We start from the raw sequence: 57,671 nt of genomic DNA, 5'->3' as shown, positions 1-57,671 counted from the left end.
CAAAAACAAACTTAAAAGATAAACAGTCCCTACGCAAAATTCAAATAAAAAACCCCAGCTACAACGAATGTAGTTGGGGTTTGTGAACGACAAAAGCGTTAAACTTCTAAATAGTCCAAAATGCCTTCAGCTGCGTTGCGGCCTTCAAAAATCGCCGTTACCACTAAATCAGAACCTCGTACGGCGTCACCACCGGCAAAGATTTTCGGATTACTTGTTTGATGTGTAAATGCGCCTTTTTCTGGTGCAACAATACCGCCCCAGTGATTTATTGCGACATCGTATTGTGCTAACCAGTCAAGGTTGTGAGGCTTAAAACCAAATGCCATGATCACCGCGTCGGCTTCTAGTGTATGCTCAGAGCCTTCCACGGTTTCAGCACTACGGCGACCATTTTTGTCGGGTTCACCTAATTGTGTTTTCACCATTTTAACGCCCGTGACTTTGCCTGAGCTGTCGACTTCAATACCAACTGGCTGTAAATTGAATCTAAATTCAACCCCTTCTTCTTTGGCATTTTTAACTTCTCGAACTGAGCCTGGCATGTTTTCTTCGTCACGACGATAAGCACAGATCACGGATTGCGCATTTTGTCTGACTGACGTTCTAACACAGTCCATCGCTGTGTCCCCACCACCTAGTACCACCACGCGCTTACCAGCCATGTTCACATAGCTATGCTGACTTTCGTCATAGCCCATAACTCGGTTGGTGTTACCAATCAAAAATGGTAGCGCATCATAAACACCATCGGCATCTTCATTTTCAAGATTACCTTTCATGCTTTGGTACGTCCCCACACCTAAGAATACGGCGTCATATTGTGACAATAACTCGTCCATTGAAACATCACGACCAACCTCGGTATTGAGTTTAAACTCAACGCCCATTTCGGTGAAAATCTCGCGACGGTTTTCCATTACCGATTTTTCTAATTTGAATGACGGGATCCCAAAGGTCAGCAAACCGCCAATTTCAGGGTTGCGATCATACACCACAGGGCGCACGCCGTTTCGCACTAGAATATCCGCACAGCCAAGTCCTGCTGGACCCGCGCCTATGATTGCGACTTTCTTATCGGTCCAAGTAACGTAAGAAAGATCAGGTTTCCAGCCCTGTGCAAACGCCGTATCGGTAATATATTTTTCAATATTTCCTATAGTCACTGCACCAAACTCTTCGTTCAGCGTACACGATCCCTCACAAAGCCTATCTTGCGGACATACTCGCCCACACACTTCAGGCAAACTATTGGTACGGTGAGATAGCTCCGCTGCCTCAATGATTCTGCCCGTACGAATAAGTTTGAGCCATTGCGGAATATAGTTGTGAACTGGACACTTCCATTCACAATACGGGTTACCACAATCTAAACAACGGTCGGACTGTGAATGAACTTGCTGCTCAGAAAATGGCTCATAAATTTCAACAAAAGATTGCTTACGCGTAGAAATAGGCTTTTTGCGCGGATCTACACGTTGTACATCGATAAATTGGTAAACGTTCTCGCTCATTGCTCTCTCCTACTGCGCCTGAATTCTTAGCTCAGCGCTACTACGCGCTCGGTGGCCAAGTAAACTGTTTAAATCGCTCGACTTTGGCTTTACCAATTTAAACATTGGCAAATACAACTCAAAGTTAGCTAAGATCTGCTCAGCTCGAGTTGAGCTCGTTAAATCTAGATGCTCTGCAATCAAACCGCGTAGATGCTCTTGGTGCGATGCCAGCGCTTTGAGGTCTACCAGCTCGACCAACTCAGGGTTGATCCGCTTATCAAAATCACTTTCTTCATCAAGTACATAGGCAAAACCACCGGTCATGCCTGCGCCAAAGTTAACGCCAACTTGACCAAGCACACACACCACGCCTCCCATCATGTATTCGCAACCATTATCACCAAGCCCTTCAACAACCGCTTGTACACCCGAGTTACGCACAGCAAAGCGCTCGCCTGCTCGGCCTGCAGCAAACAATTTGCCGCCAGTCGCGCCATATAAACAGGTGTTACCAATGATAGCCGCCTGATGAGAGGCAAAGCTTGAGCCGACAGGAGGACGCACGACTAGCTTTCCACCAGCCATCCCTTTACCAACGTAATCGTTAGCATCACCGACTAATGTCATTTCAAGGCCACCGGCGTTCCAAACCCCAAACGATTGCCCTGCTGTACCATGTAACTCAAGTGCGATTGGATCCGCTGCCATACCTTGGTTACCATGCTTGCTGGCGATATAACCAGACAACATTGCACCGATAGAGCGATCCGTATTGGAAATACGACTCACCAACGAGATACCTGTCATTTCGTCGATTGCTGTCTTCGCTTTTGCTAGTAAGCTTTCGTTCAACGCACCACTGTAATGTGACGGATTAGTATGCGTGCAGTACAGCGCTTCATTTGACGGATTGTTCGGCTTCGCTAGAAGCGGACTTAAGTCGAGCTTTTTCTGCTTCGCAGTATTACCTTCAATGGCTTCAAGTAAATCCGTTCTCCCAATCAAATCGGTGAGTTTTGTGACTCCCAAAGCCGCCATCAGTTCACGAGCCTCTTGCGCAATAAACTTAAAGTAGTTCATCGCCATTTCTGGCAGTCCGTGATAATGCTTTTGACGCAGCGTATCGTCTTGTGTCGCAACACCGGTTGCACAGTTATTAAGGTGACAGATCCGCAGGTATTTACAGCCAAGCGCAACCATAGGGCCTGTGCCAAAGCCAAAGCTCTCAGCACCCAAAATTGCAGCTTTAATAATATCTAATCCTGTTTTTAAGCCGCCATCTGTTTGCAACCTAATGCGGTGGCGTAGACCATTTTCAACCAGCGCCTGTTGCGTTTCAGCAAGGCCAAGCTCCCACGGACTACCTGCATATTTTACCGATGTCAGCGGACTCGCCCCTGTACCACCGTCATAACCGGCAATGGTAATGAGATCGGCATACGCTTTAGCAACACCAGTCGCAATCGTGCCGACACCGGGTTCTGAAACCAGCTTGACCGAGATCATCGCTTCAGGGTTGACCTGTTTGAGGTCAAAAATAAGCTGAGCTAAGTCTTCAATCGAATAAATATCGTGATGCGGCGGCGGCGAAATCAAAGTAACACCAGGAACCGAATAGCGTAACTTCGCGATATAAGGGGTGACTTTTTCACCCGGCAGCTGACCACCCTCGCCCGGCTTTGCCCCTTGCGCAACTTTGATTTGAATAACGTCAGCTGAACGCAAATAATGTGGTGTCACACCGAATCGGCCAGAAGCAACTTGCTTAATACGCGAATTCTTTTCTGTACCAAAACGTAGCTTATCCTCACCACCCTCACCAGAGTTAGAGCAACCGCCGAGGCGATTCATCGCAATTGCTAACGCTTCATGTGCCTCCGGTGATAAAGCCCCGATACTCATCGCGGCTGAGTCAAACGTTTGTATAGCTCAGTCGCAGGCTCAACATCGTTGATGTCGATTGCTTGTTGCGCCGTATTAAGCTTAAGCATGTCTCGCAGATTGGTAATTGGACGGTTATTTACCAGCTCCGCATATTTAACGTAGTCTTGATAGTTACCCGAACGAACTGCGGTCTGCAAAGTTTGCACGACATCTGGGTTATAGGCATGGTATTCACCACCATGCACATACTTTAATAATCCACCGTGTGATAGCAGTTTACGCTTGCTAAATGCCAATTTATTGAGTTGTTGTTGCTCCAAGGCAAAGTCGTCAAAACACGCACCTTTAATACGGTTTGCAACTCCTTTGAAGCACAATTCAACCACCTCATCGGATAAACCGACGGCTTCAAATAACATCGAACAACGATAGGAAGCAATGGTGCTGATCCCCATCTTCGACATGATCTTGTATAAACCTTTGTTAATCGCGCCGCGATAAGACAGAGTCACCTCGCGGTAAGACTTTTTAATGATCTTCTTATCACACATTGCCACAAGGGTTTCGTAGGCTAGATAAGGATAAATCGCTGTTGCGCCAAAACCTAACATAACAGCAAACTGGTGCGGATCTCTTACGCTACCTGTTTCAACCAAAATATTGGTATCGCAACGCAGGTTGCCATCCACCAGTCGCCTTTGTACCGCCCCCACGGCCATCGCCGCTGGGATAACTTGCTTGCCTGCAGCAATTTCTCGGTCACTGAGCACTAACATCACGCACCCGGAGCCTGCTTTTGCAACAGCCTCATCACAAATACGCTTGATTGCATCTTGCAAAGACTCTTCAATCTCGTAAATCAATGAAATTTTACACGCACAGTAATGGTCATCATCGGCGGTTAATAGCTGCTGCATATCAGAATAAGTCAGTACCGGCGAGGCAAACTGCAAACGTTTAGCATGACCTGTGGTTTCGTTAAAAACGTTTTGCTCGCGACCAATACAAGTCGCCAGTGACATTACATGATTTTCCCGTAACGGATCGATTGGCGGGTTAGTGACCTGAGCAAACTTCTGGCGGAAGTAGTCAAATATCGAGCGGTGTCCTTCAGATAGCACTGCAAATGGCGTATCGTCACCCATTGAACCAGTTGCTTCTTGGCCATTTTCACCCATCACGCGAATAACTTGGTCGAGCTCTTCGTTGGTATAACCAAACTGCTTCTGATAGGTCAACAAGGTTTCATCGTCAAGATCGCGCTTGCCAGCCGCTTTTTCATCTAGTGCTTCAAATGGCGTTAAACGCTTAACGTTTTGCTCAAGCCAAGTTTTGTATGGATGTCTGGATTTCAAATCTTGATCGATTTCATCGGACTGCCAAATCTTGCCATGTAAAGTATCAACCACCAGTAATTCACCTGGACCCACGCGACCTTTTTCAATAACTTCATCTGGCGCGTAATCCCAAATGCCCACTTCCGAGGCAAGCGTAATAAAGCCGTCTTGTGTGATCACATAACGGGCAGGACGAAGACCGTTACGGTCCAAATTACAGGCAGCAAAGCGCCCATCAGACATTACGATGCCAGCTGGTCCATCCCACGGTTCCATATGCATGGAGTTAAAGTCATAGAATGCGCGTAAGTCTTCATCCATAGCGCGATTTTTCTGCCATGCAGGTGGTACTAACATACGCATAGCACGGAATAAGTCCATGCCACCAGCTAAAAATAGCTCTAGCATGTTATCTAAACTAGACGAATCAGAACCCGTTTCATTGACAAACGGTGCCGCATTTTGCAAATCTGGTAATAAAGGTGACGCGAACTTGTAAGCACGTGCCCTCGCCCACTGACGGTTACCTTCAATGGTATTGATCTCACCATTGTGAGCTAAATAGCGGAATGGTTGCGCCAACGGCCATCGAGGCTGTGTATTGGTTGAAAAGCGTTGATGGAATACGCAAATCGCACTGGTCATCCGCATATCAGCAAGATCCGTATAAAAATTCGGTAGATCCGCCGGCATCATTAAGCCTTTGTAGATAGTCACTAAACCGGACAAACTACAAATATAAAACTGCTCATCTTGTTCTAAACGCTTTTCTATGCGTCGTCTTGCTATATATAGACGACGCTCTAAATCTTTAGGACGCCACCCTTCTGGAGCACCGACAAAAACCTGTTTAAACTGCGGTAATTGTGCTTTAGCAATAGGACCAAGCATAGATGGATCGGTGGGTACTTCACGCCAACCTATGAGCGTCAGTGTTTCTTTTTCTAATTCTTCACTGATCACTTTTTCAGCCGCAGCTGCAAGCTCATAGTCCTGATTTAAAAATAGCATACCTACCGCATAGTTTTTGCCTACATGCCAATCGTTTTCAGCTGCGACGGCGCGGAAAAAACTATCCGGCTTTTGTAATAACAGACCGCAACCATCACCGGTTTTACCATCTGCAGAAATACCACCTCGGTGCTGCATGCGGTCCAAACCTGTGATTGCTGTACGGATCAGTTTGTGACTCGGCTGACCGCTTACATGCGCAATCAAGCCAAATCCACAGTTATCTTTTTCTAATTTTGAGTCGTATAACATAGACTCCTCCCCTTGCTACAACGGCCAGCCCATGACGGTACGACGAAATGCTGGCAGATATTCAAAATTAGCCTTGATTGAAAGTAGAGTCAACACAAATATGAATACATATTCATAAACTTGAATATTTCTCATTGGTAAGACAAGTTAGCCAAAATCGTAATAAATTTGCCACTTTGAAAATAGTGAATATAAATTTGCAAAATGACACCGGTATCACACCAATAAAAATGCAACGAGACACAACCAAAAACAAACGTTTACGTAAACGTAAACCAAGGTAAAAATGAATAATTATTCACTTTTTGGATTTTATAGAACTCAATATCGAAGCACGTTCGATTACACTGTTTATATAGGTATGCAAAACAGAGAGCGTTTTTAGCTTGACGCTAACGTCAACTTGAGTTGATAAAAATAAGCGAGTAGCTCTAAGTTAGATAAACGCGAATAGCGTTAATGAAAGTGTCGATACCTTAAATTCAATGAACTTCTGGTTTTCAACCAAACATCAGACAAAAAGACTTGCTAAGAAAAGTAGGTAGGAAGATATTAGAAGATTTTTAAAAAATAAAGCATGGCAGAGTATCGACTCTGCCATAAGCGGTTAGCTTATTCCGCTGCTGCTTCGTCTTTCTTATATTTAGCTGCTGTTTCAGCAATAAGAGGTTGAAGCTCACCTTTTTGGAACATCTCAATGATAATGTCACAACCACCGATTAACTCACCTTCTACCCAAAGCTGAGGGAAAGTTGGCCAGTTCGCATAATGCGGTAGTTCAGCACGAATGTCTGGATTTAATAAAATGTCAACATAAGCAAACTGCTCACCACACGCCATCAAAGCCTGAGATGCCTGCGAAGAGAAACCACAGTTAGGGAGTTTTGGCGACCCTTTCATATATAAGATGATTGGATTTTCTTCGATCTGCTGTTTAATCTTGTCAATAGTTTCCATTAGTTACCTCAAAATGACGTTTCGTCCAATGCTTATCAATATCTAGTTTAGCATCGGCGTTTTAGCTTGCTACTCACTTTAACAACACCTGTTGCATTCATAATGCCAAGCTTTAAGCAGCGATAGAATCTCGGGATACATGGCTAAAATAAGCATGACCGCCTGTCATGATGTTCTACACTTTGACTGCTATTCGGCATATGTTCACAAAGAATGTGTATTATAAGTCATTAAGTCACTGGCACGCATTGCTGTTTGCCAAAACTTGAGTAAAATAGTCAGGAATTATAGTATCACTATATAGGCCAATGGTATAGAAAAGTGGGCTGATGTTAGCTACCTTTCGTACGTGTTATTGGCAAATCAACCAAAAAATGGAGATTAATATGGCATTTGAACTACCGTCACTACCTTATGCACTAAATGCTCTTGAGCCGCACGTTTCTCAAGAGACGCTAGAATTCCACCACGGTAAGCACCACAACACATACGTTGTAAAGCTTAACGGTCTTATCGAAGGTACTGACTTTGAAGGTAAATCACTAGAAGAGATCGTATGTAGCTCTGAAGGTGGTGTTTTCAACAATGCTGCTCAAATCTGGAACCACACTTTCTACTGGCACAGCCTTGCGCCAAATGCAGGTGGCGAACCAACAGGTAAAGTTGCTGAACTAATTAATGCAAAATGGGGCTCATTCGCAGCATTCCAAGAAGCTTTCAACGACAAAGCAGTTAACAACTTTGGTTCAAGCTGGACTTGGTTAGTACAACTAGCTGACGGCTCTCTAGATATCGTTAACACTTCAAATGCAGCGACTCCGCTGACTGAAGAAGGTGTTACCCCTATCATCACAGTTGACCTGTGGGAACACGCTTACTACATCGATTACCGTAATGTTCGTCCTGATTACCTTAAAGGTTTCTGGGCACTTGTTAACTGGGATTTCGCTAACAGCAACCTAGCTTAACATCAACTATCAGTATTGATGCAACAATGGGGCGCACAAGCGCCCTTTTTTCATGCCTGTAACTCAACATTAATACATAAAAAATCTAGTTTTTTTTGGGTATTCTTCATATCACGACTAAGCTTTAAGTAACCTTTCCAAATCTGTGATCCGCAAACCACACCAAGTAGCTTATTGGAGGTCGTTATGACAATATTTGAACATTATCAGGCCAGATATGAAGCCGCGCAAGAAGAAGAGTACACCATCGCGGAATTTCTTGAAATTTGTAAAAATGACAAATCAGCCTATGCCAGCGCACCTGAGCGACTTCTGATGGCAATAGGCGAACCAGAAATGATCGATACGTCGAAAGATGCCAGACTTAGTCGGCTGTTTTCGAATAGAGTAATAGCTCGATACCCTGCCTTCAATGAGTTTTACGGTATGGAGGATGCCATTGAACAAATAGTATCGTATCTCAAACATGCCGCACAGGGGCTTGAAGAGTGCAAACAAGTGCTCTATTTACTCGGCCCGGTTGGTGGTGGTAAATCGTCTATCGCAGAAAAGCTCAAGTATTTGATGCAAAAGGTGCCGGTTTATTCTTTAAAAGGCTCACCCGTTAATGACCACCCGCTTTGCTTGTTTAGCCCACAAGAAGATGCCGACCTACTTGAAAAAGAGTACGGCATTCCTGGGCGCTATATTAAAACAATAATGTCTCCATGGGCAACTAAACGCTTACATGAGTACAATGGAGATATTACACAATTTAAGGTCGTAAAACGTTACCCTTCCATTCTTGATCAAATTGCTATCGCGAAAACAGAGCCAGGGGATGAGAACAACCAAGATATCTCAGCGCTGGTGGGTAAAGTTGATATTCGTAAACTTGAGCATTTCGCTCAAAATGACCCTGATGCTTATGCGTATTCTGGCGCGCTATGTCTTGCGAACCAAGGTTTGATGGAATTTGTCGAGATGTTTAAAGCACCCATTAAGGTGCTACACCCGCTGCTAACTGCAACCCAAGAAGGCAACTACAATGGTACCGAGGGTATTTCCGCCCTACCATTTAGCGGCCTAATACTCGCTCACTCTAACGAGTCTGAATGGCAAACCTTTAAGAACAATAAAAACAACGAGGCATTTTTAGACCGTGTTTACATCGTCAAAGTGCCTTATTGTTTACGCGTGTCTGAAGAGGTCAAAATTTACGAGAAGCTTATTGAAAATAGTGAACTCAGGGAAGCCCCCTGTGCGCCTGGCACTTTAGAAACTTTAGCGAAGTTTTCAGCACTGTCTCGAATTAAAGAACCAGAGAACTCCAGTATCTATTCAAAAATGCGGGTTTACGATGGTGAAAGCTTAAAAGACACAGATCCAAAAGCTAAATCCTATCAAGAATACAGAGATTATGCAGGCGTTGACGAAGGCATGAACGGCCTTTCAACTCGCTTTGCCTTTAAGATCCTCTCTCGTGTGTTTAACTTTGACCATAGTGAAGTCGCAGCAAACCCTGTTCATTTGTTCTATGTACTTGAGCAGCAAATTGAGCGCGAACAATTTAACGCTGAAATACAAGAGCGCTACCTAAGCCATCTAAAAGGGTATCTAATCCCACAATATGTCGAATTTATCGGTAAAGAACTACAAACAGCTTACCTTGAGTCGTACTCTGAGTACGGCCAAAATATTTTTGACCGCTATGTTACCTATGCAGACTTTTGGATCCAAGATCAGGAATATCGTGACCCAGATACAGGTCAACTGTTTGATAGAGCCGCGCTTAACGGCGAGCTGGAAAAGATTGAAAAGCCAGCCGGTATTTCCAATCCTAAAGATTTCCGTAACGAGATAGTCAACTTTGTTTTAAGAGCAAGAGCCCATCACAATGGTGACAATCCAGTATGGACCAGCTACGAAAAACTAAGAACTGTTATCGAGAAGAAAATGTTCTCTAATACCGAAGACTTACTCCCTGTAATTTCATTTAATGCAAAAACCTCTGCCGAAGATCAGAAGAAGCACGAGGACTTTGTCAATCGTATGGTTGATAAAGGCTATACCCAAAAACAAGTTCGCCTACTTTCAGAATGGTATTTAAGAGTTAGAAAGTCACAGTAACTTGTTAGTATGAAGAGGGTGTTATATGGCGCATTTTATTGACCGCCGTCTTAACGGCAAAAATAAGAGCACTCTGAACCGCCAACGCTTTATCCGCCGCTACAAGAAGCAGATAAAGAAAGCGGTTTCAGAGGCCATCAACAAACGTAGTGTGACTGATATCTCCAGTGGCGAAAGCATTTCTATCCCACAACGAGATATCAGCGAGCCCACTTTCCATCAAGGAAAAGGGGGGGACAGAGAGCTCATTCACCCAGGTAACGACCAATTTTCAACGGGCGATCGGATCCAGCGCCCTCCTTCTGGGCAAGGTGGTGGATCAGGTGATGGCGAGGCAAGTAACCAAGGGGAAGGACAAGACGACTTTGTATTCTCTATTTCTAAAGATGAATACTTAGACCTATTGTTTGAAGACTTGGAGTTACCCAACTTACAACAAAGCCAGTTAGATAAATTAATGCAAATGAAAACGCATCGAGCTGGCTTTTGTAATGATGGTATGCCTAGCAACTTAGATATTGTACGCAGTTTAAAAGGCTCAATGGCACGCCGTATTGCGATGACCTCAAGTAAACGCCGAGAGTTAAGGGAATTAGAGGAAGAACTGGCGAGTATGCTTGCTGAACCGGTTCCTCCTCAACAGAAAATCAATGATATAGAGCTGCGGATCCAAGTGCTAAAAGAGCAAATAGCCGCAGTGCCTTTCATCGACAATTACGACTTACGCTTTCGTAATTACGACAGGCGTCCGCACCCCACCAGCAAAGCTGTTATGTTTTGCTTGATGGATGTGTCTGGCTCAATGGATCAAGCTACAAAAGACATGGCAAAACGTTTTTATATTTTGCTCTATCAGTTCTTGACCCGTACTTATAAAGATATTGAGGTAGTCTATATCCGCCACCATACCCAAGCAAAAGAAGTAGACGAGCAAGAGTTTTTCTACTCCCAAGAGACGGGTGGCACAATTGTCTCAAGTGCACTGAAATTAATGGATGAAATCATTCAAGAGCGTTATGCCCAAGGCGATTGGAATATTTACGCCGCACAAGCCTCTGACGGCGATAACTGGGCAGATGATTCTCCACAATGCACCCAGATACTTTCTAACAAACTACTTAAAATTGTCCGCTACTATGCGTATATAGAGATAACGACCCGTGCACACCAAAGTCTGTGGCGGGAGTATCAAGGAGTAGCCAACTCATTTGACAACTTTGCTATGCAGCACATTCGAGGCGTAGAAGATATTTATCCTATCTTTAGAGAATTGTTCAAGAAGAACAAAAATAAGCAAAGTGCGGCATAATTTTTGGGAGGTTGCGCGATGACATATCAGCCAATTGACGATGGTCCAGATTGGACCTTTGATTTACTTGATACTTATCATCAGGAAATTGCTCGTGTAGCCGAGCATTACAGACTTGACACTTACCCAAATCAAATTGAGGTGATCACAGCAGAGCAGATGATGGATGCCTACTCCAGTGTAGGCATGCCAATTGGTTATGCACATTGGTCGTACGGGAAAAAGTTTATCCAGACTGAGCAAACCTACAAACGTGGTCAAATGGGTCTTGCCTACGAGATTGTGATTAACTCCAATCCTTGTATTGCGTACTTAATGGAAGAAAATACCATGCCTATGCAGGCGCTGGTGATGGCGCATGCGTGCTATGGTCATAATTCTTTCTTTAAAGGTAACTATCTATTTAAAACCTGGACAGATGCATCATCCATCATTGATTACTTGGTATTCGCTAAAAATTATGTCGCCAAGTGTGAAGAAAAGTACGGTATTGATGAGGTAGAAAACCTTATTGACTCTTGTCATGCGTTAATGAATTACGGGGTTGATCGATATAAAAGGCCGCAACGGATCTCTATGTTTGAGGAGCAAAAACGCCAAAAAGAGCGGGAAGATTATTTGCAGTCCCAAGTTAATGAATTATGGCGAACCATTCCTAAAGGTGAAGATGAAGAAACCGACAGCCGTGCCCGTTTCCCATCAGAACCTCAGGAAAACATACTATATTTCATCGAGAAAAATGCGCCATTGCTGGAGTCTTGGCAACGCGAGATTATTCGTATTGTGCGTAAAGTATCACAGTATTTCTACCCGCAAAGACAAACTCAAGTCATGAACGAGGGCTGGGCTACATTTTGGCATTACACTATTTTGAATCACTTGTATGACGAGGGAAAACTAAGTGACTCCTTTATGTTGGAGTTTTTGCAAAGTCATACCAATGTTGTATATCAACCGCCATACAATAGTAAATTTTATTCAGGGATAAACCCCTATGCGCTCGGCTTTAACATGATGGTCGATATTCGCCGTACATGCGAAAACCCAACAGAAGAAGACAAACAGTGGTTCCCGGAATTTGCGGGGAGCAACTGGCTAGACACACTGCATTTTGCAATGCAAAATTTTAAAGACGAGAGCTTTATCAGCCAATTTTTATCTCCAAAGCTCATGCGCGACTTTAAACTTTTTACGATTGTCGACAAACAAAAATCTCCACATTTGGAAGTTGGCCCTATTCACGATGAAATGGGTTATCAACAACTTCGCAGCGCTCTTTCAGCGCAGTACAACCTCAGTAACCATGAGCCTAATATTCAAGTTTATGATGTAGATGTACGGGGAGATCGTTCACTTACGCTAAGGTATGTACCACAAGGCGGGATCCCACTTGCCGCTTCAAAGCAAGAAGTGATAAAGCACCTCTATCGCTTATGGGGATTTAAAGTGAAACTTGAACAAGTAGATGAAAATGGCAATCTCGAGCAGATAGCTCAATGCCCTGAAGAAGAAAGTGAATCGTAACTCTGTTAGTTTGACTTAGGAGCCGGCAAACAGGTTGTGTTTGCCGTGATTCCTTTCCCATATTCAGGCGCCTTAAATTAGCTCAAACTTCTATATTGTGCTGCTCTGAGGTGCTTTGTTTAATTCAATACTGCTAACGCGAACACTTCCAACAGCAGAGTTTCGCTATTCAAAGTGCCGGTTACTTAAAAAAATTGAAGCTCAGTGGATAAACCCATACTTCCCCATTATTGGCTTTTATCGCGGCTATGATGGCAAATATAACATTAAGAATAGCTAAAACAACGAACCCTAAAATACCAACCGCAACAAAAACTAAAATACCGCAAATTATGGAATAGATAATTAAGCTAATTAACCAGTTAATAGTAGCTTTTCCGTGTTGATCGATCGTTTCGCTTTTATCCTTATTGGTTGCCCACATAACTACTGGTAGTACAAGCCCTAGTCCCGGAGCAACAAAGCTCGCCAGTTGGCTCAAATGTAATAACATACAGTATGTATTTAGCGGCATGCCCCAGTATTCATCATTATCGTTCATTTTTTCATTCCCTTTTATTGTTGCAAGTGATTACGCATTTCAAGCAGGTGTTTCATATTGACTGAAGTCTATAGGGGTATTTCTAATAAATCTCAGGTTAATGAATAAAAGTCATTTTTAGGCAGTACTCATAGGCTAAAGACCTCTAATGAGAACTCAACTCCCCACACCTCCATTAAAGCTAGATAAGCCATGATTTACAAGCCTTTTAATATCGAGAGCATAAGCGTAGGCATAACAGCTCTGGTTAACCGCTATAGTTTAAAGACAAGGGTTATTCAATTTTCACCAAGTAAATAATGTCTATTTAGACTAAGGCTTTACCAATTTTGGGTATAGATTTAAGATGAACCAAAGGACGCTAATCCAGACATAAAACCAATGGACCAATACAAAACCAAATTTGTTGTTGTTTATCTGATTGCCGCAATAATTACTGCTGCATGTCTTTTAATGAATGGACCGATGCGTCCAGGCTTGCCGCTTGATAACACGGTAATAATGCGTATGGAGTTTATTGCCGAAAACTTAGTATTGTGGCAGTGGTCTTGGATAGCTTGGATGTTCTCTGCACTAGGTCTTTTAGTATTTAGTGTTATTTTAGCAGGTGAGCTCAAAGCAGACTTTAGAAAGCATGTTGGCCTGCTATTAGTCGCATTGGGTGTGGTCCCAGATCTAATTGCTGAAGTAATTTATGCCTTTGTTTTACCAAAAGTAGTTCATTTAGCCATGGGAGAATCTGTATTTTTACTGTTTGAGCATATTGCAACCCATCTAACCGGTTACTTAGGTAATGGCCTTTATAATTTAGGAGGGCTTACGTTAACCTGTCTAGCCATTAAACAAGATATATTTAAAACATGGGTATCAGTGTGGGGGATCACCGCTTGGATTTTAGGTTTATTGCTGTCTGTATCTATCGCAGCTAGTCAACTTAAAGCTGCTGAGATATTTACTGCATCAAGCATGACTCTTAGTACACTTTGGATGATTATCTTTGCACATCAAGTTTTGAGGCCTAGATGGAATACGCAATCTTAAAATTAGTGCACATAGGCGCCTTGATTTTTTGGCTCGGCCCAGCTCTTGGTGCTTGGCTTGTGTTAAAAGCAATAGAAAATGAAAATATAGGACCGGTGACCGCGAAGGTGGATCATGTGTTCTTTCTCATGGTCACACTGGAACATGTAGCATTTATTGTCCTCTTATTAACAGGCTTTTCTATGGCTTTTTTAGCTGGATGGTTTACATCTCCATGGCTCCAGCAAAAGCTACTTGTGGTCGGTCTCGTGATTATCCCGTTAGAGATTGTGGATATTTTCTTGGGAAATTGGTTAGCAGCAAAGGCATCTAAAAGTGTCCACTTGGGCATTGCAAGCGCTCAGCAACGGCGTTGGTTAGCGCTCTACCACGGCCCTTTTACTAAACTTGCACTCTTAACCATACCGGTTTCAGTCGTTATCGTGATGTATTTAGCAGTGAGTAAGATGCCACTTTTATCACTTTAATTCGCGGAATAACCGAACGATACTGTTGATTTGTCTAACAGACCGCTGTTCATTCCACACCGATACTAAAAAGTTAGTGGGGTAAGAATTATAAAGTGGCAATATGAATAGAACCGCATCGCGCTAAAGTCACCATATAAAGATAAATTTACTCGCTGGCCATGTCTTCAGAGTATACAGTTACCCGATTTCTTCCGCCCTCTTTAGAAACATACAAAGCGCTGTCCGCGGCTTCAATCCATTGCTCATGTTTTTCAAAAGACTCTTCGTACACGGCAACACCAAGGCTAACCGTAATCTTTATTTGTTGTTCATCGTAGTAAATAGATGAGTTTTCTATTAACGAGCGCAGTCTTTCGGCGAAAGTGATTGCACCCTTTACGTCTGTGTCGAGCAAAGTCACTGCAAACTCTTCACCGCCGTAGCGGCCTGCAGTGTCCGTTTCGCGTAGTGTTTTGCGTAGTAAGTCAGAGATATGGCGGATTGCCTCATCTCCACCACTGTGACCGTATTCGTCATTGATACGCTTAAAGTGGTCTATATCGAACATAAGCAATGCGCTTTGTCCTTGATTACGTTTCAAGCGTTTAAACTCTTGCTTTAGGCTTTCTTCCCAAAAGCCGCGATTATGCAGCTGGGTTAAACTGTCTGTACGGCTGATTTTTTCTAATTGTTTATTCAACGACTCAAGCTCTAATTTATTGATTGCTTCGTCGGTTACATCGTATATGATCACACAAATATGCCCTACATCCCCCGTCACTGTGGTCAACGGGATGAAAGTTGCATTCTGATACATATAATCCGCTTTGCCTGTGATAGGTCGATAATTTTTGAATCGAAAAATATAAGGCTGCTGCTCCCAAATGGTAAACGACCGATTTTTTAGCACGAACACCGGTTCAGCTTTTGATCTAAACCATTGCTCATCAATACTTGGGAACAAGTCAAAAATGTCTTTATCTTTAACCGCACTCGGTAATAAACCGGAATGATTTTCCATAAAACCATTCCATATACATACCTTGTAGTCGCGATCAAGCACCACCAAGCCAACATCTACGGTGTTAAACATATCCATTAACCAATGGATTTCATTCATATCAAAATCGGCTGCAGGCATAGTTAATCATCCAATAAATAGGCTACTTTGTATTTTAATGTTTTAAGTGAGTCTTCTGTGAATAACAGCATAAGGTCACAGTTAATGTTGTGATGCTCAATGCCATAGCTAATCTCTATAGCGAGCGTTCTTTGCCATCTCGCTTTGTTGGCTTTCACAAGTTCAGCAACATCACAATGTTGACCAAGCACCACTGGGTGTCCTTGACTGAAAGACATATCGAGCTGCTTAGATAGTCCCGTTAAAATTGCGCCAATCAAGATATTGCTAATATCCATTAAAAGCTCAAGCTCAACTTTGGTATTAAGATCGCCATGATAATTCATCAAAGACGCGATCTCTTTGAAACTAGAATCATTGAGCAGTAGCAGCGCTTCTCCGGACACTCCACCGCCAATAAAACCTTGGCAAACGCCCGACGTAGTCGCGCTCGCATCAATCGCTTGCAGTGCCATATGCAGCTCGTTGACTTCGAGTACGTTAACGTTGGGAATAGGTAGTTCGACGAATACGTTTAGCAATCGCGCCAACAAATCACCCGCCTGCCCCATAGCAACGTTTGTAAGCTCTTGATAGATATCACGGATCTCAGGGTCTAGCTGCTCACCAAGTTTATGAACCAAGCTTTCTCTGATTGCTTTGTCTTTTATTCCATGATGCTCAATAATTTCAGCAAGCTTAGCTGCATCGCAGGGCTTACGGATAAAATCAATAGCGCCGAGTTCTATCACACGTTGGTGCGCATTAGGTTGAATATCGCCAGAAACAACGACAGTAAGCACGGATAAATCTTGCTCGCTAATAGCCTGTAGCACTTCATATCCATCCATCTGCGGCATATTTAGATCAAGGAATAGAATCTCTGGAGAAAGTGCTTTTATTTGTTTAATACAGTCGAGTCCATTCTCTGCAAATTCTACTTTAATATCCCAGTCGTCTGGCAATGAACGCGCCAGCTGCCGACGGGCAAGTTTTGAATCGTCACAAATTAGGACTAGTGTTGACATACAAGCTCTCTTTCTGTTTCCCATGCGTATCGGCACGATGTCGGGAAGTTTTAGTTATAATTATGAGATTAAAGCTTAAAATTGCGACATATGTTAATAAAATGACGCCATCTTGACAATCTAAATGTCACTTAAGCTTGGTTAGTTACTGTCAGTATAATACACTCAAATCAATTAAGTTAACTTCAAAAGGAATACTTTATGCTGAAAGCGTTAGTTTTAGCGAGTGGTCTGTTTAGTGCGATTTCATCGGCTTATGATTTACCTGAAAACTCGGTAGATATGGGCAAGGTAAAAGCGCAAGGTAAAGCGGTGGTATTGCTTGGTAATGGTGTAAAGCAAGGTCAGGCTGCACCGGATTTTAAGGTTGCCGATGCTGACTTCAGCCCAGTTACTCTGAAAGATTTTGAAAGTCGTGCTATTTTAATTAGCGTTGTACCAAGCCTAGATACAGGCACTTGTAGCCTACAAACAAAACATTTTAATGAGAAAGTAGCAAGCCAATTTCCTGATGTTGCCATGTTGACGATTAGTGCGGACTTGCCGTTTGCGCAAAAGCGCTTTTGCAAAGCAGAAAATATCGACAAGGTTAAAACATTATCAGACGCCGTATGGCATTCTTTTGGTGAAAACTATGGTTTGTTGATTAAAGATATGGGCCTGCTCAGTCGCGCGATTTTTGTGCTAGATAAGGAACACAAAATTGTTTACAAGCAGCTGGTAGAAAATTTAGCAAAAGAGCCAAACTACGAAGAAGTCGTTGGCGCACTGAAGAGTCTATAGCCTCACTATATACTCTCATCAACAAACACAAAAAAGCCGGTCACTTAACAATGACCGGCTTTTTCAATTCGTTATACTAATTTATTACTTAATTAATTTTACTTTTGTAGATCTAGCATTAGCTTATTAAGACGGCTTACAAAGCCCGCTGGATCTTTCAGGCTACCACGCTCTGCAAGCATTGCTTGGTCTAGTAGTACTTCTGCCCATTGTCCAAACTTGTCTTCGTCTTGTTCGTTATTCAAATGCTTAACCAATTGGTGCTCTGGGTTAAGTTCAAATACCGGCTTAGACTCAGGCACGGCTTGACCCACCTGCTCCATTAGCTTTTGCATTTGTGAGCTCATGTCATGATCGTCTGCAACCACACACGCTGGAGAATCTGTTAAGCGGTGAGTAAAGCGTACTTCTTTCACTTTATCGCCAAGTGCTGTTTTCACTCGCTCAACTAGCCCTTCAACTTCCTTCTCACTTTCTTCGTGTGCTTTCTTCGTTTCTTCATCATCCATATCACCTAAGTCAAGGTCACCACGCGTGATTGACTGAAGTGGCTTCTCGTTGAATTCAGTGAGGTGGCTCATCATCCACTCATCAACGCGATCTGACAGTAACAGAACTTCAATACCTTTCTTACGGAAGATTTCAAGATGCGGTGAGCTTTTCGCAGCTTCGAAGCTATCAGCCACAACATAGTAAATCTTATCTTGGCCTTCTTTCATGCGCTCAATGTACTGCTCAAGAGAAACATTTTGCGTTTTCTCATCAGTATGTGTAGAGCTAAAGCGCAATAGTTTTGCAATAGCATCCTTGTTTGCAAAATCTTCAGCAGGACCTTCTTTGATCACATTACCAAACTCATTCCAGAATGCTTGGTAATCTTCTGGTTTGTTTTTGCCCATGCGCTCAAGCATTTTAAGTACACGAGATGTACAGCCTTTACGAATAGCTTGAGTGATCTTGTTGTCTTGTAGGATCTCACGAGATACGTTAAGCGGTAAATCGTTAGAATCTAGTAAGCCTTTAACAAAGCGCAGGTAGCTTGGCATAAACTGCTCGGCGTCATCCATGATGAACACGCGTTGTACATAAAGCTTAAGGCCAGCTTGACGCTCACGATTGTATAAATCGAAAGGTGCCTTTTTAGGGATATAAAGTAGGCTGGTGTATTCAGTTTTACCCTCTACTTTATTGTGTGCCCAAGTGAGTGGCTCTTCCCAATCATGACCAACATGCTTGTAGAATTCTTTATATTCTTCGTCGCTGATCTCTGATTTATCGCGAGTCCAAAGCGCTGTAGCTTTGTTGATCGCTTCCCACTCGCCAGGTTGCGCTTCAATTTTCTCGCCATCTGGGCTTTCAGACTCAGGAACTGGGTCTTTGTAAAGTTCAACAGGAATTGAAATGTGATCTGAATATTTAGTCACAATACCGCGAAGGCGATAAGTTTCAAGGAACTCAATTTCTTCTTCACGAAGATGTAGTGTGATCTCTGTACCACGCTCAGCTTTTTCGATTTCAGCAATCGTGAAGTCGCCTTCACCTTGCGATTCCCATTCAACCGCTTCTGACTCTCCGGCTTTACGCGTACGAACCGTTACTTTATCAGCAACAATGAATGCAGAATAGAAACCAACACCGAATTGACCAATCAGCTGCGAGTCTTTTGCTTGGTCGCCTGTTAGGTTTTTAAAGAAATCAGCTGTACCAGATTTTGCGATGGTACCTAATGAGCTGATCACTTCGTCACGCGTCATACCAATACCATTGTCAGAAATGGTAATGGTTTTTGCATCTTTGTTTACGCTTAAGCGAACACGTAGCTCTGCGTCACCTTCGTAAAGGTCACCATTTTGCAAAGCTAAATAACGTAGTTTGTCAGCCGCGTCTGAAGCGTTAGATACTAATTCGCGTAAAAAGATCTCTTTGTTTGAGTACAAAGAGTGGATCATTAGGTTTAATAATTGTTTGACTTCTGTTTGAAAGCCTAATGTTTCTTTTTGAGCTGCGGACATTGTTCTCTCCAATATAAGCAATTAATGCAGTGTTCTTTATCAATATGCTAGGTATATGGGGGAAGAGAGAAAACTTTCAAGAGACTGAACAAAATTTTTAACAAATCGCCCTATTTTTTAGATTCAATTACTCCAAAAACAGGGCTTTAAGTAAGAAGCGTTAAGATTGGAGCTTCTTGCGCCCGCTAAACGCATGCATTAACGTCATACCGTCTACCAGGTCAAGCTCACCGCCAACAGGCATACCGTGAGCAATACGCGACGCTTCAACTTGATATTTATGACATAACTCAGAAATATAGTGTGCCGTTGCCTCGCCTTCTACCGTTGGGTTTGTCGCTAAGATAACTTCGTTAATATTGCCAGCACTTAGCTTACGCTCAAGAACATCAAGGCCGATTTCATTGGGGCCAATTCCATCCAGAGGCGATAAATGCCCCATCAGTACAAAATACACGCCATTAAATTGGCCCGTTTGTTCTATCGCCAATACATCCGTTGGTGATTCAACCACACAAAGCAGCCCTGTGTCTTGGCGCTTGATACTTTGGCAGATATCACACACCTCAACCTCACTAAATGTTCGGCAGCTTGAGCAATGACCAATGGCTTGCATCGCATGCGTCAGGCTTTGCCCCAGCTGGTTGCCGCCCTCTCTGTCTCGCTCTAACAAATGAAAGGCAATACGCTGCGCGGACTTAGGCCCAATGCCAGGTAAACAACGCAGCGCTTCAATAAGCGCCGTTAAACTTGGTGATAATTGCATAAATTCGTTTCTTGTGGCCCATGCAGTGCAAAAACACTGATAACAATGCCGAAATGATAAGGGATATTGTTGTTGATTTAAAGCTTGATCCTATTTCATTCCCTTCCACTCCTTTTACAGTTTAAAAAAACATTCATCGCGAGTTTCCCAACAATTCGACTCAAATGCTTGCAGCAAAAGCGTATTCGCTCGACAATGGCTACATTCCCGATAGTAAGTACAATAACACAGCTGTCGGGCCTACTTCTCGAACCAAATAGAGACTACATAATGAAAAAAACGATAATAGCGAGTGCGCTTACAGCCATCATGCTGACGGCTTGCTCTGAGCCACAAGTCACAACAAGTGAAGCCCAAAAAACAGAAAACGCAGCTGTAGCAACTGGTAAGGCTGAACTTGGCAGCTTTGGTGTTGACCTTAGTGCACGCGATGAAAGTGTAAAACCAGGTGATGATTTCTTTATGTACGCCAGCGGCACTTGGTACAAAAACTACGAAATGCCAGCAGACAAAACGCGTTTTGGTGCATTCTCAGCACTTGCTGAACGCAGTGAAGAACAAGTAAAAACCATTATCGAAGAAATTGCTAACGGTAAAAACCTTAATGCCGAAGAGCAGCTGATTGCCGATTTTTACAATGCTTATATGGATGTGGAAACCCTAAATAAGCTTGGCATTAAACCTATTCAACCACTACTTGCTGACATTGACGCCATTAGTAACACTGACGGCCTCACCAAAGCATTTGGACAATCTTGGCTAACTGGCGTCAATGCGCCGATAGGCGGTGGTATGTGGTTTAACCGTCTAGACCCAAATAAATATGAGATGTCGATGGGTGCTGGCGGACTTGGACTACCAGACCGCTCTTACTATTTAGAAGAAGCAGAGCGTTTTGTTAAAACTCGCGAAGCATACGTTACGCATATTGCAGATATGCTTAAATTTGCGGGTAAAGACAAACCGACTGAGCGCGCAGAAGCCATTCTTGCACTTGAAACTAAAATTGCTGAGGGCCACTGGCCACGTGAAAAACGCAGAAACCGTGACCTGACATTAAATCAAGTTAAACGTGACGAGCTAGCAACACTATACCCAAGCTTTAATTGGGATTTATATTTTGCTGAAACAGGCTACAAAGTGCCTCAGCTAAATATGTCTCAGCCAGAGCCGATCAAAGCAATGATTGCGCTTATCAACTCTGAAGACTTGGCCGTTTGGAAAGACTATCTAACTTATCATGCAGTTAGCGGCAATGCGTCGCTGCTGTCTGAAGATACCTTCAATACTAACTTTGAATTTTATGGCAAACATTTAAGTGGTCAACAAGAACCACGTGCTCGTTGGAAACGCGCTATCAGCGAAATGTCTGGTACTACTTCGCTTGGCTTTGCAATTGGTAAAGTTTACGTTGCCCGTTACTTCCCAGAGTCTTCTAAAAAACAAATGTCAGAATTGGTTGAAAACCTACGCACCGCGCTCGGTGAAAGGATTGAAGGCCTAGACTGGATGGGTGAAGAAACAAAAGTAAATGCTCAAGCAAAACTTGCCGCATTTACTCCTAAGATTGGCTACCCTGACAAATGGCAATCATTTGATGGGTTAACCCTAACCCGTGATAACTTAATGACAAATGTGAAAAACCTACGTGAGTTTTTCCGCAATGACAGCATCGCCAAAGAGCTTGAAAAAACCGATCGTAACCGCTGGGGAATGACTCCACAACGCGTTAACGCCTATTACAACAGCTCGTTTAATGAAATCGTTTTCCCAGCGGCAATTCTACAACCGCCATTCTTCGACCCAAATGCAGATCCTGCAGTAAACTACGGCGGTATTGGCGCGGTGATAGGGCACGAAATGGGCCACGGCTTTGACGACCAAGGTTCTAAATCAGATGCCAACGGTATTCAACGTAACTGGTGGACCGATTCAGATCGCGCTGCTTTCGAAGAAAAAGCAGACAAGCTCGCGGCACAGTACAACCAATATGAGCCTATTGAGGGTAACTTTGTGAATGGTCGTAACAGCCTTGGCGAAAACATCGGTGACGTAGGCGGCCTTGCAATGGCTTATCATGCATATAAACTGAGCCTAAACGGCAAAGAAGCACCGGTGATTGATGGCTTGACTGGCGATCAACGTTTCTTCCTTGCTTGGGCACAAGTATGGAAAGAAAAGCGTACAGAGCAAAGCATGCTAAACCAGCTACGCGCAGGTACACACGCACCGGGTCAATTTAGAGCGCTTGCACCTCGCAACCATGATGCATGGTATAAAGCGTTTGACGTTAAACCGGGTGACAAACTGTACCTAGCACCTGAAGAGCGCGTGCGTATTTGGTAATAAATTAAATCCCAAAGCATAACCTGCCGTCACTGGTAGGTTATGCTGCTTTAACGCCGAGCAATACGCTTTTGCTTGGTTAAGTATGCCCCGCATAATCCGCTTAAAAACCCAAAAATATGGCTTGAACTACTCGTCTGCGCCGAAAAATCAAATAACGTCGCTAAAAAACTAATATTGGCATAATAAGTCAATACCAGCAGAGCTATAAAACTAACAATACCAAGCACATCGCGATTGAATAGCGCAGCTCCCAGCAGTAAGCCAAAGTAACCCATTACAATGCCTGATGCACCAATGTGATTAGCATGCCCAGCAAACAGCCAAACCAACAGCCCTGTAGCAACCACAATAAAAAAAGTAGCTCGCTTAAACCTTGGTAATCTTGCAGCCAAATAGCCGCTAATACTTAAGCCGAGCAAGTTACTCAGCAAATGCCCCCAACTACCATGCACAAAAGGCGCGGTTAACACACCACTCAAATGATGCACATTATGCGGTACAATCCCAAAACGATAGACGGATAAGCCAAAAATCCCCCCCAACACCTGTACGAGGCACATCACCGCCATAGCGTACAAAACCAACTTAAAATTGGGCGGAAAAACCAGTGCACGTTTACTCATCTTACTTCCGTATACAGACAAAAATAGCGCCTTATTAAGCGCTATTTCGAATAGATTTGCAAACTCAACCCAAGTGAACTTTACATACTTAGTGTTGTAGTTACGATCCGTCCGCTTTCATAAGATTAAGACGCGACCTTTGGGAGAAATGAAATATCCACATGGTATTTGCTCGGGTTTCCTTCTTCAATTAACACCGTTATCTCTTCTCGGTCTATGTGATTGGTTGGATCAAACCATATATTATCACTATTAAAAATATGCAATTGCGATGTTGATGGGTTTCTCCATTGTGCACAAATTTGGTAAGGGTTTTTGCCGTTAAACTCTATTCTACGGTTAACTTCAACACTCTGAAACTTAGCCACTGTAGTGGCATAGTTAATTTGGCCACCCATTAAGAAAGAAATGTTATGCTATTTGCATACAAATTTGGGTGAAAAAATGACGAAATTAAAACGCGCAACCTATTCTGCGGCAATCAAATTAGAAACAGCTCAACTTGTAGTTGACCAAGGCTACACACAAGAAGATGCAGCTAAGGCTATGGGGGTTGGTAAATCAACTGTAAGTAAGTGGGTAACTCAATTGAAGCAAGAGCGGAATGGCCAGACCCCCACAGCGTCACCAATGACACCTGAACAAATTGAAATCCGCGAACTTAAAAAGCAAATCCAACGCATTGAATTAGAAAAGGATATATTAAAAAAGGCTACCGCTCTCTTGATGTCCGACTCCCTGAACAATTCTCGTTAATTGAGAAATTAAATCAACGAGAGCGTTACCCAATTAGCGTGTTGTGTAGCGTATTCAATGTGCATCGCAGCAGCTATAAATATTGGGCCATACGGGATACAACGCCTACACCAGAGCAAATAAGGCTAGAAGCTGAAGTTAAAGCCATACATGCAATGAGCGGCGGTTCAGCTGGGGCACGGACAATCGCAGCAATCGCAACGAATAACGATTTTGAATTAAGCCGTTATCGCGCCGCTAAGCTAATGGTTAAACTAAAACTAGAGAGCTGCCAAGTACCACAACATCAATATAAAAGGGGTGGTAATGAGCATCTTGAAATCCCAAATTTGCTAGACAGGCAGTTTGATGTTGTTGAGCCGAATACGGTGTGGTGCGGTGATGTGACGTATATTTGGACAGGCAATCGCTGGGCCTATTTAGCGGTCGTTGTTGATTTATTTGCACGTAAAGTCGTTGGTTGGGCAATGTCGTTGTCGCCAGATACTAGCTTAACGCTAAAAGCGCTTGAACTCGCGTATGAAAGCAGAGGTAAACCAAGTGGATTGATGTTTCACTCAGACCAAGGAAGCCATTATACAAGCTTGAAGTACCGCCAACGTTTATGGCGCTATAAAATTACACAAAGTATGAGCAGGCGCGGAAATTGTTGGGATAATGCGCCAATGGAGCGATTTTTTAGAAGCTTTAAAACGGAGTGGATGCCAAAGGTTGGATACGAAAACTTTAAAGATGCTAAATATGGTGTGAGTGATTATATCAACGGATATTATAACAACGTTAGGCCTCATCATTATAATGCTGGTTTAGCGCCAAATGAATCTGAGGTTAGATACCAAGATTCTAAAACTGTGGCCAAAATTAGTTGACCACTACACTTGTGAGCAGTGCGGGGTTGAGCTTAGTCAATATAAACGACTTTTACATACCCATCACATCAATGGTGTAAAAACAGATAACTCTATAAGTAACTTACGCGCACTTTGCTTGGACTGCCATAAAAAGCAACCTAAGCATGAGCATATGCATGTCACTCACAACGACCAACTGATTATCAATCAACTAAGACGTGACCACTGGTGTCCCTTTTTCCTTTAGATACTTCACCTTCTTATTTTTTGACGCGCCAAATAAGATAATTGAAAGTCCAATTAGAAAAAATACGGAGCCTATTCCAGCTAAGATCATAACCCCGCCCCAAAGCGAGAAAGTATCGTTAATTTCAGCTTTTTCGATTGAATCTTCTAGATAAACGACGCTTACAACCTCTCCTATTGAATATCTGTTAGGACCGCCCCCGGTAGAGGACACAAACTCCGCTATTTCGCCATTTTTGGTGTGGAATTTAACGAAAGGAGTATAGGTATCCGAGTCTTCAGACTGGGAATAAATAAGGTCTACCACTGTGCCTTCGGTAATGATTGCACGGTTTAGGAAGTCTTGGGTACTGTTGTACATAAAAAGAGACCCAATTAACAGTGCGGACCCAATCAGAGTGAAAATGTATTTAACTATCACGAGCAACTCCTTTTTGCTGGAATGATTTTATAAATTATATATGCGTAGTATGCATAACGCGTTGTTAGATCAGACTAAACTAGTTCGACCTAGAATGTAGACGTTATTTAAGCGGCGAGAGAAAATTAAGGCGAGCGACTTCACTTGCGTTGATTTACAAGCTATATCGTTACAGCGGCGCTCATTCCCTGACCTAACATCGTATCCTTTATAGCCTATTAGACCGTTTTTCATCATCTATTTCAACTTTCTTGATGCTCAGTTCAATCATACTCGTGAACTTCACTTCGATATCTGTAACTGATCCCGCCATGTTATGCAGCTCGCTAGTAAAATTATGCGGTCTCAAGATAACCCAAAATATTTAGGTTAAAGGGAGCCTGCTTAACACCTGTCACTTGTTCAGGGCTTACTTTTGCGGTCTAAATGTAGCTACTCAACATTGCTGTAATAGCGCGTAACTTAGTGTAATTACCACCTTGCAAAATCAACTATAAAATTACATTTAATTTCTGACTGTATGAGAGTGCTAGCCAGAACTTGTAGCTACTTAATAGCGTTATCTAGATAATTTTCAAAGGAAACTTTATGAAAAAGCGTAATATAATCCCATGTTTCGCAGCTGCCCTATTGATTTCGGCGTGCTCGAGTTCAACAAATAACAGCGATGATAAACCACAAGACGATGATGTTAGCGCTAAAGTCAGTCTTTTTTTCGGTGGCAATATTATCACTGTTGCTAGCAAAAAACCCTTCTCTTTAGGAGCAGATGATAATCCTGCGGTGTTGGTCGAAAATGGTGTGATTACATTCGTCGGTTCAGTCGACGACGCAAAGGAGAAGCTAGCAACAATTAGAAACCATGCTCCAAAAACCAAGATATCTTACTTCAATTTAAATGGCAGAACCTTAATGCCAGGATTCATAGAACCTCATGCCCATTTACAATCAACGGCGCAAATGAGTGGAGTAAAAAATTTAATGCCTTGTCTGCCAGACAAATATCAAGAAAAGCTCTCTAAAGATTACGGCTGGATTTACTATCCGAATATGCAGGCTTCAAGTGCGAAAGATGGACAGGGGCACTGCTTTATATACCTAGATGAAGCAATAGCAAAAGTAACAACAAGTCCGCCATTTGTAATCGACCACGTCAATAAAGTTGGATGGTACATTGGAAATGGGCTTGATCCGTCACGAATGGTCCAAGAAGAGTATGCCAAGAGGCCTTTCGATCAGCGTATAAACGAAAATCGAGAATTTTTTGCATACCCAATGAAAGCTATTGACGAAATTGACAACCAAAAATTAAAAACGGCACAAAGTAACAAAGCTATATTTATGACTGACCAATCAGGGCATTTAGCGTACGCCAATATGTCTGCATTTGAGCAAGTGGGCTTGTGCAATACAGTGGTCAAAAAAGCACAGATAGACATGATTTCTCAAGCAAAAGTCGATGAGTTTGAAAAAGAGAACCCTGACTTTAAACTCCCCGTCGAGGATTACACATTGACTTGTGAAGGTACAGAACAAGACGTAAAAACCAGTCAGTTTATCGTGAAAACCTTATGCTTCAGCGATGGCGACTTAGATATAGTGAATAATGCTAAGTACAAAGAGATTGACTCGAAAAAGTGGCAGTACTCTGGCCTCATCAAAGAACCAAGTGCGTATATGCTGTTTATTAATTCCATTTTAAGAGCAAAAGGCACTAGTAGCAAAGACATTTCAGCACTCGTACACCATGCACCAAATACGCCCCCTGCAACCAGCTGCCCGCTAGATACAGCGCAACCGGAGCTAGCTAAATATGATAAAGATGAAAATGAAGAGGTTTTGATGAAAATGAAGTACTTGCTCAATACTTCATCGCAACAGGGGGTAACCATGTTAGTAGACGGTGGTTCAACAACAGAAATGAAAGACGATTTCATCAATCTAGTTCTCATGGAGCAACTGCAACCGGCCGCAAGAGTTCGCTCTGTGTACGATTGGCGCAACTATCAAGACGAGGCAACAGCCGCTCGCGCTCAATGTGTGTATGATCCTAAAAACCCCAGTGAATGTGATTATATTCCTTTTGAAAGTAAAGCTTTTAACGGTATGTACTCAGCGCAAGGCATTAAGCTACTCTCAGATGGCTCTACCCAAGGCTGTAGCGCAAATTTAAGTACTGATTACTCTGAAGCAGGACTTTGTGACACGTTTGGCAAGGGTCATGTTGATTATACCAAAAACGAAATTGTCCAAAATCTCTCTAGATTTTTACCCACCTGTGACAGCAGCGTACATCAGCCTTGGTACTTTAATCTTCACGCAAATGGTGATCAAGCTATATCAGATTCACTTAATGCGCTAACTCAAATGGCAGGTGATGCAAAACGTCACACCTCAACATGTAAAGAGAAACAGGTCGCTCAGACGTTTACTGATCTAGCTCACACAATTATTCATTCCACAGTGAATGATATAGATGAAAGTACAAAAGAAAATAAAACAATTTATAAATACCTCAAAGCTCGCGAAACGTTTCCGAATTTGACACCCAGTCATTTAATCGCCCATGTGGCCTACTGGGGAGCATCAATGAGAAATGAATTAGGAGATCTACGAGGCAATAGGATCGACCCTATGGAAGAAGAGCTCGCCGCAGGGATCCCCTTCTCGTTACATAGCGATTTGAGTATCAGCCCGTTATTCCCACTATGGTTTATTGAACAAGCCATGACTCGCCACACTTGGGAATATCCATTCTTAGCATCCAGAGGAAAGTATTTAGGTACAAATACAGATGGAAAAAGTAACTTATCAATACAAGACGCCATAAAGGCCGTCACTATTGTTCCTGCAATGCAACATAACCTCTCCTATAAGTTAGGTTCAATTGAAGTTGGCAAAATAGCTGACTTGATAGTTTTAGATAAAAACTTAATGGATTTTCAAACCACGCCTGAGAGCATCCACTCCATCAATGTGGAATGTGCATTTATAAATGGTGACGAGGTGACATGGGTCGATCTCGAAGATTTAGGCAAAGCTAAAAACCTTACAGACTACACGCCTAAAACCTTAGCTTCTAAATGTCGCAATAGCAGCACATTGAATTAAAAGGGCTTTACGCTGCAATTCAGTAATCAATAGGGTCGGCCTCACTGACCCTATTCAAAGATTGATATCTGTAAATTTCAAACAAAAAAATAGCGCCTTCAGGCGCTATTTTCGTGGGATTCTAAATTAAAACGGCATTTTAAAGCCTGGAGGCATTTGCATGCCGCCGGTGACTTCTGACATGCGCTTTTGCGTTTCTTCACCTACGCGACGAACTGCATCGTTTACCGCAGCGGCTAGCAGGTCTTCGATCATGTCTTTATCGTCTTCCATTAGGCTTTCGTCGATTTCTACGCGACGTACGTTGTGACTACCAAGCATAGTTACTTTAACTAAACCTGCGCCTGCTTCACCTGTTACTTCTAGGCTCTTGATCTCTTCTTGGGCTTTTTCCATGCGCTCTTGCATTTGCTGCGCCTGCTTCATGATGTTGCCCATTCCGCCTTTAAACATATTCTGCTCTCTTATACTTCAATTTGGTTTACTGTGATAAAAGATAAGGGCTAACGCCCTTAATTACAATGCCTGAACGCTATTTTCGTCAAGCATTGCGTCAAATTCTTGGACAAATGCGCTGACGAGTGGATCGTCTCGCATCGCCGCTTTAGCTTGGACAAGCCTATGCTCATCTAATTGTTGCTGTACCAAAAACGGCGTGTTATTTACCGTGTCGATATAGTTAATCTCAAGCTCGATTGGCTGCTCGAATAATGCGCTTAGGCTTTCTGTTAGTTTCTCTCTCAGCACTGCGGAGTCTAAGTGTTGTTGACTCGCATCTACTTGCAATTGTACCTGCGCGCCTTGCTGTGTTATCACGCTGTGTAATGCATACTGGCGAATTCGACCACCTAATTGCATCTTTTCAATCATGTTTGCCCAATCGTCGCTTTGGTGAGCAAACTTAATGTCACTGATTGGACTAACAAAGTTTTCCGGTGCAGGGATCTCCACTTGAATACTTTGTTCGTTATCATCTTGTTTTACCGGTGATAACTGCTCTAGCAATTCTGGTGCTAAATTTTCCGTAATAGGTTTATGGCGCTCTTGAAACGCTGCTTTCTTTTGCTTTTTTGGTGCTAAGCGAGGTGCAGCGGGCTGTGCGCGTTGCGGCTCAGGCTGATACTCAGGTGTGGTTACCGTCGTGGCTGGCGCTTGCTCTATTGGCATTGGCGCACTAGGCGCCTCAGACTTTTTTACCTCACCATTGGCTCCCACCAATCGACCCGCTCCAGAGATATTACGATTTTTTAAAATTCGTGCGATTGCTGACTGGGCTTGGTTTTGCTGCTCGGTAACACTTGCTGTAGCAGCAGGTTCCGAAGCGTTTTGGTTTTGCACCTCAGGTTGAGACCAATCCTCTTGGTTTTGCGATGCCGTTTGCGCGTATGCAGCATCATCAACTGGCGCACTTTCATGATGATGTGCAGGAACTTGTTCTTGGAACCCCTGCTCTACCGCCTGTGACATGATGTTGTCGTATTGATTGGCCATCTCCGCCTCAGATGACACAGAGGCGACTGGTGCTTGGCTTTGCGCAGCAGGCATTGGCGACACCGGCTCATACTGTGTTGTTTGTTGCGCGGTTGATGTCGTTGCTTCTGGTGCATATGTAGGTGTTGCTGTCGGCTGTACCTGAGGTGATGGCGCTACCGTAGCGTTATCTTCCGTTGGCTTTTTTAACAGCGCTCGTAAATCCCCTACTTTGCTTTGCTTTTCAGAAGTCTCTTGGCTCACAGGAGCGGAAGGCACTACGCTATGACTTTCTTTTTCGAACGCCATTAAGCGCAGCATGACCATCTCAAACCCAAGTTTAGGCTCAGGTGCCCACTTTAGGTCTTTTTTGCCATTTAACAGCAGTTGATACAACAACTGGCCCTGTTGCGGTGCTAATTGCTCGGCAAATAGCTTGATGTCGTTGTTATCAAAATTTGATAATCGCGCAGCACTAGGCACGAGTTGAGTGAGCTGAATAACATGCAATAACGCAATTAAATCGTCCAGCACACTAACAAAATTACCATTTTGTAGTGCTATTTTTTCAATCGCATTGAGTAAGGCTTCACCGTCGTGGCATAAAATTGCAGACAGCAAAATGATCGCATGCGCACTATCCATCAATCCCAGCATAGATTGCACTGCAGGCACAGTTAAATTGCCATTTGTTTGTGCAATAGCCTGATCAGTCAAACTTAGAGCGTCACGCATACTGCCATCAGCGGCTTTCGCTAACGTTTGTAGCGCTACTGGATCAAAGGCAACTTGCTCTAGCGGGAGGATTTTTTCTAGCTGTTCAACTATTTGCCCTTGCGTCATTGCGTTCAGGTTGAACTGTAAACAACGAGACAGAATAGTCACAGGCAACTTTTGTGGATCGGTTGTGGCGAGCAAAAATTTTACATGCTCTGGCGGCTCTTCTAAGGTTTTAAGGAGCGCATTAAAACTGTGCTTCGACAGCATGTGCACTTCATCGATGAGATAAACCTTGTAGCGACCACGAGTTGGTGCATATTGTACGTTGTCTAAGATTTCTCGCGTGTCTTCAACTTTTGTACGAGAAGCCGCATCAATTTCGATTAAATCGATAAACTTACCAGTTTCAATCTCAGTACAGGCACTACACTGACCACAAGGCGTTGAAGTAACGCCTTGTTCGCAGTTAAGGCTTTTAGCAAAGATCCTAGCAATGGTTGTTTTGCCCACACCACGTGTTCCGGTGAATAAATAGGCATGGTGTAAACGCTTTTCATTAAGTGCGTTGACCAGAGCTTGTTTAACATGCTCCTGCCCCATTAATTCATGGAAGTTTTGCGGACGCCATTTTCGCGCCAGAACCTGATAGCTCATGCTTATTCGCCTTCGAACTCTACAAGTGAAAGGATTTTGATCCCAAGATCATTGATTTTCTTTTCACCACCAAGCTCAGGCAATGAAATAACAAACGCAGCATCAGTAGCTTCACCGCCTAAGCGCTTAACCAGTTTTGCTGTTGCTTCAATAGTACCACCTGTTGCAAGTAAATCATCAACAAGTAGCACTTTATCACCTGCTTCAATCGCATCTGAGTGTAATTCAAGCGTATCTTCACCATATTCAAGCTGGTAAGACTGGCTGATCACTTCACGCGGTAATTTACCCGGCTTTCTTACTGGAATAAAAGGAATACCTAACTCATACGCCAATGGTGCACCGAAGATAAAACCACGCGATTCAGTACCGATGATTTTAGTGAAGCCGCCATCTTTATAAGCCGCAACGAACGCATCAATTGTTGCCTTAAACGCAGCTGGATTTGCTAGAAGTGAAGTCACGTCACGGAACATAATCCCAGGTTTTGGGTAATTAGGAACCGTCGCGATACTATTTTTGATCAATGACATATTCTCTGTCGTCATAATTGCTTTGCTTTAAGTTTATTACAAAAGAGTGAGATTATAACAATTTTCTATCCGGTTGAAACCGACTGAGTGACTTTGTGTGTCAGGATGGAGGAAAAGCGAACAATTTAGCGAGTATTTTATACCAATTAGCTTAATTAAGTGATCTATTTTGAGGCGAGAAAATCTTGTCGATAACAAGGCGAAAGTTTTGCGATTTAGTTGTTCTAAATGAGAAATTTTTAACGCAGTTAGCGTCAGATTTGCTCCTTCAAATTGAGCAAGTATTAAGACTAATTGGTATATATCTGTATACAATCGAAAAAGGCTGCATATAGCAGCCTCTTGGTAAATACGTTCAGCTTGACTTATGCAAGCGCTGTTGCCCAGCCTAGAATCGCGTTTAAACAGCCAATTCCAGCGAATACAGCAACAAATGCTAGGAAATACTTTGCATTGAACGGATCTTTAAAGTCACCTTTAGACATAGATACTACCTTTAATTTTACAACTCGCGCAAACTGCCTAGCAGCAGAAAGCATTGACTAGCGCCCTAGTCCGAGTTTAAGCACGACAAAAACAGGCCGTATAATAGTCGATGTTGCCAATAGCTTAAAGGTTTTTTGTTTTGATAATGCCAAGATCCGCGAATTCAGCTAGTGTATGCTGTGCCCCTTGCTGCAGCTGCTCAATAGTAAACTGAGGCACTTGCTGCGCGATAACATCCACAATGTCAGTGAGTTGCATACCATCATTGGCTTCAATCACCGACAACATTAAGGCCGTCATCGGGTTTAGTGCGACAAACTGAACATCGTCCTCTTCGTCTCTATACAATGCAAAGCTAAATGTTTGCCCTGCTGTTTTAGTTGGCCTAAAGGTTTCACTGATCTGATGAACCGGATATTGATAATGTGCAACTCTGGCTGTACTTGCCAAGCTAATTTCAACATCTGCAAGCGCTTGTACTTCAATTGAAAGCTCATGCTCTGCCTCAACGATCGTTGCCACATCTAGCTCTAGCCATTCATAATGAGCAAGCTCTAACAAGAACTCAGGATCAGCTTCAGTGGGCTCGTATTCTGTTTGTAAAAACTGCAAAAACTCTTTGCTAATCTCTAAAAAGTATGGCGAATGACAATCGTGCTTAACAAAAAACAGCCTAATTAACATCAACCAATCTGTGTTGGTATACAAGCTTTTAAGTACAGGAAACGCACTGCTCACGAAGCCTTCAACGTTATTAAAAAACAGCTCTTGATAGATTTTTAAGCGCCGATCTTCTATGCCTTCAGGTGCAGGTTGGTTGTCTGGATCTCTGATATGCGCCATAAACTGCTGCTGAGTTTTTACAAAAGACATAGCTATACCTACTCCAAGCGCTTGGCGTATTTGGCCTGTATTGCTGAAATTTTTCCCGCTTCTGCCAGTAATTCTGCCATAGGAGGAATATTAAAATCACGCTCTAGTAACGTCGGGAACACCCCATGCAGCTCATAGGCTTTCTCTAACAAGTCCCACACCGGCGAAGATACTTCAGCGCCGTGTGTATCAACGAGTAAGTCTTCGGCTTCCACATAATGGCCTGCGATATGGCCGTATACAATACGCTCGGTTGGCATAGCCGCTAAGAATTGTTCAGCATCGTAGCCATGGTTAATAGCGTTGACATAGATGTTGTTGACATCGAGTAGCAAATCGCAATCGGCTTCGGCTAATACCCCAAGGGTAAATTCCAACTCCGACATTTCTTATCCAGGAGCGGCATAGTAAGAGACATTTTCTACTGCAATCCGGCGTTCTAGATGCTCTTGGACTGCTCGGATCCGCTTAGCGGTATGATGGATTGCTTCTTCAGTAAAAGGGATTGGCATCAGATCGTACATATGACCCTTTCCCGAACAATAACTCAGATGTTCACTATAGGTAGCGATATTATGCTGGTTAAAAAACGTCTTGAGTTGTGATAAAAATTCGCGATCAAGCGGTGCAGGTGAACCTAGCGATAACGATAAGCCATGACAGATAAAGGTATGTTGTTGCGTCAATGCTTGAAATTGCTTTGCAAGCTTACCGCCAAATTTTAGCCAGTTTTCTGGTGCAACCTCATAAAAGTCTACTTGCTTTGGCGGCGTATTGAGCACGTCATCAACCATTTCACGGCGCAAACCGAGTCCTAACTTGCCTAACTGCACTGTCATACTTCTCTCACTTTAGACATTATTTTAAAGATCCCAAAGCTCGCATCACCGAGGCTTTGCTGTATGCATAGCTCGCTTTGGAATTACCCAATAGCGCTACTATTACCTTAACATAACCAGCAGCGCTATTGGGTCGAACACAATGGTGTTTCTACTTAGTGGTTACCACCACACTTGCCTTCGCCGCACTTACCTTCTTTTTTGCCTTTAGCATCGCCACCACACTTGCCTTCGCCGCACTTACCTTCTTTTTTGCCTTTGGCATCACCACCACATTTACCTTCGCCGCACTTACCTTCTTTTTTGCCTTTGGCGTCGCCACCACATTTGCCTTCGCCGCACTTACCTTCTTTTTTGCCTTTGGCGTCGCCACCACATTTGCCTTCGCCGCATTTGCCTTCTTTTTTGCCTTTAGCGTCGCCACCACATTTACCTTCGCCGCATTTGCCTTCTTTTTTGCCTTTGGCGTCGCCACCACATTTACCTTCGCCGCATTTGCCTTCTTTTTCGCCTTTAGCGTCGCCACCACATTTACCTTCGCCGCATTTGCCTTCTTTTTCGCCTTTAGCGTCGCCACCACATTTACCTTCGCCGCATTTGCCTTCTTTTTCGCCTTTAGCGTCGCCACCACATTTACCTTCGCCGCATTTGCCTTCTTTTTCGCCTTTAGCGTCGCCACCACATTTACCTTCGCCGCATTTGCCTTCTTTTTCGCCTTTAGCGTCGCCACCACATTTACCTTCGCCGCATTTGCCTTCTTTTTCGCCTTTAGCGTCGCCACCACATTTACCTTCGCCGCATTTGCCTTCTTTTTCGCCTTTAGCGTCGCCACCACATTTACCTTCGCCGCATTTGCCTTCTTTTTCGCCTTTAGCGTCGCCACCACATTTACCTTCGCCGCATTTGCCTTCTTTTTCGCCTTTAGCGTCGCCACCACATTTACCTTCGCCGCATTTGCCTTCTTTTTCGCCTTTAGCGTCGCCACCACATTTACCTTCGCCGCATTTGCCTTCTTTTTCGCCTTTAGCGTCGCCACCACATTTACCTTCGCCGCATTTGCCTTCTTTTTCGCCTTTAGCGTCGCCACCACATTTACCTTCGCCGCATTTGCCTTCTTTTTCGCCTTTAGCGTCGCCACCACATTTACCTTCGCCGCATTTGCCTTCTTTTTCGCCTTTAGCGTCGCCACCACATTTACCTTCGCCGCATTTGCCTTCTTTTTCGCCTTTAGCGTCGCCACCACATTTACCTTCGCCGCATTTGCCTTCTTTTTCGCCTTTAGCGTCGCCACCACATTTACCTTCGCCGCATTTGCCTTCTTTTTCGCCTTTAGCGTCGCCACCACATTTACCTTCGCCGCATTTGCCTTCTTTTTCGCCTTTAGCGTCGCCACCACATTTACCTTCGCCGCATTTGCCTTCTTTTTCGCCTTTAGCGTCGCCACCACATTTACCTTCGCCGCATTTGCCTTCTTTTTCGCCTTTAGCGTCGCCACCACATTTACCTTCGCCGCATTTGCCTTCTTTTTTGCCTTTGGCGTCGCCACCACATTTACCTTCGCCACATTTGCCTTCTTTTTTGCCTTTGGCATCGCCACCACATTTACCTTCGCCGCATTTGCCTTCACCAGCGTCTAGTTGATAACCAGCGGTCATTGTTTCAAAACTAAATGGATTCGCATTTGCGTCTGTCGCGGTTAACCCCGCGGTACCCGCAACAACAGCGCTTAAAGTAAGGGCAATAGAGTTCTTTTTAACGGTATTCATAATGTTTGCTCTCTCAGAAATAGTAGATTCAATTAGTAGACCCAAACGTCTAAATATTTATTTCGCTAAACGTTTAAAAATTTTAGTTGCATTCGCTAAGTTGTGGTTTACATCCATTTATAGTCCATCTGTTGCCTTTTTGCTATTTGTGGATAACTAAGGGCTGTTGATGACTTGCAGCAAACAATTAGCTAAAATGTCGCGCTTTTCGATGAGTCATCAGTGACTCATTTTATTTTTGTTGTGTCTGAAGGTTAACACATGAAGCTAGTTCTAGCGCCGATGGAAGGTGTAGTTGATTTTAAAATGCGCGAATTGCTCACAGATCTCGGCGGCTTTGATCTTTGTGTGACTGAGTTTATTCGCGTTGTTGATCTCACCTTTCCACGCAGAGTATTCACTAGATACTGTCCTGAACTATTAAATGGTGGCTATACCAGAGCCGGAACACCGGTACGAGTACAGCTTCTAGGTCAGGTTCCCCATGCGCTTGCAGCGAATGCACGAAAGGCCATAAAGCTTGGCTCTCATGGTGTCGATTTGAACTTTGGTTGTCCTGCGAAAACCGTGAATAAAAGCCGCGGCGGCGCGGTTTTATTGAAAGAGCCTGAGCAAATCTATCAAATCATTAAAGCAGTTAGAGATGCGGTACCAGAAGAACATCAAGTAAGCGCTAAAATACGCCTTGGCTTTGACGATGATGCCAATAGCACTGAAATTGTCGATGCGGTCCAGCAAGGTGGTGCGTCGAGTTTGGCGATACATGCGCGTACCAAACGAGATGGCTACAAACCGCCAGCGTACTGGGAAAAGATCCCACCTTTACTATCAAGGTTAACCATTCCTGTCGTTGCTAACGGTGAGATTTGGCAAGTTGAAGATGCACTGCTCTGCCAAGCACGCAGCCAATGCCAAGATTTGATGCTTGGTCGCGGTGCGCTAGCCACCCCCGATTTGGCAGCAAAAATCAAAGCGTATGTTAACGGAACTCATTACACTCCACTCACATGGGAAAACGTGGTCTACCATATCCTCCACTCTTCCATGCATCAGGATGAGAATATGAGTGAAAAGTACTTTTCGGCTAGAACAAAACAGTGGTTAAGTTATTTGAAACGTCAGTATAGCGGCGCACATGTTCTTTTTGATGAAATCAAAACGCTCAAAAGCAAAGATGACGTCATGAAGGTGTTGCAGAAATACGCAATGTCTCCAGACCTTGATTCAAATCATAACAGTGAAGTTTAACTGAAATGATAATGGGGCGTCGGATAGGAGAGCGCCCATGAATGAAAACACACATAACTACGAGCAAAGCTTACAAGCTGAACTTGCTACACTTAGAAGCGACTTTTTAGGAGAGCTAAAAGCTTCACCCAATGAGTTTACTCATAACCTTGCCAATACCTTAGAGCTCAACCCACCCAATAAATGGCTTGATATTGTAATGGAAAAAATAAATCCCGAGCAGTTTCCGCTCTATGATAGGTTGATGAAAGTCGAAGCGGCATTATGCCAAATGGAGATCGGTCAGTTTGGTTATTGCTGTGATTGCGAGCAGACAATAGAGCTTGAGTTGCTAGAACAAGATCCAGCAACCCAACGCTGTCGCAGTTGTAAGACTAAGGCTTTAAAAAATGGGGATATGCAGCAAAAATAGTCGCTGGAAAATAGACTATATTAGCAATCAATTGTTGTGCTTGTTGTTCATTCAGCGCTAGTTTTGAGTTGAGCGCAACAAATGCTTGCTTTTGTGACCACCCTTGATAATGAATTCCCAAATCCACTTCCATTAAGGTCACGATTAGCGCTTTATGCTGCTCTATTACCTTTGTACACTTTGCTACTGTCGAAGGCACATTAATAAATCCATCACGCCAGTTGAGTCCACTAATTCTTTGGCAGTTAGCTGGCAATAACTCTAGTATATAAGGCTGTTGAGTATTAGGCGTTGTATTGAGCACAATTGACTTACTCTTTTTCTCATCTATTTTTGATAATATTGCCAAGACTTTATTAGGCGATTCTTGAATAGCTCCGTAAAAATTTAGTTTTGATTGGTACCACTCTTTCCCATTAGGTAACTGATGCAGCCCAAGCATAGCTCTTGGTTTATAATCATTTAAATAAGTCAGTAGCGTTGAACGTGATGGTGCGTCAATATCTGAATCTTCAAGTTGCTTTATTACGGCTTCCCGCTCAAACCGATTTAGGCGAATATTACTTTCATCGGCCTCTTTTAGTTTTGTTATTACAAATTTAAGCCACAGATCAAGTTCCTCAACACTCACTCTACCTTCTATGCTTTTAAGTACAGGGATATGACTAGGCCAAGGTAAGTAACGCTCTGGATATCGCTCTTGAATTCTTAAGTAGTCAAGCTCCTTATGCGCCATAACATCCGATTCATTCAAACTACTTGATAATAAAGCGTGCCGTAACTGTAAATAGCCCTCTGTGAACGGTAAAACAGTAATCTCATCCGTAGATGAATGACTTAAACTACTGTTAAGAGAAATTAAAGAAGTCCTGAGTTCCTGATAACTTACGACTGGCTTGCGCTCACTACAAGCGGATAGGAATATAAATGCGACCAAAGTAAGGCTGAACAATAAATGCTTTTTCATAATTTCACATTAAAACTTGAAATCAAAAAAGCCCCTTTCGGGGCTTTTTAATTAGAGGCTAACACCCCTGCGTTGTGCTTTTTCTTTGATAAAGCTCGACCAGCTAATCGCAAATCTTCTAGTGCTAGGATCTTCCTTCGCCTTCAAAATTGCTGCATAAGCTTGTTTGAACTTATCTTGATAGTAGTAAGCTTCCGCAAGATCAGCATATGTACTGCCTTTCTTTTTGGTACCAAGCTCTAACGCTTTATTTAGTCTAACTACTGCTGCACTGTACTGCAGATTTTGCAGTAAAAGGCCACCTGCTCTTCCATAAAGTTCTGCGTCATCGTCAAACTTAGCAGCTTCTTCATAGTATTTAGCAGCATCACTGATGTGTTTAGCTTGGTGGTAATAACTTGCAAGCGCAGTCACGTTTTGCTTAGTACGTTCAATTTTGCCATCTTTCATAGCCTTTTCGAACGTTTGAGCAGCACGCCAAGGATCTTCAGTTAGAGAGTATAAGCTTCCAAGAATCTTATAGTCATTCTCTTTTTCAAAGTAACCTTTGCTAAACGCAACCTTCATTACAGTCATACCTTTACTGTAATCTTCGGTTTGCAAATAAAAGCCACCTAGTTGTGTCCAAGCTTTCGGGTCTTCAGGGAAAACACGTACTAACTCTTCACCAACCTCTACAGCCTTTTTGAATTGCTTCAATTCAAAGTAAGCTGCAACTTTCATCAGATAATATTGTTTATTTGGCTCTTCTACACCTGCGATAGCTTTATCAGCTGGAGCAATAACATTAGTATATTGCTTTAACTCATAATAAGCTTGCGCGATACGACCGTGTACTTTAGGGTCATTTTCACCCGTAAAGTCCATCCACGCTTCATAGGCTTTGATACCTTCTGAGTACTTTTCAGTACCTAGCAGAAGGTCACCAAGCAACTTCATTAGATCGCCTTGATCTTTAAAGTTAAGCGCATCAGGAGCAATAGCTAAACGCGTATACTTAATCGCTTCGCCGTAGTTTTCCTTTTGAGCATAAAGCTGACCTAGGTAACGGTTAACCGTTGCTTTATCGAAATCATCTGAAGGGTCAAGCTCGCGAAGCATTGCAATCGCTTCATCGACTTTTTCTTCGTTATATAATTCGAACGCTTTGGCAACCTTTTTACCTACTCGCTCACCCATGATCTTAGTTTTTGCCGCTTTACGCTTCTCTATTTCTTCATAGTTAGGCGCAGCAGAAACTGACTCTGAGTAAATGCCACCAGTCAATGCAATTAGAAGAGCAAGAGCTGTAAATTTGGGTAAACTTTTCATGCCTGCCTCCTTAATTACCTTGGTTTAGTGTGAAATCAAGCTGGACTGTGATGCCAGGTTGCTTCTGTGGCTTACCATCAACAACTTTAGGACGGTATTTCCACTTACGAAGTGCACGCTTCGCTTCACGGTCAAAGATACGCTTTGGTTCAGCATCGATAATTTCAACATCTTCGACTCCACCTAGCTCATTGATCGTGAAAGATAAACGTACCCAACCTTCTTTGCCATCACGAGCGGCTTGAGGTGGATATTTTGGCTCAATTCGAACGATAGGTGTTGCATCACCATCACGGCCAAACTCGCCAGGTCCAGATAAACCACCTGCAGTACCACCTAGGTCAATGCTAGGCATGTTAAAGCCGATGTTACCCGCAGAAGGATCAGCCGTGTCTGGCTGAGGCGGCTGCGGTTTTGGCGGCTGCTTAGGTGGTGGCGGCGGCGGAGGCGGGACACGCTTCCGCTGCTGCACCTTTGATTCAGGCGGATTCGACATAATCTCGACTACGATTTGTTCCTTTTGTACATCTGCCCTATCTGCTCCTCCGGAGATAAGATATGACATGAAAAAGAACAAGCCGAGAGTTACTGCCCCACCTGCTAGAAGTGAAAACAGAAGTCGAATCATTACTGATCTCCAGCTATTGAAATCTTCAAGTTGTCGCCAGTCGCTTTAATTTGGTCCATAACTTGAACTACTACGCCGTGCTTCGCGCCTTTATCGGCTTGAATAATAATCACGTCAGTAGGTTGTTCTGCCATCAGACTTTCAAGGTTTGCACTTACACGCTCAACATCAACTTGACGCTTGTCCATCCAAATCTCACCGTTTTCACGGATTGCGATAAAGATGTTCGCATTCTTAGTCTTTTGTGCTTGTGCCGCTTTTGGCTTGTTAACCTCAATACCAGCTTCTTTAACAAAAGAAGTGGTTACGATGAAGAAGATAAGCATGATGAATACGATGTCTAGCATCGGCGTCATATCTACTGCTGCATCTTCCTCTTCACGAAAACGTTGTTTACGTGCCATAGTTCAATCTCTCTCTAGTGATGAGGCAAGCTATTAACTAGCTTCTCTTTAGCCATTTTTGCACGTGCTTCTAGACGCGTGCTAAAGAAAACACCTGATAGTGCCGCAACCATTCCAGCCATTGTTGGTACCGTAGCCATTGATATGCCTGAAGCCATTAATCGTGCGTTACCCGTACCTTGAGTAGCCATCGTTTCAAATACTGTGATCATACCTGTCACTGTACCTAAAAGACCGATTAATGGACACATCGCAACCAATGTTTTGATAATCAACATGCGCTCATCTAATTTTTCAGACGCTTCAGAAATCCAAGCATCGCGGATTCTGTGTGCGTACCAAGACGTAGTATCTTGGCGGGCGTCCCACTTAGCAACGATATCCTTGTGTAGCTTAGGAAACTCGCCTAGTAGGAACCAATAGCGCTCAATCATTAAAACCCACATTAGAAAGAGTGCTATCGCGACCACGTATAATACATCGCCGCCTGTAGCAACAAAATCCCTGATAGATTCCCATATCTCCATCAGGACTAACATTAGGCTTTCTCCTTCTCCGCGTGAGTAGCAACAATACCTGCGCTTTGCTCATCTAGGATGTGTAGAACCGCTTTGCTACGACCGTGTACAACAGCGTGAAGTAGAATTAGAGGTAGAGCTGCAATAAGACCTAGTGCTGTAGTTACTAGCGCTAGAGAGATGTTACCTGCCATGATTTTCGGATCACCAGTACCGTAAAGTGTGATTGATTCGAATGTCATGATCATACCAACAACCGTACCTAGTAGACCTAGTAGTGGCGCGATAGCCGCTAAGATCTTAATGATGTTTACACCCATCTCGATACGTGGAGTTTCACGTAGGATAGCTTCATCAAGCTTAAGCTCTAGGTTTTCAACGTCTTGATCTTTGTTATCATGATAAACTTTCAAGATACGACCAAGTGGGTTGTTTGTGTTAGGGTTATTCGCGTTTTTGATTTGCGCTTTGATTTTACCGCTAACAATGAATAGGTCTAGCATACGAACGATTGCAATCAACGCACCTAAAATAAGTAGTGCTGTAATGATGTAACCAACCGTATCACCTTGGTGCCAGCGCTCTTCCATCGTTGCACGTTGAGTATTAAGTTGTAGTAATGAACCACGAGTCGGGTCAACTGCAAACATAACGAACTGATTAGCAGGTGCACCGATTAGACGCTCAACACCACCTAGTTCACCACTTGGTTGCTTACCAAGAGGAACAATTTGCTTGTTCTCAGCATCGTAAATAACGTAGCCATCTTTAGTTACAAGGTTGAAGTTACCAACACGTGTTACTTCTTTGACGTTTACATCACCATTTAGCTCAGCAACTTCAGCTTCAAACTTAGTTACTTTCGCAGACTCAGTCATTTCAGTTTGGAATGCAATCCAAAGATCTTCAAGTTCACGAGTAGTTGGCAGCTCTTTCGCTTCAGCTAGTGAACGAAGAACTTCTGCACGTCCAGGTTTTTCAGCACTTACTAGTGAAGCTTCGATTGAACCGATAGCGTCAGCAGCTGAACGACGTACAACACCAAACATTTCACCAAGTGTACCTTTGGCATTTTCTAGCTCAACTTCTTTCTCAGCAAGCGTCACTTCGTTCTGTTTGAATTGTTCATTTAAACGCTCACCGCGTGCTTTCTCAGCAGCTAGTTCACGCTTCGCTTTGTTCAACAATGCTTGTTTGTCAGCACGGTCGTTTAAAAACTCTTGCTCACGCTGCTTGTTGATTTTACCTTCAGAGATACGGTTTTGTTTAACCTGCTCTAGGATTTTGTCTAAGGCTTCAGTGTTTGCGTGTGCATTTAGCGCGGCACCAGCAGAAACTGTTAACGCTGCAGCAACAGCAAAACCTTTAAATAGTTTCTTCATCATTAATTACTCCGCGCCAAAGATAGGTAGGTTTACAAGTTCAGGAGCCGCTTGCTTACGTGCAATACGGATCATGCTCTTAACTGGCTTCAGATATTCTTCGCCAAGTTGATCCCACTGCTTTGAGTCATTGTTCCAAACCCAAGCGTGTTTTTGGTCGAACGACTGGGCTACATATGCAATACGGCCAAGACGTGCGAAGTCAACATTGATGTTTTTGCCATTTTGCTCAAGAGAACCTTGGCTCGCAACCATTGTTGTGCTGTAGTCAGTTTCAATAGTGTAAGCTTCAAGAACTTGACGGAACTTCTCAGAAGTCGTTACAGACGAGTTAGTCATGATGCTGCGAAGTTTCTCAACGCGCTCTAGACGTGTTTCTTGATTAAACGGAACGTCCGCTTTGATGAATTGCTCAAGCGTATCGATCATGCGATACATCAAAGGCACAACGTCCTGTTTTGTCTTGTCAATAGTACCAATTTGACGCTCAAGAGACTCAATACCTGCATTTTGATCTGCTACAAGACGTGCAACGTGATCGTTATACACTTTAAGCAGTTCTGCTTCTTCAACCAGACCACGGTATTCCGCGATCATTTCTTGAGACTGACCGTAAAGGTTATCAATCTTTTCTTGAGACTTTTTAGCAGCCGTTTGAGTTTGTTGACCTACTTTTTGTATGTCATTCAAAGGATCTGCAATCACATTGCTGCTTGCAAAAGCTGTCGCGCCTAAAAGCGCCGTAGCTACAAGGCTCTTTCTGATTTTAACAGACATAGTTCCCAACCAATTAAGTAATGTTACTTTTATAATTTTCGCGCTCTCACCAACGTGAGAGCAACCCTGATATCATTTGACAGATATCAACTGTCCAATAATGCTAAATGCAACACGATGTGTCAACTTCACTGTGAAAACATTTTTTGTCAATAAATAAGTAATAATTATATACAAAACAAAAAATTAACATCAAAAACACAGCAAAAGATACACATCCTTTGTAAAACCAACCTTTTGCATACGCTGTTTACAATATTTTACATCAGATTTATTCCAATAAATTGAATAGATATTCCAAATAGAAATTATGAATAACCTATTAAAACAGCAGCATAAGCTAGATTTCTCATTGCACAGAACGCAAATTATTTCATCTTCTGCGAACTAACGCAAAATTTGTTTATCTGTCCCAAATCGCTTGATCTATTTTTTCCTGCAGAATTTGAACGAATTCAGCGACGTGTAGACCATCCATTAAGGCATGGTGGACTTCAATACAAAATGGCATCGTACCATCTGCTTTATTGTATTTTCCGAACACAAATTTTGGGATGCCGAAGTCATCTCGACTGTGTCTCGCATGACCAAAACTGGAAAAAGATAACCATGGAAGTATAGATACATGAACACAATTTGGCACCTGACTTTCCATTAAAAATTGCTCATTGACTAGCGGTCCATTTAGTTGCTCAGTTTTGCTATGAATATTGGCGCTAATAAAGCGGTTGAAATCACTTTCAGGTGCGAGCCTTACAAATCTAAAGGTTTCATCCCCTCGCAGAAAAACACTGCTAATTTCTACAGCATCATATTCAACCACCTCTCCTGCCTCTATACGGTAACGAATAGGGGTATAGCTTTGTAATGCCAGTTGTAGTGCGTATAGGCAACTAAGAGAAAACGGAACGGCATTACGTTTACTCATTTCGTAAACTCTTTCCATTTGTAAGCTGACGGTAACGGTGAAGTAAGGTTGGGCAAAATCATTGAAGAACGAAAAGTGTTCTTGGCGAGGCCAAGTATCAAGAGGTATTTTCTTTTTCATACAAAAAAAGGGGCGCATGCCCCTCTCTGGTAATTAAACGGCGATGTTATTATAGACCGTTTTCAATAATCTCTTGAGCTAATTTATCAGCAATTATATGTGTTGAAACTTTCTCATCTTCAGAACGCTTAAAGATTTCGGTTAGCGTGTCGTAGATACCTTCAACGTGTTTAGTTGCTGCTGCCTCATCATAACCTTCAGGTTTTGTTTCATAGTAAACATTGATGATTCCACCAGCATTAATCACATAGTCTGGTGCATATAAAATGCCTTTTTCACGAATGATCTCACCATGACGCGACTCTGCAAGCTGGTTGTTTGCACACCCTGCAATAATCGTGGCTTTAATACGTGGAATAGTGTCGTCATTTACCGTAGCACCTAGTGCACACGGCGCATACACATCAACATCTAAATCATAGATTTCGTCAATACCAACAGCAGTAGCATTGAAATCATTGACCACTCGTTGCACTGACTCTTCGTTGATGTCAGTAACAAATAGCTCTGCACCCGCTTCATGGAGGTGCTTACATAAAGTGTAAGCAACTGCACCCAAGCCCTGTACGGCAACTTTGATACCAGCCAAGTCTTGGTGACCATACTTGTGTTGGTAAGCTGCTTTAATTCCAAGGAACGTGCCTAACGCAGTAAATGGAGAAGGGTTACCGCTTTTACCTTCGAGGCCCATTACGTAGTTAGTTTCTTTATGCATTACCATTACATCACCGGTTGTGATGTTTACATCTTCAGCTGAGTAGTAACTGCCACCTAGGCGGTCTAGGTGTTTACCAAATGCTCTGAATAGCGCTTCTGACTTGATAGTCTTAGCATCGCCAATAATGACAGATTTGCCACCACCAAATGGTAAACGTGCAACCGCATTCTTATATGTCATCCCTTTAGACAGACGCAGTACATCATATACTGCATCTTCATCAGAGGCATAATTCCATAGGCGACAACCGCCTACCGCTGGACCTAGTTTAGTGTTATGTACCGCGATAATCGCTTTTAGGCCTGATGCTTCGTCTGAACAAAATACGACTTGCTCATGGTTATCAAATTCAACTTGGTTAAATACAGCCACTTTCTTCTTCTCCAAAAATTATCTATCCCATACGGGTAAGCTCTTAAGTGTGACTTTGCGTTCAATACCACACTAAGGGCAAATAGCGCTGAAATTGGCAAGACTCTATCACTAACTCTAGCACCATTCCACAAATTGAGATGATATAAACCCAATTCAAAGTAAATACGAATATTTAATTTAATAAAAAACCATATTAGAAAAAAACAAACCATTAAAAAATCAAATAGAGGAATTTTAATTCAAGTTATTGAACTTTTCTGAAGTTACTGTTTATGTAAACGGAAGGTAAACAGTCATTGTAAACATATCCATACAAAAAAGGAGGCGTATAGCCTCCTAAGTAGTACTTCGGCTCCCAACTTAACACTGAAACCGAATGTTTGAAGTGGAAAGTACCTATTTTGTACTCTCCATCAATGTATAGCTGATTAACTAAGTTTGCTATCTAACTCTTCAATTCGTGCTTTCCAAATTGCTGGGCCTTGGGTATGCGCATTCTCACCATTGCTATCAACAGCAACCGTCACCGGCATGTCCTCTACTTCAAACTCGTAAATAGCTTCCATACCTAAGTCTTCAAACGCTACAACACGTGATTTCTTAATTGCCTTAGCCACCAAGTACGCTGCGCCGCCTACAGCCATAAGATACACGGCTTTATTTTGTTTGATTGACTCGACAGTTGCTGGACCGCGCTCGGCTTTACCGATCATGCTGATAAGACCCGTTTTCTCTAACATTAGATCAGTAAACTTATCCATACGTGTAGATGTGGTAGGGCCTGCAGGACCCACGACTTCATCGCCAACAGCATCCACTGGACCCACGTAATAGATGAACTTATTAGTGAAATCGACACCTTCTGGCAAGCCTTGACCAGAATTCATCATTTCTTGCAGACGTTTATGCGCTGCATCTCGACCAGTTAAGATCTTGCCTGAAAGCAACACCGTTTCACCCATTTTCCATTCTTGGATATCTGCTTTGGTCAAAGTATCTAAATTGACGCGACGCGTATCTTCACCCACTTCCCAAGTCACTTCTGGCCAATCTTCGAGCTTTGGTGCTTTTAGATCTGCAGGACCTGAACCATCTAGTGTGAAATGTACGTGGCGTGTAGCCGCACAGTTAGGGATCATTACCACTGGCTTAGACGCTGCGTGTGTTGGTGCTGTTTTGATTTTAACGTCAACAACGGTTGTTAAACCACCAAGGCCTTGTGCGCCAATGCCTAGCTTATTTGCACGTTCAAAAATTTCTAGACGCAGCTTTTCTTCTGCAGTTTCGGCGCCACGTTCCATTAGCTCATGGATATCAACCGGATCCATTAAAGATTCTTTTGCCAATACAGCCGCTTTTTCTGCTGTACCACCGATACCTATACCTAGCATACCCGGAGGACACCAACCAGCGCCCATTGTCGGTAATGTTTTTTCTACCCATTCTGCAACATCATCTGATGGATTTAGCATCACCATTTTAGTTTTGTTTTCAGAGCCGCCCCCCTTCGCTGCAATCATCACTTCAACTTCAGCACCAGGTACTAAATCAATGTGTACTACCGAAGGCGTATTGTCTTTGGTGTTTTTACGGCTACCAGCCGGATCGGCAACGATTGATGCACGTAGCGGGTTATCTGGGTTCATATAGGCACGACGAGTTCCCTCATCTACCATTTGTTGTACCGTCAAGTCAGTTTTATCCCACTTAACGTCCATACCGACTTTAACAAAGCAGGTTACTATCCCAGTGTCTTGACACAGCGGGCGCTTACCTTCTGCTGACATGCGTGAGTTAATTAAGATCTGTGCAATTGCATCTTTCGCGGCCTTACTTTCTTCTTTTTCGTAGGCTTTTTCTAGTGCTTGGACAAAATCAAGTGGGTGGTAAAATGAGATATATTGAAGCGCATCTTCAATGCTATCAATAAAGTCTTGCTGACGGATTGTACTCATGACGGTTCCTCAATTTTCGACGGTATTTTTTGGTATTGAAACTTTCGCTGGCAATTGTTGTTATTCAGCGTCAGAAAGTCAATTTCAATACCTTAAACTATGGAATAGCAGGTAACTATGATAACCTCCCCGCCCGTTTGGGGCTAGCTTTGCAGGTCAAGTAAATGATAAACGAGCGAATAAACTGTACGAAATTAGACATTAGGCACAATGCACTAGAATTATTTGAACACTTTGCAAACGGATCTCAGGCTATCCTGTTAGATTCAAGCGATTCTGATCACATCAATAGTCGCTACGATATCATTGCGATTGCACCAATTAATTTACTTGAAGCTAAAGACGGAAATGTATTTTTAGACGGCGAACTACAAAGTGAATCTATATTCACTGTGATGAAAGATAAGCTTGCCCAGTATAGTAATTGCAGTGCTCCCCATGATTTACCTTTTAATGGCGGTTGGCTTGGTTATTTTGGCTATGATCTCGGCCGTTATATTGAACACATACCACATTGTGCAGAACATGATATTCGGCTCCCCGATGCCTGTGTTGGCTTGTATCCAGACGCGTTAATTTATGACAAAGTACACAAAGCTTGGTTTTATGTGTCGCAACCTGATACACAAAGGCTAGAAATGTATTTGCAGCGGCTCGAGGACACCTCAGCGTTCGAGCCATTTAGGCTGACGTCACAGTGGCAGTCAAACATGACTAGAGCGCAATACGAGCAAAACTTTGAGCGCATTCAATCTTATTTGTTAAGTGGCGACTGTTATCAAATAAACCTAGCACAGCGATTCAGTGCTAACTTTGAAGGAACTCCGTGGCTGGCGTACAAAAAGCTTCGAAGCCACAACCAAGCACCTTTCTCAGCATTTTTTAACTTAGGCAATAGTGCCATTGTTTCCGTGTCGCCAGAGCGCTTCATCCAAGTTAAAAACAATATTGTAGAAACTAAGCCGATTAAAGGCACCTTGCCAAGGTTACCAAATACTGACGCCGATAAAGCGCAAGCTGAAAAACTGAGAAACAGCAGCAAAGATCGAGCTGAGAATGTCATGATAGTAGACCTACTACGTAACGACTTGGGTAAAGTGGCCAAGCCGGGTTCTGTTGCGGTTCCATCACTCTTTGCAATCGAAAGTTTTCCTGCGGTTCACCATCTAGTCAGCACAGTAACGTCTAAACTAGCCGAGGGTAAATGTGCTGTTGATCAACTCGAAGCGGCCTTCCCTGGCGGCTCCATAACAGGTGCCCCTAAGATCCGCGCCATGGAGATCATCGAAGAGCTAGAGCCGCACAGACGCAGCGTTTATTGCGGCTCAATCGGCTACCTTAGCGCCTGTGGTAATATGGATACCTCTATCACTATCAGAACCCTAGTTTGTCATCAAAATAAGATACATTGCTGGGCAGGTGGTGGTATAGTCAAAGACTCTCAAGTACAGTTGGAATTTGAAGAGACTTACCACAAAGTGAATAAAATCCTCCCGGTATTGAATGAAGATTGATCAGGTTATATCGCAATTTATGCTGGCGCCCATCATGGCGCAAACACCAACTACACTGCATACTCTAAAGCAAAGTGCGGTGCTTATTCCTATTGTTGATGTAAACACTCGAGCCCACCTGTTGTTTTGCAAACGCAGCAGCGAATTGCCGAGCCACCCGAGTCAAATTTGCTTTCCTGGCGGCAAAGTCGAACAACAAGATAGCAATATCATCAATACAGCACTGCGCGAAACCGAAGAAGAGATAGGTCTGACAATCTCTGAGTCTCAAGTACTGGGCATATTGCCGTTTATGCAAACGCTAACCGGCTACCAAATCACCCCCGTTGTTGCTTCTGTACAACAAGATGCGACTTGGGTGAATCAAAGCGACGAAGTGCAACAAACCTTTACAGTGCCATTAAACCAATTAAGCACGGCCAAGAATTGGCGAACTTTCCATTTTACCAATAAAGGCAAACCAGTTTCACTCGACGGGTTTATGACACCGCACGGTTTACTGTGGGGCGCAACGGCAAAAATCGTCAAACAGTTCACCGCCCTATTTTAGCTCTTAACTGGTAAGACCTTTTTTAAAATCCCCCTCCACCTTGCAGATTAGAGACCTTTCTATCACGCTTACTGCAAAGCTGGCATATACTTTTGCCGATTATGGGTTACTTCCCTAAGTAGACACGTTATGATGGCGTCCGTTTTAAAGGCAATGTGAGTAAAATTTATGATCAGTGCATTCGATATGTTTAGTATCGGTATTGGCCCTTCTTCCTCTCATACAGTGGGACCAATGCGTGCTTCTAGGTTATTCGTACAAGACCTTCAGGCACAAGGCATCGTTGATGATATCACTTCGGTGAAAGTGGAACTGTTCGGTTCTTTAGGCCAAACAGGTATTGGCCACGGCTCTGGCAAAGCTGTTATTTTGGGACTTGCGGGTTACGACCCTGAGACCATAGATGCAGATCTAGTACCAGAGATCTTAGAAACCATAGAAAATGAACAGGTTATCTATCTCGACAAGCAACATAAAGTAAAATTTCCTAAGCAAGGCGCGATTGTTTTTCACCGTCGCAAAACGCTGCCTAAGCACTCCAATGCAATGGAAATAAAAGCGTACAAAGGCGAAGAGCTTGCTCATAGCCAAATTTACTATTCGATTGGTGGTGGCTTTATCGTTACCGATCAGAATTTTGAAGCTGAAAAGCAAGCTGCGCTAGATATCAGAACAGAAAACCCAGCACCTTACCCATTCAATTCAGCCGCCGAGCTACTGGAAATGTGTAAAGAGTCTGGGCTTAGTGTGTCTTCGTTAATGATGGCCAACGAGAAAACGCTACGTAAAGAATCTGAAATCAAAGAAACGCTATTCCACATCTGGCAAGTAATGAAAGCGTGTATTGAACGTGGTATGAAAACCGAAGGTATTTTACCAGGCGGTTTAAAGGTTCGTCGTCGTGCACCTAGCCTGTATTTAAAACTCAGTGTAGAAACGCACCAAGATCCACTGCGCGCAATGGATTGGGTGGATTTGTTTGCACTGGCAGTCAACGAAGAAAATGCAGCGGGCGGCCGCGTAGTGACCGCACCAACCAATGGTGCAGCTGGTATTCTTCCAGCGGTGTTAATGTACTATCACACTTTTATCAAAGAAGTGGATATAGAGATTGCCACACGTTATCTACTTACCGCAGCGGCAATTGGGATCTTATATAAAAAGAATGCCTCAATTTCTGGTGCTGAAGTAGGATGTCAAGGTGAAGTAGGTGTTGCGTGCTCAATGGCTGCTGGCGCGCTAACCGAAATAATGGGTGGTAACGTTATACACGTCGAGAATGCCGCCGAGATTGGTATGGAGCATAATCTGGGTCTTACCTGCGACCCTGTCGGTGGGCTTGTGCAAGTTCCGTGTATTGAGCGTAATGCGATGGGCTCTATTAAAGCTATTAACGCATCTCGCCTTGCTTTACGCGGTACGGGCGATCAAAAAGTATCACTAGATAAAGTGATTAAAACGATGCTTGATACCGGTAACGACATGAAAACCAAGTACAAAGAAACCGCACGCGGTGGATTGGCAGTAAATATTATTGAGTGCTAACTGACAATTGTCAGTTCACTTTATAGATGACTTAATGGCATCATGATGGCAAATCATGATGCCATTTTTTATGGTGTATACAGATTAAATTACTGATTTTAGTTTACTCTTTATAAGCATGAATAATTAACTTTAGACCAGAGTAAGCGGTAAAATAGCGCATTGTGGTCAAAACCTTTATATAGCAACTGCCTGTTACAACAATAGAGTTTTTATGGTGACAGCACTTAATCACCTTGCAAACGCAAAAGTATCTATTGTCATTTAGTCAAGGCAATATGTAGTAACCATGGAATAATTTCTACAAGATCCATGATAAATAAGCATTATCAGAAATTCAGGCTATTTACATCCATACGGTAATAGATGGATAAAATACGACTAAGCTAAATATCAACATCAATTATCAACAAAAAGGAGTAAATTGATTATGTCCGGCACTACGATGGTTTTTTTAATTGTACTTATTAGCGTTGGTGGAGGCATACTTAGCGAAATGTATAAACGCCGTTTAGAATACAAAAAGTTAGATTCGCAAAGCCAAAAAGAACGAGACCAGTTGCACACAGAGCTTAATGCTTTGAAATCAAGAGTTGCAATTCTTGAGCAGATTGTGACCGACGAAGGTTATCAAGTTAAAAAGGATATCAACAATTTATAATAGCTTCCCGCCAATGATTACAGACAAACAGGTTAAATACTCCTCTAACCTGTTTGTTTTTTCATCTTTCTCAGCTACCATTTACATTCGTTTTCAATGCCATTAACTACTTGAAAGTATGAATAAAAAATAATTTTTATTCACATCGTTATTACAAACAAATAAATTATAAAATTGCTAACATAAATTTACTTGAGTACATTTGTTGCCGTAAAGAGTACAAAGGTAAATAACATGAATAACAATAAATTTAAATACACGGCGCTATCGACAGCGATAGTTTTAGCCCTATCAGCCTGTGGTGGCAGTGATAAAGATAATGGCAACACTGCGCAACAAATTGACCGTTCACCTCAAGCTGGTGTGACTCAGCTAGAGAATGTGAAACACTGGCAGACCATTTCAGGTACAATTCAGGCTTCAGATCCAGATAGTGATAACCTTTCAATCGCAATATTTGATGGCGAAACTGAGATAACACCGGTAGACAATGTTTATACATTGCCACACGGTGTTTTAACACTAAAGAGTATCTCTACGTTTGATTACTTGCCGCTTACAGGCGAAGCAGCAACAATTAAATATACCGTTACAGCCAAAGGTAAATCTGCAAATGGTAGCATTGAGATCCCAGCATCAATTACAGATCCGCTTGCAAACCAACAGTGGCATTTAAGAAACACTGAACAGTCAGCATTCTCACAAAGCGAAGTGCTCGTAGAACAAATGGCCAAACGTAGACTGGGTAGTTCTGCATCTGAAGATGAGCTCAAAGCCGAAGAACAAAAACTTAGAGATTCATTCGTAGGTAGCAAAATAGCAGGTAACGACCTAAATGTCGCAGAAGCACATGCGTTAGGGATCACAGGTAAAGGCATCATTTCCGTAGTTGTTGACCACGGCACAAATATCGGCCATGAAGATTTGAGCGATAATGTACTTTCAGGTCGTTCAATTAACCTTCTTCCGAATGCAAGCGATCCTACCGATCCGACTATGACAGGATATTGGACTGAGCAAGAAGACAAAGACGGTAATATCGAAGAAGTATACGAAAAAAATGATATTGAAGCGCACGGCACCGCTGTTTCAGGGTTAATCGCAGCTAAGGGGTGGAATGGACTCGGCGGGCGAGGTGTAGCTCCGGACTCAAGCCTTATTAGTATTAACTACTTAGATTATCAACGCGGTGGCCTAATAGATTTAGCCATTATTCACGGCATGGATGGTAGCGGTATCCGTAAAGATGAAAATGTCTTATTTAACAGAAGCTATGGCTATAGCCCTGCCCATTTTTTACCAGAAAACGAAGTTAGAGAATCACTCTTCGCCTATGCACCTTCAACTCTAAGAGACGGTAAAGGAGCCTTAAGTATCGTCGCTGCTGGGAACGAGTTTGTTAATGGTTCACATAATGGTGACTACTGTAAAAGAACGAATGTCGCCAGTATCGGATTAGGCTGTATTGATGTAAACGTTTCTCAAGCCAGCCGCTCGCCGCATAGCTTAACAGTTGCAGCTGTTGCTGCAAATGGTAAGAAGTCGAGTTACTCTTCTGCTGGTAGTGCTCTATTTATTTCAGCTCCAGGTGGTGAATACAGGGCATTTGCTCCTGCGATGGTCACAACAGACGAGATGACATGCTTGGAAGGCTATTCAAGCTTTGCAGGAGTAGAAGAGCTGTACCAGTATGGCTCGCAAGCATTTGTTGAGGCCTTTGCCAACTTCAATTACCCTGGCCATCCACAGAATGCAAACTGCAATTATACAAATACAATGAATGGTACTTCTTCAGCCGCTCCTAACACCTCTGGTGTGATTGCTTTGATACTTGAGGCCAATCCAGATCTGAGTGCAAGAGATATTCGTCATATTTTAGCTACGACAGCGGTCAAGAATGACCCAGAAAATAGTCAAGTTAAATTAACAACACCAACCGGCGAATTCATTGCACATTTAGGTTGGGTGAAAAATGCTGCAGGTTACCATTTTAATAACTACTATGGGTTTGGCCTTGCGAATGCAGGCAAAGCAGTCAAAATGGCGATGAACTACAAGACCGACTTAGGCACACAAATTTCCTCTGAGTGGATCGATGCTGGTAGTCAAATATTGGAAACCAAAATCGATGCTAATGGGTTCCCTGAACTTGTCGCACCAACAACCCCAAGTTTGAACCTTACGATTCCAGATAACGATGCACAAGGTGTTACACATAATATCGTATTAGATGATGAAATGACGGTAGAGTCGATGCAGTTCCGCTTTACGATTTCAAACCCAGAAATGGCACTATATAATAATCCAAGTATTCCTGGTGATACCGCGAGCTCTGCTGGTACTGATCTAGCACTTGAAGTAACTTCTCCATCGGGTACCAAGGCAATTGTACTTGCGTCTAAACATGCCCACTTAATGCCCGCAATCCTAGATGGTTACTATCGTTCAGGCTATGTGCAACTACCTTCAGTACACTTTTTGAGCAATGCATTTTATGGTGAGCAGGCAAAGGGGACTTGGACTGTAAGAGCCGTGGACACTGATAAGCCGGACCAAGTAAACTATTTAAATAGGGCTAATAAAGCGAGTATTGTATTTGCAAACTCAGAACCTTCGACTCTTGAGGGTTGGGGTTTAAGAGTTATCGGGCGTAAGTAAGAGGTAATTAAAATGAATGTAAAAAAACTATTTTTGGCTTCTGTCTCAGTAATTTCAATGAACACACTAGCAAACGTCATGACCTCTGAGCTTAAGCCATTAGAACTAAAAGCCGTTGATGTAGCAACGTTGAAAAAAGTAAAAGATACCGCTGAAACCGCAGTTTTAACTAAAGAAGCAAGACTAAAGGCTCTACCAGCTGCGATTGCAGCACCCGAAAAGACAGTTAGAGTGCATCATGATATTGCCTATGTAAAATCAGCCTCGATAGGCAAAGTTGGTTATTATAAAGGAGATGTACTTTCCGACAAGCAAGGAAACAAGCGGGTAGTTTCTGGCAATCTGGAAATTAAGTATAATGGTGACCTGCAAAGTATTGCAAACAAGTTCGATCTCATTATTTTACGAGACTTCGAAAATAAGATTGCTCTAGTTAAACCAAGATCAAATAATATTGAACTGAATAATCTTGCACTGGAACTAAGCAAGTTAGAACAAGTTGCAGTTGCTGAGGTTGAGTTACTTGGCAGCTTAGAGCGAGCGTTCTAAGCAAGACTGTTGCCACACTAAAAGAAGGCCAGCTCTACAATAATTCAGAGCTGGCCTTGTTGTCTTTGACTACCACTAAATAAACGTAGCGCTAGTATGGTTTGTTGATAGTCAAATTAAGGTTGATATCTTGTATACGTGTATAAAAAGCACGCGATAAATTCCCAACCTTTGTTAAGACCAACTTCCCAGATCCACAACCATCTGGTACCGCTATTGATCTAGTATTGATATATGGCGTCGCCGAATAGCTAACCTGCTGATATCGAACACCAAACGCCCTATCTTCAGCAACTAAGGTATTTTCACAATACAACTGAAAGTCCATTGCAAAGTTAGACGAATACCACGCACTATATACTGAACCGCTGAGGTTAAAGTCCAATATGCTGTTTTGGCCGATAATGAGTGTCTCAAAGGGAAACTCATATCCAGTTTCAGCATACTGGGGTTCGCCATCTTTAACACTATATCGCTCTTTGATAACGGCAAAGTCGGATTTAGTCAAATTAATGGTTTCACCAGTAATAACAGTTGGTAGTGCAACACAGTGAGTACTCACCGCGATACTGCCAAATAATACAAGTGAACAATATAACTTGCTCATTAGCCACCTACCACTTCGATGACTTTAACTCGCAGCTTCATATCGGTATAAATCGTGTAAAACTGACGGCTTAAATTACCCTCTTTATTAATTCGGATTTTCATCTTTTTACACTGACCCGCTGTATTACGGATCTCACTGACTCTTGGCTTTGCGGTATAGGATACTTGGTCATACCTCACTCCAAAGGCAAAAGTCGCCCCAATTATTTGCTCAGAACTAGGATCATTGGTTGCATCACTGCAACTGACAAACATTGAAGCAAGCATATTGCCGGCAAACCATTTGGTCTTAATCTCTCCATCAACTTCATAGAGCAGAGACTGACCATAATCGCCCTCAACAAACAGCTCTTTCTCATAGCCTACCACTGCTGTAGTACTACCATATGGTTTAGTGATGGGCGTAAAGTCAGAGAAGTCCAATTGGTATATAACACCACCAACATGTACTGGGTTTGCATTAGTAATTGCACTAATGCAGCAAAAAGCAACGCCAGAAAGCAATTTTCTAACCATCATATACACCTTTCCTTAGTTTGAGGTTGAATCAGACACTGTATAGCTTCCAAGTACAGTGCTAACACGGTCGCCTTTAGCTAAATTCACATTGAGTGTTAAAGACTCACAGCTTGACAGATTTTCTCTAAAAACAGACTGCTCAACGCGAATATTTGCGATGTCTGCAACCACATTTTCGTTGGTAAATTCACTGTCGTGGCTTGTGATGTCAAACAAAACGTTGTCATCGCAACGCAGTGCAACCTGCGCCTCAAATTCGGCCTCAGTATGGTTCACCTCACGAGTTGCACCTGTACACACATCAGCTTGCAGATAGGTGCACACAGAGATACTTTGACGACTTATCGTTTTAACTCCACTTACTTCAAGTTCAATAGATAAGTGTCGATTACCCTCAAATTGTAGCGGCGCAATGGACAACGTGTATCCCTTGTCGCTTACCGTCATCTCTGCATCACTAAAAGGTACTGAGTTAGCTTGAGCATTGGTAGACACACCTGAAAATAGCATCGCCGCAATTATAATTGACTTAGAGGTCATCACTTTGCTCCTTTGATACTTTCAATACTCAAATCAAAATCTATACTTTCTATCTGAGTGAAAAATTGACGACTGAGTGACCCTCGCTTAGAGATGTTAATTTTAATTTGCTTGCAGTCACTTACTCCTTTTCTTAACTCAGATATCTGTACCTGACCGGGAATAGAATAGCGATGTGCTCGATAGCCTTGGGCGAGGTCATAACCCACAGGTATACCACTACAAGTGATTTTAATATCCGCAATGAAATTTGCAGCAAACCAAGTGGCAGAGAGTTCAGCTGTTGCATTAAATAACAAACTATCGGCGCCGCTACTGTTATCTACGTCCAATAAGGCTTCATAGCCTGTAATCACATTTCTGCCAGCCCAACTCGATGTGATTGGAGTAAAATCTGCAATTTGCAGCTGCTTTATACCGTTATCAATAATTACCGCAGTAGCTGAGCTTTCTGTATTCGCTGCAGCCGCCAAAGGTAAAGCAAGTAGCCATAGTGGC

The 57,671-nt window shown here is 42.9% G+C and carries 48 protein-coding genes and 2 pseudogenes (1 of these 50 cut by a window edge); 19 read left to right on the top strand and 31 right to left on the bottom strand.

The genetic code is table 11. The annotated features are described in order from the left end of the window. Positions 1 to 98: 98 nt before the first annotated feature. The 3 genes and pseudogenes from PPIS_RS02875 to PPIS_RS02865 all read right to left on the bottom strand — a co-directional run bounded on the left by PPIS_RS02875 (position 99) and on the right by PPIS_RS02865 (position 6,937). Positions 99 to 1,514 (bottom strand): FAD-dependent oxidoreductase, encoded by a 1,416-nt coding sequence (locus PPIS_RS02875; protein ID WP_010375412.1) that lies wholly within the window; start codon positions 1,512 to 1,514, stop codon positions 99 to 101. 9 nt (positions 1,515 to 1,523) lie between these two features. Further along, positions 1,524 to 5,980: pseudogene (gltB, locus tag PPIS_RS02870) on the bottom strand (glutamate synthase large subunit). 612 nt (positions 5,981 to 6,592) lie between these two features. Further along, positions 6,593 to 6,937, bottom strand: coding sequence for a Grx4 family monothiol glutaredoxin (locus tag PPIS_RS02865; RefSeq protein WP_010375406.1), 345 nt, complete (start codon positions 6,935 to 6,937; stop codon positions 6,593 to 6,595). A 386-nt stretch (positions 6,938 to 7,323) separates the two neighbouring features. On the opposite strand from PPIS_RS02865, the gene PPIS_RS02860 reads away from it, so the two are divergent. The 4 genes from PPIS_RS02860 (at position 7,324) to PPIS_RS02845 (ending at position 12,847) form a co-directional block, all read left to right on the top strand. Continuing rightward, a complete protein-coding gene (locus PPIS_RS02860; RefSeq protein WP_010375405.1) occupies positions 7,324 to 7,905 on the top strand; it encodes a Fe-Mn family superoxide dismutase in 582 nt (193 codons plus the stop codon). A gap of 186 nt (positions 7,906 to 8,091) precedes the next feature. After that, positions 8,092 to 10,014 (top strand): PrkA family serine protein kinase, encoded by a 1,923-nt coding sequence (locus PPIS_RS02855; RefSeq protein ID WP_010375404.1) that lies wholly within the window; start codon positions 8,092 to 8,094, stop codon positions 10,012 to 10,014. 25 nt (positions 10,015 to 10,039) lie between these two features. Further along, positions 10,040 to 11,323 (top strand): YeaH/YhbH family protein, encoded by a 1,284-nt coding sequence (locus PPIS_RS02850; RefSeq protein WP_010375403.1) that lies wholly within the window; start codon positions 10,040 to 10,042, stop codon positions 11,321 to 11,323. Positions 11,324 to 11,341: 18 nt separating this feature from the next. Continuing rightward, entirely contained in the window at positions 11,342 to 12,847 is a 1,506-nt protein-coding gene (locus PPIS_RS02845) for a SpoVR family protein (protein ID WP_010375401.1), read from the top strand. A gap of 181 nt (positions 12,848 to 13,028) precedes the next feature. Here the strand turns inward: PPIS_RS02845 and PPIS_RS02840 are convergent, their stop codons facing one another. Further along, a complete protein-coding gene (locus PPIS_RS02840; protein WP_010375399.1) occupies positions 13,029 to 13,388 on the bottom strand; it encodes a DUF4870 domain-containing protein in 360 nt (119 codons plus the stop codon). Between the two features lie 381 nt (positions 13,389 to 13,769). Here PPIS_RS02840 and PPIS_RS02835 point away from each other — a divergent pair, with 381 nt between their 5' ends. Then, complete coding sequence (locus tag PPIS_RS02835; RefSeq protein ID WP_010375397.1) at positions 13,770 to 14,429, top strand: hypothetical protein; 660 nt, start codon at positions 13,770 to 13,772, stop codon at positions 14,427 to 14,429. After that, a complete protein-coding gene (locus PPIS_RS02830; RefSeq protein WP_010375396.1) occupies positions 14,411 to 14,896 on the top strand; it encodes a DUF2269 family protein in 486 nt (161 codons plus the stop codon). Before PPIS_RS02835 ends, PPIS_RS02830 begins: the two co-directional genes overlap by 19 nt. A 148-nt stretch (positions 14,897 to 15,044) precedes the next feature. Here PPIS_RS02830 and PPIS_RS02825 read toward each other — a convergent pair whose 3' ends face one another. Continuing rightward, on the bottom strand, positions 15,045 to 16,019 hold the full coding sequence (locus PPIS_RS02825) for a sensor domain-containing diguanylate cyclase (RefSeq protein ID WP_010375394.1): 975 nt from the start codon (positions 16,017 to 16,019) through the stop codon (positions 15,045 to 15,047). A gap of 2 nt (positions 16,020 to 16,021) precedes the next feature. After that, positions 16,022 to 17,026, bottom strand: coding sequence for a response regulator (locus PPIS_RS02820; protein ID WP_010375391.1), 1,005 nt, complete (start codon positions 17,024 to 17,026; stop codon positions 16,022 to 16,024). 201 nt (positions 17,027 to 17,227) lie between these two features. Here PPIS_RS02820 and tpx point away from each other — a divergent pair, with 201 nt between their 5' ends. Beyond that, positions 17,228 to 17,809, top strand: coding sequence for a thiol peroxidase (gene tpx, locus PPIS_RS02815; RefSeq protein WP_010375389.1), 582 nt, complete (start codon positions 17,228 to 17,230; stop codon positions 17,807 to 17,809). 98 nt (positions 17,810 to 17,907) lie between these two features. Here the strand turns inward: tpx and htpG are convergent, their stop codons facing one another. Next, the gene (gene htpG, locus PPIS_RS02810) at positions 17,908 to 19,821 is read right to left on the bottom strand and encodes a molecular chaperone HtpG (RefSeq protein WP_010375387.1); all 1,914 of its coding nucleotides are present in this window, start codon (positions 19,819 to 19,821) and stop codon (positions 17,908 to 17,910) included. A gap of 160 nt (positions 19,822 to 19,981) precedes the next feature. Beyond that, positions 19,982 to 20,587, bottom strand: coding sequence for a recombination mediator RecR (gene recR, locus PPIS_RS02805; RefSeq protein ID WP_010375386.1), 606 nt, complete (start codon positions 20,585 to 20,587; stop codon positions 19,982 to 19,984). Between the two features lie 270 nt (positions 20,588 to 20,857). Here recR and PPIS_RS02800 point away from each other — a divergent pair, with 270 nt between their 5' ends. After that, on the top strand, positions 20,858 to 22,933 hold the full coding sequence (locus PPIS_RS02800; protein ID WP_010375384.1) for a M13 family metallopeptidase: 2,076 nt from the start codon (positions 20,858 to 20,860) through the stop codon (positions 22,931 to 22,933). 50 nt (positions 22,934 to 22,983) lie between these two features. Here the strand turns inward: PPIS_RS02800 and PPIS_RS02795 are convergent, their stop codons facing one another. Next, entirely contained in the window at positions 22,984 to 23,559 is a 576-nt protein-coding gene (locus PPIS_RS02795; RefSeq protein ID WP_010375382.1) for a rhomboid family intramembrane serine protease, read from the bottom strand. 125 nt (positions 23,560 to 23,684) lie between these two features. Next, the gene (locus PPIS_RS02790; protein ID WP_248694180.1) at positions 23,685 to 23,927 is read right to left on the bottom strand and encodes a hypothetical protein; all 243 of its coding nucleotides are present in this window, start codon (positions 23,925 to 23,927) and stop codon (positions 23,685 to 23,687) included. A 76-nt stretch (positions 23,928 to 24,003) separates the two neighbouring features. On the opposite strand from PPIS_RS02790, the gene PPIS_RS02785 reads away from it, so the two are divergent. Beyond that, positions 24,004 to 25,184, top strand: a protein-coding gene (locus PPIS_RS02785; RefSeq protein ID WP_096040897.1) for an IS3 family transposase whose coding sequence is annotated in 2 segments (ribosomal slippage) — positions 24,004 to 24,262 and positions 24,262 to 25,184 — 1,182 coding nt in all. Because the reading frame shifts where the segments join, the coding sequence is not laid out codon by codon here. Next, complete coding sequence (locus PPIS_RS02780; protein ID WP_096040863.1) at positions 25,132 to 25,413, top strand: HNH endonuclease; 282 nt, start codon at positions 25,132 to 25,134, stop codon at positions 25,411 to 25,413. The genes PPIS_RS02785 and PPIS_RS02780 overlap by 53 nt, the downstream gene beginning before the upstream one ends. Here PPIS_RS02780 and PPIS_RS02775 read toward each other — a convergent pair. Further along, positions 25,378 to 25,773: a DUF3592 domain-containing protein gene (locus tag PPIS_RS02775; RefSeq protein WP_249031243.1), complete on the bottom strand. Its 396-nt coding sequence runs from the start codon at positions 25,771 to 25,773 to the stop codon at positions 25,378 to 25,380. The two genes, PPIS_RS02780 and PPIS_RS02775, sit on opposite strands and share 36 nt — an antisense overlap. A 648-nt stretch (positions 25,774 to 26,421) precedes the next feature. Here PPIS_RS02775 and PPIS_RS02770 point away from each other — a divergent pair. Then, complete coding sequence (locus tag PPIS_RS02770; RefSeq protein ID WP_010368985.1) at positions 26,422 to 28,944, top strand: amidohydrolase family protein; 2,523 nt, start codon at positions 26,422 to 26,424, stop codon at positions 28,942 to 28,944. Positions 28,945 to 29,070: 126 nt separating this feature from the next. Here the strand turns inward: PPIS_RS02770 and PPIS_RS02765 are convergent, their stop codons facing one another. From PPIS_RS02765 to PPIS_RS25855, 6 genes and pseudogenes are all read right to left on the bottom strand, one after another. Next, positions 29,071 to 29,397, bottom strand: a complete 327-nt coding sequence (locus PPIS_RS02765) for a YbaB/EbfC family nucleoid-associated protein (RefSeq protein ID WP_010368987.1) — start codon at positions 29,395 to 29,397, stop codon at positions 29,071 to 29,073. Between the two features lie 63 nt (positions 29,398 to 29,460). Next, positions 29,461 to 31,788 carry a DNA polymerase III subunit gamma/tau gene (gene dnaX / locus PPIS_RS02760; RefSeq protein WP_010368990.1) on the bottom strand — a complete coding sequence of 776 codons (2,328 nt, stop codon included), beginning with the start codon at positions 31,786 to 31,788 and terminating at the stop codon, positions 29,461 to 29,463. A 2-nt stretch (positions 31,789 to 31,790) separates the two neighbouring features. Then, positions 31,791 to 32,336, bottom strand: coding sequence for an adenine phosphoribosyltransferase (gene apt, locus PPIS_RS02755; RefSeq protein ID WP_010368992.1), 546 nt, complete (start codon positions 32,334 to 32,336; stop codon positions 31,791 to 31,793). Positions 32,337 to 32,930: 594 nt separating this feature from the next. Beyond that, on the bottom strand, positions 32,931 to 33,680 hold the full coding sequence (locus PPIS_RS02750) for an HvfC family RiPP maturation protein (RefSeq protein ID WP_010368996.1): 750 nt from the start codon (positions 33,678 to 33,680) through the stop codon (positions 32,931 to 32,933). Positions 33,681 to 33,688: 8 nt separating this feature from the next. After that, positions 33,689 to 34,519: pseudogene (locus tag PPIS_RS02745) on the bottom strand (HvfB family MNIO-type RiPP peptide maturase). A gap of 155 nt (positions 34,520 to 34,674) precedes the next feature. Next, the gene (locus tag PPIS_RS25855; RefSeq protein WP_456320052.1) at positions 34,675 to 36,285 is read right to left on the bottom strand and encodes an HvfA family oxazolone/thioamide-modified RiPP metallophore; all 1,611 of its coding nucleotides are present in this window, start codon (positions 36,283 to 36,285) and stop codon (positions 34,675 to 34,677) included. A 261-nt stretch (positions 36,286 to 36,546) separates the two neighbouring features. Here PPIS_RS25855 and PPIS_RS02730 point away from each other — a divergent pair, with 261 nt between their 5' ends. Both PPIS_RS02730 and PPIS_RS02725 read left to right on the top strand, forming a co-directional pair. Further along, positions 36,547 to 37,533, top strand: a complete 987-nt coding sequence (locus PPIS_RS02730) for a tRNA-dihydrouridine synthase (protein ID WP_010369004.1) — start codon at positions 36,547 to 36,549, stop codon at positions 37,531 to 37,533. 37 nt (positions 37,534 to 37,570) lie between these two features. After that, a complete protein-coding gene (locus PPIS_RS02725; protein WP_010369006.1) occupies positions 37,571 to 37,945 on the top strand; it encodes a TraR/DksA family transcriptional regulator in 375 nt (124 codons plus the stop codon). Here the strand turns inward: PPIS_RS02725 and PPIS_RS02720 are convergent. From PPIS_RS02720 to PPIS_RS02675, 10 genes are all read right to left on the bottom strand, one after another. Further along, complete coding sequence (locus PPIS_RS02720; RefSeq protein WP_248694115.1) at positions 37,908 to 38,912, bottom strand: hypothetical protein; 1,005 nt, start codon at positions 38,910 to 38,912, stop codon at positions 37,908 to 37,910. The two genes, PPIS_RS02725 and PPIS_RS02720, sit on opposite strands and share 38 nt — an antisense overlap. Positions 38,913 to 38,963: 51 nt before the next feature. After that, positions 38,964 to 40,223, bottom strand: coding sequence for a tetratricopeptide repeat protein (locus PPIS_RS02715; protein ID WP_010369010.1), 1,260 nt, complete (start codon positions 40,221 to 40,223; stop codon positions 38,964 to 38,966). A gap of 10 nt (positions 40,224 to 40,233) precedes the next feature. Further along, on the bottom strand, positions 40,234 to 40,851 hold the full coding sequence (locus tag PPIS_RS02710; RefSeq protein ID WP_010369012.1) for an energy transducer TonB: 618 nt from the start codon (positions 40,849 to 40,851) through the stop codon (positions 40,234 to 40,236). Then, positions 40,851 to 41,255, bottom strand: a complete 405-nt coding sequence (locus tag PPIS_RS02705) for an ExbD/TolR family protein (RefSeq protein WP_010369015.1) — start codon at positions 41,253 to 41,255, stop codon at positions 40,851 to 40,853. Before PPIS_RS02705 ends, PPIS_RS02710 begins: the two co-directional genes overlap by 1 nt. Positions 41,256 to 41,269: 14 nt before the next feature. Next, complete coding sequence (locus PPIS_RS02700) at positions 41,270 to 41,794, bottom strand: MotA/TolQ/ExbB proton channel family protein (RefSeq protein WP_010369016.1); 525 nt, start codon at positions 41,792 to 41,794, stop codon at positions 41,270 to 41,272. After that, a complete protein-coding gene (locus PPIS_RS02695; RefSeq protein ID WP_026000992.1) occupies positions 41,794 to 43,155 on the bottom strand; it encodes a MotA/TolQ/ExbB proton channel family protein in 1,362 nt (453 codons plus the stop codon). Before PPIS_RS02695 ends, PPIS_RS02700 begins: the two co-directional genes overlap by 1 nt. A gap of 6 nt (positions 43,156 to 43,161) precedes the next feature. After that, positions 43,162 to 43,932: a DUF3450 domain-containing protein gene (locus PPIS_RS02690; RefSeq protein WP_010369019.1), complete on the bottom strand. Its 771-nt coding sequence runs from the start codon at positions 43,930 to 43,932 to the stop codon at positions 43,162 to 43,164. A 403-nt stretch (positions 43,933 to 44,335) separates the two neighbouring features. Further along, a complete protein-coding gene (locus tag PPIS_RS02685) occupies positions 44,336 to 44,998 on the bottom strand; it encodes a CatA-like O-acetyltransferase (protein ID WP_249031242.1) in 663 nt (220 codons plus the stop codon). Between the two features lie 31 nt (positions 44,999 to 45,029). Continuing rightward, positions 45,030 to 46,070, bottom strand: a complete 1,041-nt coding sequence (locus PPIS_RS02680; protein ID WP_010369022.1) for a Leu/Phe/Val dehydrogenase — start codon at positions 46,068 to 46,070, stop codon at positions 45,030 to 45,032. 431 nt (positions 46,071 to 46,501) lie between these two features. Continuing rightward, the gene (locus tag PPIS_RS02675) at positions 46,502 to 48,028 is read right to left on the bottom strand and encodes a fumarate hydratase (RefSeq protein WP_010369024.1); all 1,527 of its coding nucleotides are present in this window, start codon (positions 48,026 to 48,028) and stop codon (positions 46,502 to 46,504) included. 164 nt (positions 48,029 to 48,192) lie between these two features. On the opposite strand from PPIS_RS02675, the gene pabB reads away from it, so the two are divergent. The 6 genes from pabB to PPIS_RS02645 all read left to right on the top strand — a co-directional run bounded on the left by pabB (position 48,193) and on the right by PPIS_RS02645 (position 55,505). After that, on the top strand, positions 48,193 to 49,542 hold the full coding sequence (pabB, locus tag PPIS_RS02670) for an aminodeoxychorismate synthase component I (protein ID WP_010369026.1): 1,350 nt from the start codon (positions 48,193 to 48,195) through the stop codon (positions 49,540 to 49,542). Beyond that, entirely contained in the window at positions 49,532 to 50,092 is a 561-nt protein-coding gene (locus PPIS_RS02665) for a CoA pyrophosphatase (RefSeq protein WP_010369028.1), read from the top strand. The genes pabB and PPIS_RS02665 overlap by 11 nt, the downstream gene beginning before the upstream one ends. Positions 50,093 to 50,260: 168 nt before the next feature. Continuing rightward, entirely contained in the window at positions 50,261 to 51,637 is a 1,377-nt protein-coding gene (locus PPIS_RS02660; protein WP_010369030.1) for an L-serine ammonia-lyase, read from the top strand. A gap of 430 nt (positions 51,638 to 52,067) precedes the next feature. Next, a complete protein-coding gene (locus PPIS_RS02655; protein ID WP_010369032.1) occupies positions 52,068 to 52,298 on the top strand; it encodes a hypothetical protein in 231 nt (76 codons plus the stop codon). Between the two features lie 234 nt (positions 52,299 to 52,532). Next, positions 52,533 to 54,956: a S8 family serine peptidase gene (locus PPIS_RS02650; RefSeq protein ID WP_010369033.1), complete on the top strand. Its 2,424-nt coding sequence runs from the start codon at positions 52,533 to 52,535 to the stop codon at positions 54,954 to 54,956. A gap of 12 nt (positions 54,957 to 54,968) precedes the next feature. Further along, positions 54,969 to 55,505 carry a hypothetical protein gene (locus PPIS_RS02645; RefSeq protein ID WP_010369036.1) on the top strand — a complete coding sequence of 179 codons (537 nt, stop codon included), beginning with the start codon at positions 54,969 to 54,971 and terminating at the stop codon, positions 55,503 to 55,505. Between the two features lie 91 nt (positions 55,506 to 55,596). Here the strand turns inward: PPIS_RS02645 and PPIS_RS02640 are convergent, their stop codons facing one another. The 4 genes in view from PPIS_RS02640 to PPIS_RS02625 are tightly spaced (at most 12 nt apart) and all read right to left on the bottom strand, a layout consistent with a single transcriptional unit that may run on beyond the window. Continuing rightward, positions 55,597 to 56,112 carry a hypothetical protein gene (locus PPIS_RS02640; protein ID WP_010369038.1) on the bottom strand — a complete coding sequence of 172 codons (516 nt, stop codon included), beginning with the start codon at positions 56,110 to 56,112 and terminating at the stop codon, positions 55,597 to 55,599. Beyond that, positions 56,112 to 56,633, bottom strand: coding sequence for a hypothetical protein (locus PPIS_RS02635; protein ID WP_010369040.1), 522 nt, complete (start codon positions 56,631 to 56,633; stop codon positions 56,112 to 56,114). The genes PPIS_RS02640 and PPIS_RS02635 overlap by 1 nt, the downstream gene beginning before the upstream one ends. A 12-nt stretch (positions 56,634 to 56,645) precedes the next feature. Continuing rightward, positions 56,646 to 57,173 (bottom strand): hypothetical protein, encoded by a 528-nt coding sequence (locus PPIS_RS02630; protein ID WP_010369042.1) that lies wholly within the window; start codon positions 57,171 to 57,173, stop codon positions 56,646 to 56,648. Continuing rightward, a protein-coding gene (locus PPIS_RS02625) for a hypothetical protein (RefSeq protein WP_010369044.1) crosses the window boundary here: on the bottom strand, positions 57,173 to 57,671 show its 3' portion. It continues 20 nt past the right edge of the window; 499 of the gene's 519 nt are visible here — the last part of the coding sequence; its start codon lies off the right edge, out of view; the stop codon is at positions 57,173 to 57,175. The genes PPIS_RS02630 and PPIS_RS02625 overlap by 1 nt, the downstream gene beginning before the upstream one ends.

Origin of the sequence: Pseudoalteromonas piscicida (assembly GCF_000238315.3) — a bacterium.
GTDB lineage: Bacteria > Pseudomonadota > Gammaproteobacteria > Enterobacterales > Alteromonadaceae > Pseudoalteromonas > Pseudoalteromonas piscicida.
This window is presented reverse-complemented; position numbering and strand designations above follow the sequence as displayed.

Coding starts and splice junctions, on each gene's coding strand:
- PPIS_RS02705 (WP_010369015.1), bottom strand. CDS start 41,255: ATGGCACGTAAACAACGTTTTCGTGAAGAGGAAGATGCAGCAGTAGAT.
- PPIS_RS02710 (WP_010369012.1), bottom strand. CDS start 40,851: ATGATTCGACTTCTGTTTTCACTTCTAGCAGGTGGGGCAGTAACTCTC.
- PPIS_RS02690 (WP_010369019.1), bottom strand. CDS start 43,932: ATGTCTGTTAAAATCAGAAAGAGCCTTGTAGCTACGGCGCTTTTAGGC.
- PPIS_RS02835 (WP_010375397.1), top strand. CDS start 13,770: ATGGACCAATACAAAACCAAATTTGTTGTTGTTTATCTGATTGCCGCA.
- PPIS_RS02645 (WP_010369036.1), top strand. CDS start 54,969: ATGAATGTAAAAAAACTATTTTTGGCTTCTGTCTCAGTAATTTCAATG.
- PPIS_RS02750 (WP_010368996.1), bottom strand. CDS start 33,680: ATGTCTTTTGTAAAAACTCAGCAGCAGTTTATGGCGCATATCAGAGAT.
- tpx (WP_010375389.1), top strand. CDS start 17,228: ATGCTGAAAGCGTTAGTTTTAGCGAGTGGTCTGTTTAGTGCGATTTCA.
- PPIS_RS25855 (WP_456320052.1), bottom strand. CDS start 36,285: ATGAATACCGTTAAAAAGAACTCTATTGCCCTTACTTTAAGCGCTGTT.
- PPIS_RS02800 (WP_010375384.1), top strand. CDS start 20,858: ATGAAAAAAACGATAATAGCGAGTGCGCTTACAGCCATCATGCTGACG.
- PPIS_RS02830 (WP_010375396.1), top strand. CDS start 14,411: ATGGAATACGCAATCTTAAAATTAGTGCACATAGGCGCCTTGATTTTT.
- PPIS_RS02660 (WP_010369030.1), top strand. CDS start 50,261: ATGATCAGTGCATTCGATATGTTTAGTATCGGTATTGGCCCTTCTTCC.
- PPIS_RS02725 (WP_010369006.1), top strand. CDS start 37,571: ATGAATGAAAACACACATAACTACGAGCAAAGCTTACAAGCTGAACTT.
- PPIS_RS02685 (WP_249031242.1), bottom strand. CDS start 44,998: ATGCGCCCCTTTTTTTGTATGAAAAAGAAAATACCTCTTGATACTTGG.
- PPIS_RS02850 (WP_010375403.1), top strand. CDS start 10,040: ATGGCGCATTTTATTGACCGCCGTCTTAACGGCAAAAATAAGAGCACT.
- apt (WP_010368992.1), bottom strand. CDS start 32,336: ATGACGACAGAGAATATGTCATTGATCAAAAATAGTATCGCGACGGTT.
- PPIS_RS02860 (WP_010375405.1), top strand. CDS start 7,324: ATGGCATTTGAACTACCGTCACTACCTTATGCACTAAATGCTCTTGAG.
- PPIS_RS02770 (WP_010368985.1), top strand. CDS start 26,422: ATGAAAAAGCGTAATATAATCCCATGTTTCGCAGCTGCCCTATTGATT.
- PPIS_RS02845 (WP_010375401.1), top strand. CDS start 11,342: ATGACATATCAGCCAATTGACGATGGTCCAGATTGGACCTTTGATTTA.
- PPIS_RS02695 (WP_026000992.1), bottom strand. CDS start 43,155: ATGAAGAAACTATTTAAAGGTTTTGCTGTTGCTGCAGCGTTAACAGTT.
- PPIS_RS02675 (WP_010369024.1), bottom strand. CDS start 48,028: ATGAGTACAATCCGTCAGCAAGACTTTATTGATAGCATTGAAGATGCG.
- PPIS_RS02635 (WP_010369040.1), bottom strand. CDS start 56,633: ATGATGGTTAGAAAATTGCTTTCTGGCGTTGCTTTTTGCTGCATTAGT.
- PPIS_RS02875 (WP_010375412.1), bottom strand. CDS start 1,514: ATGAGCGAGAACGTTTACCAATTTATCGATGTACAACGTGTAGATCCG.
- PPIS_RS02780 (WP_096040863.1), top strand. CDS start 25,132: ATGAATCTGAGGTTAGATACCAAGATTCTAAAACTGTGGCCAAAATTA.
- PPIS_RS02655 (WP_010369032.1), top strand. CDS start 52,068: ATGTCCGGCACTACGATGGTTTTTTTAATTGTACTTATTAGCGTTGGT.
- PPIS_RS02855 (WP_010375404.1), top strand. CDS start 8,092: ATGACAATATTTGAACATTATCAGGCCAGATATGAAGCCGCGCAAGAA.
- PPIS_RS02640 (WP_010369038.1), bottom strand. CDS start 56,112: ATGAGCAAGTTATATTGTTCACTTGTATTATTTGGCAGTATCGCGGTG.
- PPIS_RS02795 (WP_010375382.1), bottom strand. CDS start 23,559: ATGAGTAAACGTGCACTGGTTTTTCCGCCCAATTTTAAGTTGGTTTTG.
- PPIS_RS02840 (WP_010375399.1), bottom strand. CDS start 13,388: ATGAACGATAATGATGAATACTGGGGCATGCCGCTAAATACATACTGT.
- PPIS_RS02730 (WP_010369004.1), top strand. CDS start 36,547: ATGAAGCTAGTTCTAGCGCCGATGGAAGGTGTAGTTGATTTTAAAATG.
- PPIS_RS02630 (WP_010369042.1), bottom strand. CDS start 57,173: ATGACCTCTAAGTCAATTATAATTGCGGCGATGCTATTTTCAGGTGTG.
- PPIS_RS02700 (WP_010369016.1), bottom strand. CDS start 41,794: ATGTTAGTCCTGATGGAGATATGGGAATCTATCAGGGATTTTGTTGCT.
- dnaX (WP_010368990.1), bottom strand. CDS start 31,788: ATGAGCTATCAGGTTCTGGCGCGAAAATGGCGTCCGCAAAACTTCCAT.
- PPIS_RS02650 (WP_010369033.1), top strand. CDS start 52,533: ATGAATAACAATAAATTTAAATACACGGCGCTATCGACAGCGATAGTT.
- PPIS_RS02865 (WP_010375406.1), bottom strand. CDS start 6,937: ATGGAAACTATTGACAAGATTAAACAGCAGATCGAAGAAAATCCAATC.
- PPIS_RS02775 (WP_249031243.1), bottom strand. CDS start 25,773: ATGTACAACAGTACCCAAGACTTCCTAAACCGTGCAATCATTACCGAA.
- PPIS_RS02715 (WP_010369010.1), bottom strand. CDS start 40,223: ATGAAAAGTTTACCCAAATTTACAGCTCTTGCTCTTCTAATTGCATTG.
- PPIS_RS02825 (WP_010375394.1), bottom strand. CDS start 16,019: ATGCCTGCAGCCGATTTTGATATGAATGAAATCCATTGGTTAATGGAT.
- PPIS_RS02765 (WP_010368987.1), bottom strand. CDS start 29,397: ATGTTTAAAGGCGGAATGGGCAACATCATGAAGCAGGCGCAGCAAATG.
- recR (WP_010375386.1), bottom strand. CDS start 20,587: ATGCAATTATCACCAAGTTTAACGGCGCTTATTGAAGCGCTGCGTTGT.
- htpG (WP_010375387.1), bottom strand. CDS start 19,821: ATGTCCGCAGCTCAAAAAGAAACATTAGGCTTTCAAACAGAAGTCAAA.
- pabB (WP_010369026.1), top strand. CDS start 48,193: ATGATAAACGAGCGAATAAACTGTACGAAATTAGACATTAGGCACAAT.
- PPIS_RS02720 (WP_248694115.1), bottom strand. CDS start 38,912: ATGAAAAAGCATTTATTGTTCAGCCTTACTTTGGTCGCATTTATATTC.
- PPIS_RS02665 (WP_010369028.1), top strand. CDS start 49,532: ATGAAGATTGATCAGGTTATATCGCAATTTATGCTGGCGCCCATCATG.
- PPIS_RS02820 (WP_010375391.1), bottom strand. CDS start 17,026: ATGTCAACACTAGTCCTAATTTGTGACGATTCAAAACTTGCCCGTCGG.